Raw genomic sequence first — 55,701 nt, 5'->3', positions numbered from 1 at the left:
TGAATTCGGCCAACAATTCACGGGGATTCGCCGGCGGGCCGGAAACTGTTACAGTAAAGCCACGGTTCCGCCGGCTTTCGTGTGTACGGCCCGGCGTTGGCCCACTTCATCGCCGGCACTCGCGGGTTCGTTACCTCGGTTTACGGTGCTTTTAATCACCGTCGAAAACGTTTCGTGTTCACGCCGTTTCTCCGGCAGGATCAGCGGACGCGGTGGGGGTCACCGCGCTTTCTTCCAGGGAGAACAACACGTGAAGAAGACCCTGGGCAGACTCGCGGGCGCTGTGCTCGCAGGCGCCCTGATCAGCCTCGCCGTCACGCCCTCCGCACTCGCGCAGGAGGACAACGGCACCACGCCGGCCACGTCCGAGGTTGCCACTCCGCCCACTTCGGACACTCCGGTCACCGACGCGCCCGCGTCGGACACGCCGTCCTCGGACGCCCCGTCGTCGTCGGAGGCACCGTCCTCTTCGGACACCCCGCCGACGTCCAGCGGGCAGCCGACGGACACCAGCCAGCCGGGCGACCCTGGCAACCCGGGCAACCCGGGCAACACCGGTGAGCCGAGCGACTCGTCGACCCCGACCACGTCGGGCTCCGAAGAGACCTCCACGCCGGAGGAGCCGCCGTACGAGGACGACACCGCCTACGGGGTCGACTTCGACGGTGGCCAGGGCCTGTTCGTGATCGCGTGCGCCGCGGGCGAGCCGACCAACGTGTCCTCGAGCGACTTCGACCTGCTCGAAGGCCCGCACCAGGACGAGACCGACGGCCGCTACTGGGGCTGGCTCGTGCAGCGCCACGACGGCGTGTCGTTCGACGCCGGCAACGTGACCGCGACCTGGACCTGCGGTGGCGACGAGACCGGCAACCAGCCGGTGCCGCCGGCCGGTGGCGCGGGCGCCGGTTCCGCGGGCACGACCAACGGTGACGGCACCTCGCAGGTCAAGTACGCGCCCAAGGGCGGCGTCGAGACCGGCTTCGGCGGCATGGCCGCTTGATGGCGAAGAAGTACGGGCAGGGCGTCGCGATCGCAGGCGCCCTGCTCCTTTCCCTGACGCTGAGCGGTTGCGGTTCGGACGCCCCAGCGAAAGCCGCGAAGCCCGCCCCGGCAAGTACCTCGGTGCCGGTGACCAAGCCGTTCACCGGGCTTCGGCCGACGTCGGTGGAGATCCCGAAGATCGGCGCGAAGTCGTCGCTGATCACCGTGCTGCCCAACAAGGAGGGGCAGATCTCGGTGCCGTCGGTGAAGACGCCGATGCAGGCCGCGTGGTACCGCCTCTCGCCCGTACCGGGTGAGGTCGGCCCGGCGATCGTGCTGGGGCACGTCGACGGCAACCACCAGCCGGGCATCTTCTACAAGCTCAAGGACGTCAACCCCGGCGACGAGGTCGACATCGAGCGCAGCGACGGCAAGAAGCTGAAGTTCGTGGTGGACCACAAGGACGAAGTCCCCAAGGACACCTTCCCCACCCAGGCGGTCTTCGGCAACACCGACAAGCCGCAGCTGCGGCTGATCACGTGCGGTGGCGTGTTCGACCACGCCGAGCACAGCTACAAGGACAACATCGTCGTGTACGCGAACCTCGTCTCCTGAGGTTCCCCAACACGATCACGCAGCCCGGCGCCACAGGCGGCCGGGCTGCGGTCGTTTCCGGGCAGGTTCAGAGCAACTCAGAGCAACGGCGTGAGCAGCGCCCGCTGCTCCTCCGGCACGTACTCCGCGTAATTGTCATACAGCGCTCGCCGCGCCAGCCGCGCCGCCAGTTCGCCGTCGGCCGCGCGCACTGCTTCGAGCACCTCGGCGTGATGAGCCAACCACGACTGCATCAGCGCGGTCCGGTCGTGGGAATGCGAGAGCTTGTCCTCGATCAGTTCCAGCGCCACGCCGCGCACGACCTCGGCGCTCACCACCAGCAGCGGGTTGCGGGACGCGCGGGCGATCGTCTCGTGGAACGCGACGTCGGCGTGGCTGAACTGCGCGAACCCGTCCTCGGCGCCGGTGCGCATGGCCGCGAGTGCGGTGTCCAAAGCGGACAGATCGGCGTCCGTGCGCAGCTGCGCGGCCAGCAGGTGGGCCGAGCCGTCGAGCACCATCCGGAACTGCAGCAGTTCCGCCAGCCCGACGTGCTCGGCGCGGGCGAGCCGGTGCATCGAGCGGTGCAACGCCGCCGGTGACGCGGCCAGCACCTCGGGGCCGCGCGGGTCACCGGGCCGCGACCGGATCAGCTCGGCCGCCTGCAGCACGCGCAACGCTTCCCGCACCGTCGAGCGGCCGACGCCGAACTGGGTCATGAGCTCGCGTTCGCCGGGCAGGCGCTCACCGGGTTTGAGGCGGCCGCTGACCACGGCCTCCTCGATCTGCTCCACGATCCGCTCGTAGGCGCGGATCGGGGCCACCGGCTCGAACTTCATCCCTTGACCTCGGCGTCGTGTGGTGCGAACCTCAGGCTACTGGTCTGACCAGTGTACTTGCTCAGTGTAGCGGCCGAGGGCCCGTCACAGGAGGCTGAATGAGAGCCCGGCTCCACCTCGCGGCGCTGGCGGTGCTGCTCGCGGCGTCGGCCTGCTCGGCCGGCTCCAGCGCGAGCGTGTCGAGCGGTCCCGACACGCTGTCGGTGGGCTTCACGGCCGAGCCCGCGAACTTCGACTTCACCCACGCCGACGGCGCCGCGATCCCGCAGGCCTTGCTGTACAACGTCTACGAAGGCCTGGTGAAGCTCGACGCGCAGGGCCGGATCGTGCCGTTGCTCGCCAAGTCGTGGACCGTGAGCCCCGACCGCAAGACCTACGACTTCCAGCTGCAGCCCGGCGTGAAGTTCAGCAACGGCGCGCCCTTCACCGCGTCGGACGTGAAGTTCTCGCTGCTGCGCGTGAAAACCGACTGGACGATCTCGATCAAGTCGGCCATGGACGTGGTCGACCACGTGGACGTCGTCTCGCCCGACCACGCGCGGGTGGTGCTGTCGAAACCCAGCAACGGCTGGCTGTTCAGCCTCACCAGCCGCCTCGGCGCGATGTTCAGCCCGACCGGCGTGGCCGACCTGGCGAACAAACCGGTGGGCACCGGGCCGTACGAGGTCGCGTCGCGCCGGCGCGGGGATTCCATCGTGCTGAAGGAGAACCCGGCGTACTGGGGCCGAAAACCCGCATACTCCACGGTGGTGCTCAAGTACATCGCCGACCCGACCGCGCTCAACAACGCCCTGCTCAGCAACGGCATAGACGTGATCTCCTCGCTCACCTCGGCCGACTCGATCCCGCAGTTCCAGGGCGACGACCGCTTCACTGTGCTGCAGGGCACCACCAACAGCGAGGTCACGCTCGCGTTCAACAACAAGCGCGCGCCGCTCAACGACCCGCGCGTACGCCAGGCCCTGACCTACGCGATCGACCGGAAAGCCGTGCTGGACCTCGTGTTCAACGGCCGCGGCACCCTGATCGGCAGCATGGTCCCGCCCACGGACCCGTGGTACGAGGACCTGTCCGGCGTCTACCCGTACGACCCGGCGAAGGCGAAGCAACTGCTCGCGCAAGCCGGCGTGAAGAACCTCAACCTGCGGCTGCGGATCCCGAACTTGCCCTACGCCGTGTCGGCCGCGCAGGTGGTGCAGTCGCAGCTGGCCGACGTCGGCGTGCGGACCACGATCGAGCCGCTCGACTTCCCCGCGGTGTGGCTCAAGCAGGTGTTCACCGACCACGACTACGACCTGTCGATCATCCAGCACGTGGAGGCCCGCGACATCACGACGTTCGGGAAACCCACGTACTACTGGGGTTACGACAGCCAGCGGGTGCAGCAGTTGCTGGCCGAGGCCGACGGCGGCACGCCGCAGCAGCAGGTCGCCGACATGAAGCAGGTCGCGCGCCGGCTCAACACCGATGCCGCGGCCGACTGGTTGTTTCTGTACCCCAACGTGATCGTGGCGAAGAACAAGGTCACAGGGTTCGCGAAGAACCAGGTCAGCGAGTCGTTCGACCTCACGGGATTGAGGCCGGCATGACCGTGAAGGTGCTTCGGCGAGTCGCGATCCTCGTGGTCAGTCTTTTTGTCGCGTCGATCGTGGTGTTCCTGTTCATGGCCGTGCTGCCGGGCGACCCGGCGCAGGTCGCGCTCGGCGTCAACGCGACGCCGGAGCTGCTGGCGAAGACGCGCGCGGAGTTCGGCATCGACCGCTCGCTGGTCACGCAGTACTTCAGCTGGATCGGCGGCGTGCTGCACGGCGACTTCGGCCGCTCGTACGTCACGCGCGAAGCCATCGGGCCGCAGCTGCTCGACCGGCTCGGCGTGACGTTGTGGCTGGTCGGCGCCGGCATGGTGGTGGCGCTCGTGATCGCGGTGCCGGTGGGGATGTTCGCGGCCGTGCGGCACCGCAAGCCCAGTGGCGCCACGGTTTCCGGGCTGTCGCAGATCGGCGTGGCGATCCCCGCGTTCCTCGCCGGGATCATCCTGGTGCAGATCTTCGCGGTGCAGCTGCGCTGGCTGCCCAGCGGCGGGTGGACGCCGCCGGACCAGGACGCGGGCCAGTTCGTGCGCGGGCTGATCCTGCCGGCGTTGTCGCTGGGATTGGTGCAGGGCGCGGTGCTCACGCGCTACGTCCGCTCGGCCGTGCTCGACACGCTCGGACAAGATTATTTGCGCACGGCGCGGTCGAAGGGCCTGTTGCCGGCGCAGGCGTTGCGGCGCCACGGGTTGCGCAACGCGTCCGTCCCCGTGGTCACCGTGCTCGGCCTGCAGCTCGCGACGCTGCTGATCGGCGCGGTCGTGGTGGAGCGCGTGTTCGTGCTGCCGGGTCTGGGCAGCATGCTGCTCGACGCCGTGTCTTCGCGCGATTTGCTGACGGTGCAGGGGATCGTGCTGGTTCTCGTGGCGGGGGTGCTGCTGGTGAACTTCGTCGTGGACGTGCTCTACACGGTGCTCGACCCGAGATTGCGGGGTTCGTGATGACCACGCTCACCCCGGTGCGAAACCGCAGCCTCGTGCTCGGCGCGGTGCTGGTGGCGCTCGTCGTGCTGGCCGCGCTGGTGTCGTTCGTGTGGACGCCGTATGACCCGGTGCAGGTCAACGCGCCGGACAAGCTGCTGGGCTTTTCCGCCCAGCACCTGTTCGGCACCGACAAGTTCGGCCGCGACGTGTTCAGCCAGATCATGGTCGGCGCGCGCACCACGTTGTACGTCGGTGTGGTCGCCGTCGGCATCGCCGCGGTGATCGGCACACCGCTGGGTGTGCTGGCGGGGCTGGCGCCGCGGTGGCTGGGCGAGTTCGTGATGCGCGTGAACGACCTGGTGCTGGCGTTTCCCGCGCTGCTGCTGGCGATCATGTTCGGCGCGGTGTTCGGCGCCGACACACTCACGGCGATGGTCGCCATCGGCATCGCGACCATCCCGTCGTTCGCGCGAATCGCGCGGTCGGGGACCTTGCAGGTGGGCAGCAGCGAGTTCGTGCTCGCGGCGCGCGCGGCCGGACGCTCGCGCGGGAACATCGCCGTGCGCCACGTGCTGCCGAACATCTCGGGCCTGCTGATCGTGCAGTCCTCGGTGTCGTTCGCGATCGCCGTGCTGGCCGAGGCGGCGCTGTCGTTCCTCGGCTTCGGCACGCGGCCGCCGACACCGTCGTGGGGCCGGATGCTGCAGGAGTCGCAGGAGCTGCTGACCATTCATCCACGGCTCGCGCTGGTGCCGGGCGTTGCGATCGCGGTGGCGGTGCTCGGCTTCAACCTGCTGGGCGACGGCTTGCGCGACCGGCTCGACCCGCGATTGGCGGCGCGCGCATGACTCTCACAGTGGAAGGCCTGCGGGTCGCCGACCTGGTGCGCGACGTGTCGTTCTCCATCGGCGCGGGTGAACGCGTCGGGCTGATCGGCGAGTCGGGGTCGGGGAAGTCGCTCACGGCATTGTCGATCATGGGGCTGCTGCCGGACGAGCTGAGCGCGACGGGTTCGGTGCGGTTGACCGATCGCGAGCTGCTGGGCGCGTCCGAACGCGAGCTGTCGCGGTTGCGCGGCAACGGGTTGTCGATGGTGTTCCAGGAGCCGATGACGGCGCTGAACCCGGCGATGCGCGTGGGCCGGCAGGTGACCGAGCCGTTTCGCGTGCACGGGCGGCGCGGGCGTCCGGCGGAGGAGCTGCTGGCGGCGGTCGGGCTGCCGGGCACCGCGCGGGCGTATCCGCATCAGCTTTCGGGCGGGCAGCGGCAGCGGGTGGTGCTGGCGATGGCGCTGGCCAACGAGCCGTCGCTGCTGATCTGCGACGAGCCGACGACGGCGCTCGACGTGACGGTGCAGGCGCAGATCCTGTCGTTGATCAAGGGTTCCTTGTCAGCGGAAGCCGCGTTGCTGTTCATCACGCACGATCTGGCGGTGGTGGCGTCGGTGTGCGAGCGGGTGCTGGTGATGCTGGACGGGGAGATCGTGGAGCGCGGGTCGACGAAGGACGTGTTGACCACGCCGCAGCACGAGTACACGAAGGCGCTGTTGGCGGCTTCTGACCTGGAGGCTTCCCGATGATCGAGGTCCGAGATCTGACGCGCGTCTACCAGCGCCGGGATGTTCAGGCGTTGCGTGGCGTGAGCTTCGACGTCGAGGCTGGTCAGCGGTTCGGCATCGTCGGCGAGTCGGGGTCCGGGAAGTCGACTTTGGTCCGGCTGCTCGCCGCGCTGGACCGGCCGACGTCGGGCACGGTTTCCTTCGACGGCCGGCGGATCGACAACCTGCCGGAGCGGAAGCTGGGGTTCCTGCGCTCGTCGATGCAGATCGTCTTCCAGGACCCGATGGGTTCGCTCGACCCGCGGATGCGCGTGCGCGACATCATTTCCGAGCCGTTGGGCCGCCGTTCGCCGGAGCGGGTGGCCTCGTTGCTGGAAGCCGTCGGCCTGCCCGCCGACGCCGCTTCGCGCTACCCGCACCAGTTCTCCGGCGGCCAGCGCCAGCGCATCTCCATCGCCCGCGCGCTGGCGCCGAACCCGAGCGTGCTGCTGGCCGACGAGCCGGTGAGCGCCCTCGACGTCTCCGTGCGCGCCCAGATCCTCGACCTGCTGGCGCGCCTGGTGGCGGAGTTCTCGTTGACGCTCGTTTTCGTCTCCCACGACCTCGGCGTGGTGCGGCACGTGTGCGACCGCGTCGCCGTGATGCGGCGCGGGGAGATCGTGGAGATCGGCGCCGTCGAGGAGGTCTACGAAACGCCTCAGCACGAGTACACCCGGGAACTGCTGGCGGCCGCGCCCAACCTGCGCGCCGAGCTGGCCCGGCTGATTGGAGGGCCGAGTGGAGGGAGCGCGAAAGATGCCTGACTACCCCGAGGGATTGCCGATCGGTTCCGGCTGGGTGTCTACTTCGGACACTTCGGACGTGATTTTCCCCTACGACGGCAGTGTGATCGGTTCGGCCCCGGTCGGCACTCCCGTCCTGGCGACACGTGCGATCGACGAGGCCGTGGCTGTCGCGCGCGAGGTCGCGGCCCTTCCTTCGCGGACGCGGCGGCAGTTGCTGAACGACGTGGCCGCCGCGTTGCGCTCACAGAGCGCCGAGTTCGAAGCGTTGCTGGTCTGGGAAACCGGAAAACCGCTGGTCGACTGCCGGGTGGAGGTCGCGCGCACGATCGTCACGTGGGAAGCCGCGGCCGAGGAGGTTTCGCGCCTGCACGGCGAAACCGTGCCCCTGGACCTGTTGCCTTCGGGCGACGGCCTCGTCGGCTTCTGGAAACGCAAACCGATCGGCGTTGTCGTCGGGATCGCCGGGTTCAACTACCCGGTGCTGCTGGCGTCGCACAAAATCGCGCCGGCCATCGCGGCCGGCTGTCCCGTGGTGGTGAAGCCTGCGCCGCAGACGCCCTTGGCCACGCTGTGGCTGGTTCACCTCGTCCGTTCCTCGGCGCCCATTCCGGCCATGGTGCAACTGGTCACCGGCGACGCCTCGGTCGGTTCCGCGCTGGTCACCGACCGCCGTATCGGCGCGGTGTCGTTCACCGGCTCGGCCGCCGTCGGCCACCAGATCGCCCGCGACGCCGCCCCGACCAAGACCTTGCTGGAGCTGGGCTCGAACGCGGCTCTGGTTGTCGCTGAAGACGCCGACCTCGAAGCCGCCGCAGACGCCGTGTTGCGTGGCGGGTTCTACGCCTCCGGCCAAGCGTGCATCTCGGTGCAGCGGGTTCTGGTCGTTTCTTCGGTGGCCGCGGAATTCACCGCTCGCGTGCTGGCTCGCCTTGCTGAAGTCGTCGTCGGCGATCCGCGCTCGGAGACCACCCGCGTGTCCAAACTGATCGATTCCCGCTCCACCGACCGCGTCGTCGAGTGGGTCGACAAAGCGACCGCCGCCGGCGCGCGCGTGCTGGCCGGCGGCTCTCTGCGTGACGGCGCCCTGGAACCGACGGTGTTGGCCGACGTCCCCGACGGCGTCGAATGCTGGGACGAGGAAATCTTCGGCCCCGTCGTCTGCCTCCGCACGGTGTCCGATGTGGACGCTGCCTTCGCGGCCGTCAACGCCTCTCGCTACGGGCTCCACGCCAGCGTCTACAGCCGGTCCCTGAACACCGCCTTCCGCGCTCTCGACGAGCTCGACGTCGGCGGCGTCGTCGTGAACGAAGTCCCCGGCTTCCGCTCCGACACCATGCCCTACGGCGGCGTCAAGGACTCCGGCATCGGCCGCGAGGGCCCCCGCTTCGCTGTGGAAGAACTGACCGTGACGAGGATGGCGGTGCTGCGCCCGTGACCTACGAAAACCTCTTCCGCCTCGACGGCCGCCGCGCCGTCGTCCTGGGTGGTGGCAGCGGCATCGGCCGCGAAGCCGCGCGGGCGCTGGCCGCGCACGGTGCCCACGTGATCTGCGCCGACCGCGACATCGCCGCCGCGCGCGAGACGGGTGTGGCCGAGGCGTACGAGATCGACCTCCTCCAACCCGGCGCCGTCGAGAAGGCGGCCGCGGACCTGGGTGAGCTCGACGTCGTCGTCCTGACCGCCGGCGTCAACGTCCGCAAGCGCCTCCTCGACTACACCCGCGACGAGTTCAACCGCGTCGTCGAGCTGAACCTCGGCGTAGCGTTCGAGGTGGTGCGCGCGTTCGGCGGGCCGATGGTCACGCGTGGGCGCGGCAGCATCATCGGGTTCTCCTCGATCCGCGGCACGACCGTCGAGCCGGGTCAAGGGCCGTACGCCGCGACAAAAGCCGGCCTGGTGCAGCTCTTCCGCACCGCTGCCGCGGAGTTCGGGCCTTCGGGCGTCCGCGTGAACGCCATCGCGCCGGGCGTCGTCGAAACCCCGCTCACCGCGCAGATCAAGCAGAATCCCGGCTGGTACGACGCCTACGCCACCAAGGGCGCCCTCGGCCGCTGGGCGCGCGCCGACGAGCTGGCCGGCGCCGTGGTGTACCTCGCTTCGGACGCTTCGACGTTCGTCACGGGCTCCGTGCTCGCCGTCGACGGGGGCTGGACCGCCGTCGACGGACGTTTCGAACCACCCGCTTCGTGAATCGGAGGTAACGATGGAGCTGGCCGATCTGACCGCGGTGGACCTGGTCGCGGGCTACCGGGCGGGCACGGTCTCGCCCGTCGAGGCGACCGAGGCCGTCCTCGCCCGCATCGAGGCGCGCGAGCCGCAGCTGCACGCCCTGTACGCGCACGACGCGGCTTCAGCGCGCTCTGCCGCGAAGCAGTCCGAAGCCCGTTGGCACGCCGGCGAGCCGCTGGGCCCGATCGACGGCGTTCCCTTGACGCTGAAGGAAAACATCGCCACCCGCGGCACGCCCGTCCCGCTCGGCACCGCCGCCACCGCCCTCACCCCGGCCGCCGCCGACGCCCCCGCCGCCGCGCGCGTCCGCGAGTCCGGCGCCGTGCTGCTGGCCAAAACGACCATGCCCGACTACGGCATGCTCACCTCCGGCCTCTCCAGCTTCCACACCGCCACCCGCAACCCGTGGGACCTCTCGCGCACCCCCGGCGGCTCCAGCGCCGGCGCCGCCGCGGCCGCCGCGTCGGGCTACGGCCCCCTCCACGTCGGCACCGACATCGGCGGCTCCATCCGCCTGCCCGCCGGCTGGTGCGGCCTTGTCGGCCTGAAACCGAGCTTCGGCCGCGTGCCGGTGGACCCGCCGTTCCTCGGCCGCGCCGCGGGCCCGCTGACCAGGACCGTCGCCGACACCGCGCTGCTGATGAGCGTCCTGTCCGCCCCCGACACCCGCGACCACCTCAGCCTCCCGCCCGAGGCGGTGGACTGGTCCGCGGTGGAGCCTGCCCTCGACGGCCTCCGCGTCGGCCTCCACCTCGACCCCGGCGTCGGCCTGCCCGTCGACCCGGAGATCACCGCCGCGGTCACCGCCGCCGCCCGCGCGTTCGAGTCGGCGGGCGCGATCGTGGAGCCGCTTCAGCCGTTCCTGACCCGGGAATTGCTCGACGGCTTGGACGTGTTCTGGCGCGTCCGCGCGTGGTCGGACCTGCTCGCCATCCCGGAGGACCGCCGCGCCCGCGTCCTGCCCTACATCTCGGAATGGGCCGCCGGAGCGGCGACCACGTCCGGAGTGGACACCTACCGCGGCTTCGCCTGCATCGACCGCATCAGCGTCGCCGCCTTGCGGGCCACCGCGCCGTACGACGTCGTCCTGTCCCCGGTGTGCGCCGTCCCGGCCCCGCCGTTCGACCACGCGTCCCCGACCAACGACCCGGCCCGGCCGTTCGAGCACATCCCGTTCACCGTGCCCTACAACATGTCCGGCCAGCCCGCGGTCGCCCTCAACTGCGGCTACACGACGGACGGCATCCCGATCGGCCTGCAGATCGCGGGCCCGCGCTTCGCGGACGCAGCGGTACTTCGCGCCGCGACGGCGTACGAACGGTTGCGCCCGGAGCAGCGGGCCTGGCCGTTCTGAGGTCGCCGAGGCCGTCGGCGTCTGAGACTCAGGCGCCGACCGCCTCCGCCAACGCCAGCACCCGCTGCGCTTCCTCCACGTGCAGGTTCTCGATCATCCGCCCGTCCACCGTCACCACGCCCCGGCCGGCCGCGCGGGCCTCGTCGAAGGCCGCGATCACGCGGCGCGCGTGGTCGACCTCCGCGGGGGAGGGGGCGAAGATCCGGTTGCACGGCTCCAGCTGCGACGGGTGAATCAGGGTCTTGCCGTCGAAGCCGAAGGCGCAGCCCTGGCGGCATTCGGCCTCGAAACCGGCGGTGTCCTTCACATCGTTGTAGACGCCGTCGAGGATGACCTTGCCCGTGGCGCGGGCGGCGAGGACGGCGGTCGACAACGCGGTCAGCAGCGGCGCGCGACCCGGGACGAAGGCGGCGTGCAGTTCCTTCGCCAGGTCGTTCGTGCCCATCACGAGCACGGTGAGCCGCGACGATGCGGCGGCGATCTCCGCAGCGTTCAAGATCGCGACGGGCGTCTCCAGCATCGCCCAGATCTTCGTCTTCTCGGGTGCGCCCCCGAGCTCCAGGGCGCGCTCGATGTTGTGCACCTCGCTCGCCGAGTTCACCTTCGGCACGACCACGGCGGCGGGGCCGGCGGACGCGGCGGCGCGCAGGTCGGCGTCGTGCCATTCGGTGTCGAGGCCGTTGACGCGGATGGCCACCTCGCGCGTCCCGTAGTTCCCCAGCGCGGCGCACACCCGCTCGCGCGCGGCTTCCTTGGCGTCCGGCGCGACGGCGTCCTCGAGGTCGAGGACGAGCGCGTCGGCCGGCAGGTTCTTGGCCTTCTCGAGCGCGCGTTCGTTGGCGCCCGGCATGTAGAGCACCGATCGGCGGGGCCGGATCTGCGTCATGCTCGCTCCTCACGCGACAGAACTCGACGGGACTCGACGGGATTCGACGGTCGACAAACCCTAATCCGGGCCCGGGTGACACCGCTGCGGCGAAGGTCACCGCCAACCGGGTGACCCCCTCCCCAGCTGCGACGTCCACAGTGGAACACAGCTTGGTTGCGCCGAACGGCGTAACCCGCTGGACTCTTTGCCGCGGCTGAGTTCCGGTCCACGGGTAGCCGTTCGTAGGCGGTCCGTAACGCCACTCATCTCCGGCTCACTCGCTTGGCGGCACCGTCGGGCCGAAGTCCGCCGACCGCCTACCGACCGGTCACCGACCGCTGAGCGCCGCCGATCGCAGCCACTCGCGCAACGTGAAGACCCCGTGCCGCCGCACTGGTACTCAAGTCATGTGCCCGTTTCACAAGGCACACAGGGGTACAGGTTGTTGAAGGAGGCGGACTCGTGGCGGCTACACCTCAGAACACCGAGCGCTCGACGGTCGCCGGCGGCGCGAAGCGCAGCCGGTCGATGCCGAGCCGGGTGGTGCCGCCGATCGAGCTCCCCGCGAGCGTCGACGAACTGGCGCGCAAGGCCGCGGCCCTGCTGGGCTGGAACGGCGTTGTGCTGCCCGAGGCGACCCTGCTCGGCCGCAAGGTCAGCATCGTCGCCCGGCTTCGCACCGACGTGCACGCGGAGCGGATCGCGATGGGTGTCGGTCCCGTCGCCGATCGCGCCACCGTCGACACCTGGACCTGGCCAGAGCTGGCCGCGACCGCACCCGCGCCGGCCGCCGAGATCATCGGCGTCCTCGCGGTCGCACGGCACTGGCGGACCGCGATGGCCTCCGCGGTTCCGTTCGCACGTTACGGCGAGGCCGCGATGGTTCTCCCATCGCCTGCCGTACTGACGGAAGACTACGTGGCGAACTGCCTGCCGCGCGCTCGTGCGTATGGGCTCGCCATCGCCACCGCCGACCCCCACGCCCAGGTCGACCTCGACCTCGAGGGCCGCACCGAGCGCATCCTCCTCGCCGAGGACCCTGTGTCGCGCTGGGTCAACGAGATGGCCTACGACCTGCTGCTGCGCACCGCCGAAGTCCCCGCCGACGTCGACTGACCGCCCGGCGCGTCCGTCCCGATCCGGCTACCCTCGCGGACATGCGAGTCGTCATTGCCGGTGGACACGGTCAGATCGCCCTTCGTCTCGAGAAGCTGCTGTCCGAGCGGGGTGATCAGCCCGTCGGGATCGTGCGCAACCCCGATCACGAAGGCGACCTGCTCGCGGCCGGCGCCGAGACCGTGGTGCTCGACCTGGAGCAGTCCGATGTGGACGCGGTCGCCGAGGTACTCCGTGGGGCCGACGCGGCGGTGTTCGCCGCGGGCGCCGGACCGGGCAGTGGCGCGGCGCGCAAGGACACTGTCGACCGTGGGGCCGCGGCGCTGTTCGCCGAGGCGGCCCAGAGCGCGGGCGTCCGGCGATTCATCCAGATCGGCTCCATGGGCGCCGACACTCCCGACGCGCCGGGCCTCGAGCCCGTTTTCCGCGCCTACCTGCACGCGAAGGCGGCGGCGGAGGAAGATCTGAAGGCCCGCGACCTCGACTGGACGATCCTGCGCCCCGGCGAGCTGACCAACGACTCCGGCAGCGGCAACGTCAAGATCGCCCCCAAGACCGGCCGCGCCGCCGTGCCGCGGGAGGACGTCGCCGCCGTGGTCGTCGCCCTGCTCGACGCGCCGGCCACCGCGCGTCGCACCCTTGAGCTGATCTCCGGTGAGGACTCGATCGCGGACGCGATCTCGGCGCTCTGACCTGCACCTCTAGGATTGGATCCGTACCCACCGGACCACAGAGATGGGGAATCCTTCCTTGCGGGACATCGCGGTTTTCAGTGGTAGCGCTCATCCCGAACTGGCGGCGGAGATCTGCACCCACCTCGGGGTTCCGCTGCTCCCGGTGCAGTTCGAACGCTTCGCCAACGACTGCCTCCAGGTGCAGCTGCAGGCCAACTGCCGCGAACGCGACGTCTACATCATCCAGCCGCTGGTGAAGCCGGTGCAGGAGCACCTGGTGGAGCTGCTGCTGATGCTCGACGCGGCGCGCGGCGCGTCGGCGGCCCGCATCTCCGTGGTGATGCCGCACTACGCGTACGCGCGCTCGGACAAGAAGGACGCGCCGCGCATCTCCATCGGCGGCCGGCTCGTGGCCGACCTCATGGTCACCGCCGGCGCCGACCGCGTGCTCGCCATGACGCTGCACTCGCCGCAGGTCCACGGCTTCTTCTCGGTGCCCGTCGACCACCTGCACGCGCTGCACGAGCTGGCGCGGCACTTCCGGCAGTACGACCTGTCCAACGCCACCGTCGTCTCGCCCGATCTCGGCAACGCGAAGGAGGCCGCGCACTTCGCGCGGCTGCTCGGCGCGCGCGTCGCGTCGGGCACGAAGCAGCGCTACGCCGACGACCGCGTGGAGATCACGTCGGTGATCGGCGACATCGCCGGCCGCGACGTGATCGTGCTCGACGACGAGATCGCGCGCGGCAGCACCGTGCTGGAGCTGCTCGACCGCCTGCGGGAGCTGAAGCCGCGCACGATCCGCGTCGCCTGTACCCACGGGTTGTTCGCGGACAAGGCGATCGACCGGATCGGCAGCCAGGAGGACGTGCTGGAGATCGTCTGCACCAACACCGTGCCCGTCGCGGTGGAGGAGCGCAGCGAGAAGCTGAAGATCCTGTCGATCGCGCCGGCGATGGCCGAGGCGATGCGGCGGATCCACAACGGCGAGTCGGTCAGCTCGCTGTTCGAGCCGATCTAGGCCGGCCCGAGCACCCGGTCCAGGTACGTGTTGGTGAACGTGCCGGCCGGGTCACACTCCTTGCGCACGCGCAGAAAATCGTCGAAGTGCGGGTAGCGCGTGCGCAGGGTGTGGGCGTCGAGGTCGTGCATCTTGCCCCAGTGCGGGCGGCCGCCGACCTGGGCGACGATCGCCTCGAAGCCCGCGAAGTATTCGCGGTAGGGCATGCCGACGAACTGGTGGATGGCGATGTAGGCCGAGTCGCGGCCGTTCGCCGTGGACAGCCAGATGTCGTCGGCCGCGGCCACGCGCACCTCGACGGGGAACATCACCGGGTTCTCGAGCCGCGGCACGAGCGCGCGCAGCTCGGCGAGCACGTCGAGCAGTGATTCACGTGGAACCGCGTATTCGGACTCGACGAACCGCACGCCGCGGTGCGTCACGAACACGCGGTGCGAGAGGTCGCTGTACTCGCGCGCCGACAACACTTGCGCGGCGAACCCGCCGAGCGGCTGCACGAGCTTCGGCACGGCGCGGCCGAGCCGGCAGATGCCGCCGAACGCGACGTTCTCCGTGAGCTCGTAGTCCACGAACTGGCGCACCTTCGACAGCGGCCTGCGCTCGGTGCCGAGCGGCTGCCGGTTGTTGCGCTTGACCAGGGCGTTTTTGCCGTAGGGGAACCAGTAGAACTCGAAGTGGTCGCACGCGGCGGCGAACTCGTCGAAGCCTTCGAGCACCTGCTCCAGCGGCTCGGGCCGTTCCTGCGCGGTTAACACGAACGAGGGTTCACACTGCAGGGTGACGGTGGTGATCACGCCGAGGGCCCCGAGCCCGACGCGGGCGGCGTTGAACAGGTCCGGGCGCTCGTCGGCGGAGCAGGTGACGACGGAGCCGTCGGCGAGCACGAGCTGCAGCCCGACGATCTGCGCCGAGATGCCGCCGAAGCGCGCGCCGGTGCCGTGGGTGCCGGTGGAAATCGCGCCGGCGATGGTCTGTGCGTCGATGTCGCCGAGGTTCGTCATGGCCAGGCCGAGGCCGTCGAGCTCGGCGTTGAGCTGCTTGATCGTGGTTCCGGCGCGCACGGTCACGCGGTGCGTTTCGAGGTCGGCCGTCTCGATGCCGGTCCAGCGCGTGAGGTCGAGCGCGTCGCTCTCGGCGACGGCGATGGCCGTGAAGGAGTGGCCGCTGCCCCACGGCCGCACGCGGCGGCCGGAGCCGGCGATGCCGCTCACGACATCGGCGACCTCCGCCGTGCTGCGGGGCCGGTGCACCCGTTGCGGGGAGGCCTTGGCGGTGCCGGCCCAGTTGCTCCACGGAGTCATCGCGCACCTTGTCGTCGCTGAGCTGAGTGTCGTTGAAGGTAGTTGGTGGAACAGTAAGTGAATGAGATTCGCGTTTCAAGCGTTGTTGTCGTACCGTAAGTCCGTGACCACCTCTCCGAACGGCTACGACCTCGCGACGAAGGACCTCGATCCGCCCTTCGCGATCGTCGACCTCGATGCGTTCGACGCGAACGCCGACGATCTCCTGCGTCGTGCCGCCGGCAAGCCGATCCGGGTGGTCAGCAAATCGGTCCGGTGCCGCTACCTGCTGGAACGCGTCCTCGCGCGCGACGGCTTCGAGGGCCTGATGTGCTACTCGCTCGCCGAGGCCGGGTGGCACGTGGAGCAGGGCACGACGCGCGACATCGTCGTGGCCTACCCCACGGCCGACCACGAGGCGCTGCGCCGCCTCGCCGCGTCGGACGAAGCGCGCGCGGCCATCACGATCATGGTCGACTCAACGGAGCACCTCGACCTCGTCGACGCCGCCCTCGGCCACGGCCACCCGGACATCCGCGTGTGCCTGGAGCTCGACGCGTCGTGGCGCCCGCTGCCCGGCGTCCACGTCGGCACGCGGCGTTCGCCGGTGTTCACCGTGAAACAAGCCGTGTCCTTCGCCCGCGAAATCGCCGCGCGGCCAGGCTTCGTGCTCAAAGGACTGATGGCGTACGAAGGCCAGATCGCCGGCCTCGGCGACGCGGCCGGCAGTGGCGTGTCCAACTCCGTGATCGGCTGGATGCAGCGCCGCTCGGCTGCCGAAATCTCGCGCCGCCGCGGTGCCGTCGTCCGCGCCGTGCGCGACATCGCCGACCTCGAGTTCGTCAACGGCGGCGGCACCGGCAGCATCGAAACGACCGGCGCGGAACCCGCGGTCACCGAAATCGCCGCCGGCTCAGGCCTCGTCGCGCCGACGTTGTTCGACGGCTACTCCCGCTTCCACCCACGCCCCGCCGCGCTCTTCGCGCTGCCCGTCGTCCGCCGCCCGGCCCGCGACGTCGCCACCCTGTTCGCCGGCGGCTACATCGCCTCGGGCCCCGCGGGCGCCTCGCGCGTCCCCTCGCCCCACCTCCCGGCCGGCCTGAAACTCCTCGGCTTCGAAGGCGCCGGCGAGGTCCAAACCCCGGTCACGGGCCCCGCCGCCCGCACCCTGCGCCTCGGCGACCGCGTCTGGCTCCGCCACGCCAAGGCCGGCGAACTCGCCGAACGCTTCGACGCCTACCACCTCCTGCGCGGCGACCAACTGGACCGCACCGTCCCGACTTACCGCGGGGAACACAAGAACTTCGGCTGACGTCAGTCGCGGGGGGACCGGGAGGCCGCAACGGCCGAGTTGTCCACAGCGGACACGAGTTGTGGACAATTCCTGTGGACAAACAGAAAATCCTTGCACCTCCCACTGGAGGAGCAGGCACGCTTGTCTCCGTGGAAGACGACGAACTTCTCTCGATCGGCGAGCTCGCCCGGCGAGCCAAGTTGTCGGTCAAGGCGGTCCGCTACTACTCCGACCTCGGGCTGGTTCCCCCGGCCGGCCGGGATTCGGCCGGGCGGCGGCGGTACCGCGCGGATGCGGCAAAAAGGCTCGGCTTGGTCCGGACCTTGCGGGCGCTCGGCGTCGGGCTGAAGACCATTCGAGCCGTCGTCGGACGAGAAGCCGAGCTGAGCGACGTCGCGGCCGGAGAGGCTGAGGCGATCCAAGCGACGATCAAGGTGCTCCAAGTGCGGCGCGCGGTTCTGTTGGCCGTCGCACGCAGTGGGGTCGGTTGGGAGGAAGTCGAGATGGTGCATGAGCTGGCCGCGATGTCGGCACGGGAGCGGCGGAAGCTGATCGGTGAGTTCCTCGACGAAGTCTTCGGCGGGCTCGGCGCGCAGGTGGCGGGCCCCAAACGCAGCCTCACCCCGGAGCTCCCCGACGATCCGACCCCCGACCAGGTCGACGCCTGGGTCGAGCTCGCCGAGCTCACCCAAGATCCGGACTTCCGCGCCACACTCCACAACCTGGCCGCCGCCCAGCCCCGCACTCGAACCCCGGCCAAAGACGTCATCGCCGAAGTCGCCGGAATCAACCATGAAGCAGACCCCAAAGGACCAGAAGGCGCTCAAGCCGTCCACCGCATCAACCCGACCCGGCAAGACCTGGTCCGCATCAACCAAGCCCAAGACGCCCGCCGGGACCACTACCTCCGGCTACTGGCCACGATCAACGGCTGGCCGCGCCAACCCCGCTCACCCCGGCCCTCGAGTGGTTCGAGAAAGCCGCCCGCCATCACTCGCCGAACTTGCTCGCCAAGTAGCCCTTCACCACGTGCTTGGCCTCCGCCACGATCCGCTCGTCGCCCTGCGGGTCGCGGCGGAACGCCAGCTTCAGCAGCGCATCGGCCGTCTCGTTGGCGATGGCGATGGCGAACCGGAGCTCGTCCGCCGGTCGGTTGACCTGCACGCGCAGGATGTCCACCAGCGAGTCGACGATCACGGAGTTGTTGTCGCGCTCCTCGTCGAGGAGCTGGACGTCGATGACGTCACCGAAGTGGACCTTGGAGAAGCCCGGGATCTCGCGGTGCATCTTCAGATAGATGTCGAGCACGGAGTCGACGATGTTCCACCAGTGCTCGGGGTTGAGCTCCTTCAGCCGCTCGTTCACGGCGGCCACGAAGCGCTCCAGGTTGCGCTGCGTCAGCGCCTGGACGACGGCCCGCTTGTCGGGGAAGAACTGGTACAGCGAGCCCACCGCGACGTTCGCGCGTTTGGCGATCAGCGTGGTCGTCAGCGCGTCGTAGCCGAGCTCGTCGATGAGCTGCGCGCTGGCGTCGAGCATCTGCTCCACGCGCTTGGCGCTGCGCTGCTGCACGGGCTTGCGCCGCAGCGGAGTGGTCTCCGCCTGGGTCTCCGACACTCTCGTTCCTCGGTCCTTCTCGCTTCCCTGTTCCGCCGGTGCCGACGGAACCACTCGTCTGATCTGGGACTTTAGCGCCCTTGTGGGCTTCCCCCTGGACGAGTGACGACCTAGCATGTGAGAACTTTTCACGTTCACCCGACCGGGTGGCCGGATGAGAAAGGTGTGTTCCGCCGGTGAACTATCCGACCTTCCCGCCCGAATTCCTGTGGGGTGTCTCGACCTCGGCGTTCCAGATCGAAGGCGCCACGGCCGAAGCCGGCCGCGGACCGTCCATCTGGGACACCTTCACCGCGACCGACGGCAAGATCGCCCGCGGTGAGGACGCCAAGGTAGCGGCGGACCACTACCACCGCTACTCCGAAGACATCGCCCTGATGGCGGAACTCGGTGTGGGCGCCTACCGGATGTCCACCGCCTGGCCGCGCATCCAGCCGACCGGCACCGGCAAACCCAACTCCGACGGCCTCGCCTTCTACGACAAGCTCATCGACGACGTCTGCGCCGCCGGCATCGCACCCGCCGTCACGCTGTACCACTGGGACACGCCCCAGGCGCTCGAAGACGACGGCGGCTGGCTCAACCGCGACACCGCGCACCACTTCGCCGAGTACGCCGCCATCCTCGGCGAGCGCTTCGCCGACCGGGTGAAGCTGTGGATCCCGCTCAACGAGCCCATGGTCATGTCGATCTACGGCTACGGCATCGGCGAGTACGCGCCCGGCCGGTTCCTCCTGCTCGACGCGCTCCCGACGGCCCACCACCAGAACCTCGCCCACGGCCTCGCCACTCAGGCGCTGCGGGCCGCCGGTGCCGAGAGCATCGGCACGGCCAACAACCACTCGCCCATCTGGCCCGCCGACGAAGACGACAAAACCGAAGCCGCCAAAACCTGGCTCGACGCTCTCCTCAACCGCACCTTCGCCGACCCGGTCCTGCTGGGCACCTACCCCGAGCAGATCCACCCTCACCTGCCCGAGGGTTTCGCCGACGACCTGTCCACCATCCACCAGCCGCTCGACTTCTACGGCGTCAACTACTACGAGCCCCAGGGCGTCGCGGCACCCGGCGAGGGGAACCCTCTTCCGTTCGAGCTGCGCCCGGTCGAGGGTTACCCGATGACCACCAACGACTCGCCGATCGTGCCTCAGGGACTGCGCGAGCTGCTGGTGTCGTTCCAGGACCGCTACCGCGAGCACCTTCCGCCCGTCTACATCACCGAAAACGGCTGCAGCTTCGCCGACGCACCCGCCGCAGACGGCCAAGTCCACGACCCCGAACGCATCGACTTCCTCGACGGCCACCTCCGGGCCCTGCGCGAAGCTATGAACGCCGGCGTCGACGTGCGCGGCTACTTCGTCTGGTCCCTGCTCGACAACTTCGAATGGTCCAAGGGCTACGCACCCCGCTTCGGGCTCGTGCACGTGGACTACGAGACTCAGCGCCGCACACCGAAGGACTCCTTCGCCTGGTACCGAAAGCTGGTCCGCCATGAGTGACACGACCATCAACCGGGTTCCGGCAGCACTGGCTGAACCAGTCGCGCGCGTGCGACCGGGCTGGATGAGCCTGCTGTTCTTCGCGAACATCGCGATGTGGCTCGGGATCTACGCGCCGATCCAGGTTCTGCTCCCGCAGCAGGCCGAGCTGCTCGACGCCGCGAACAAGGAAACCGTGTTCGGTGTGGTCACGGGCGTCGGCGCGGCGGTGGCGCTCGTCGCGAACCCGCTGGTCGGCCTGCTGTCCGACCGCACGGTCTCGCGTTTCGGCCGCCGCCACCCGTGGACCGTCCTGGGCGCGGTCCTCGGCGCGGCCGGGCTCCTGGTGCTGGCCGAGGCGCCCAACGTCGTCGTGATGACCATCGGCTGGTGCCTCGTGCAGGCCGGGCTCAACGGCATGCTCGGCGCCACGCTCATGTGCGGCATCGCCGACCGCGTCCCGGTCGGGCAGCGCGCGCAGGTCGGCGGGCTCGTCGGCATCGCGCAGATGCTCGGCACGGTCCTCGGCGCCGTGGTGGTCGTGGTGATGCTCGACGTGGCGGGCCTGCCGCTGGGGTACGCGGTGTGCGCGGTGATCGTGCTCGGCGGGGCCGGCGCGTTCGTGTTCCGCACCCCCGACGCGCGCCTGCCGCTGGAGTTCCGGCCCAGCACCCGACTCCGGCGGTTCTTCAAGGACCTCTGGGTGTCGCCGCGCAGGCACCCGGACTTCGCGTGGGCCTGGGGCTGTCACTTCATGATCAACCTCGGCAACGCGTTCGGCACGCTCTTCCTGCTGTTCTTCCTCAAGGACGCCGTGCACTACCCCTCGCCGGAAGACGGGCTGCTCATCATGATGGGCCTCTACGGCGTGGCGTTGGTGATCGGCGCCGTGCTGGCCGGGCACTTCTCCGACAAGTCGGGCCGCCGCAAGCCGTACGTCCTGGCGTCCTCGGCCGTGATGGCAGTCGCGGCCCTGCTGCTGGTGGTGTGGCAGACGTGGCCGGCGGCTTTGATCGCGTCGCCACTGCTGGGCATCGGGTTCGGCGTGTACATGGCCGTGGCGCTGGCGATGCTCACGCAGGTGCTGCCGGTCGCGCAGAACCGGGCGAAGGACCTCGGCGTGGTGAACATCGCCGGCTCGCTGCCCCAGGTCGTGGCGCCGCTGCTGACGACGCTGATCCTCAAGTTCCTCGGCGGCTACCCGGCGCTGTTCGGGGCTGCGGCACTGGCGACGGTCCTCGCGGGTGTGCTCGTCACGCGAGTGAAGGCCGTCCGGTAATCAACAGAGCGGCAATTAACAGAGCAGTAATCAACAGAGTGGTAATCGGGCAAACCCGATAACTCCGGGAAGTGGAACCGCGGGCCGGTGCCGGTCGGGGGAGGGGAGTGCAACGGCACCGGCCCGCGGAGTTTGTGGTCGTAGCCAGGGAGTTGGCCCGGCTGCGATGATCTTCAACCTAGCGGCGGATTTCGCCGTCCGCTAGAGCCTGCAGTGACAATTTTCGATTAATCGCGGTGGGGACTGGGGAACCGGGGCTGGTTCGCTCCGCTCGGGGGGACGGACGAACCAGCCCGCGGCCACGGCGAGAGTGCCGGTGCCGGTCCGACCGGGGCAGTCGGGTCCGGCGCTCGCTCGCCTGCTCGGGATCAGGCCGTGACGGCCCGGGGGTTCACCAGCGCGTGGCGGCCGGTGGTTTCGGCGGGCGTCGCGCGCCGAGCCTGGTTCGGGACGCGGCGCCGGCTCGCGCGGCTCTCGTCCTGCGTGCGGGCCTGCGGAGCGAGGCCGCCGGCGACGAGGTGCTCGTGCGCCACCTGCCACACCGAGCACGGCGCCTTGCAGCGGTGCCACCGGGTGGAGCACGTGGGGCAGTCACCGCGCTCGTCCGGCTCGTGGGCCTGCAGCATCGCCCGCCAGCCTTCGGTCAGGCGCGGCAGTTCGGAGCGGGCCACCGAGACGAGCGACTGGGCGTCGGCGCGGGTCGCCAGGTCGGACAGCATGTCGAGGCGTTCCCAGACCGCGTTGCGGAGGACCTGCCCGAGTACCTGATCCATGGAGAGCTCACCGTTACCTTTCCGCCATTTTGGCGGCTTCGTTGAGAGCGGCCCTGAGCTGGCCGAGCTGACCGGATGTCAGGCGAGCGGTCTCGCCGGGAGGCGAAACGACGACGACCTGGTCGTTTTCCACGAACACCGTTACCGCGCGCTCGCGGCTGATGAGGTCACCGCACTGCACCCGCCACACCAGCTGTCCGCCTTCGTAGTGACGGACACCCGCGGTGCGGGGGTCGGCCGCGGCGGAGGGGGTGACCGGCCGGGTCGCGGTCGCGACTCCCGGCACGCCCGGGGCAGGGCGCAAGGGCCGCATCGCGGTCCCGGCATGTCCTCCTGCGAGCGAGTCAACGAACTCCACTGGCCCTCCACCGCTCTCTCGTCCCGTGTGCACCTTGCGAGATGCACATCCGCGTCGTCGCCGGTCTCCCGGTCTTCGTCGCTCTCCGTGATCGCTACCGGTGTCCGGGCGGTGACGGAGATCTGACAACTACAGTGAAGTGAAACCGAGTGCGATAGAAGTCGAAACCGCGTCATAGCGGTGACCGGGCGAGGTTCCACGGTAAGCGGTCAGTGGAGTTCGGCCGGGCCGATCAGACACACTGTCTGCTCGTTTCACATGCTTCTCGAGGTGTGCTTAGTCTGCTTCCGACGCCCAACGGACGGTGAGGGGTCGTTATGGACGCCAGTGCTGGCGACAGTGTTTCCGGTGGCACCGATGCCCGTCAGGGCAGCCCGGTTCCGCCCGATGCCTGGGAACAGCCGGAAATGCGCTCGGCGCTGGCGGCCCGGGAGGTCAGCGCGGTGTACCGCCTGTTGCGCAAGCACGGTGTCTCGCAGCGTCAGATCGCCGCGATGACCGGTCAATCGCAGTCCGAGGTGTCGGAGATCCTCAAGGGTCGCCAGGTCATGGCCTACGACGTGCTCACGAGAATCGCCGACGGCCTGGGTGTCCCCCGTGGATACATGGGTCTCGCGTACGACGAGACCACGGCGATACGGGTCGTCGGTTCGTCCGACGGCCGGCAGGCTGAGGAGGACGAGTCCGTGAAGCGACGGAGGTTCCTCGCGCACGCCGCCCAGGTCACGATGGGTGCGGCGGTGTTCGGTTCGGAATCCGGGACGTGGTCGGCGGCGCCGGCGCGCACCCCCGCGCCCGGGCGCATCGGGACGACCGACGTCCGCCAGGTGGAGGCGGCGACGAGGGCACTGCGCGCGCTCGACTACCAGTACGGCGGTGGGTTCTGCCGCGACGCCGTGGTGGCGCAGCTGTCCTGGGGCCAGCAGATGCTCGAGTCCACCGCGACCGAGGCGGTGAAGCAGCGCCTGTTCGTGGCGCTCGCCGACCTGCACAGCCTCGCCGGCTGGACGTCATTCGACACCGGCCTGATGGACTCCGCCCGCGGCCACTTCGCCAACGCGCTCGACCTGGCCAAGCAGGGTGACAGTCACCCGCTCGTCGCCAACGTCCTCTACCGCATGGGCCGCGTCTACCTGCACAACGACGCCCCCAACGACGCGCTGAAGCTCTTCCAGCTCGGCCAGATCGCCGCGCAGGAGTCGGGTTCCGAGCTCGCCGTCGCGGTGCTCTGCGCCAACGAGGCCTGGGCCTACGCGATGATGGGCAACGAGGATCAGGCCACGAAGCTGCTCGGCCGCAGCAAGGACGAGTTCGCGCGCGCCGACATCGTCAACGCCGAGTCGTGGGTGAAGTTCTTCAACGAGACCGACGTCTACGCGATGACCGGCACCGTGCACACCGTGCTGGCGCAGAAGAACCCCGAGCACACCAAGTACGCCATCCCGGCCCTGACCAGGGCCGTCGACTCCTACACCGACGACATGGCGCGCAGCAAGACGTTCATGCTCAGCGCGCTGGCCACCAACCACCTGCTCGACGGCGACCTCGACCACGGCGCCAAGGTGGGCAGCAAGGCCATCGACTACGCCGAGAGCATCAAGTCCGAGCGCATCAAGGACCGCCTCCGCCCGCTGCAGGTGGAGGCCGAGCGTCGGCGCAACAACGGTGACGCCCGTGACCTCGCCGACCGGCTCAAGATCTTCTACGCCGCCTGACGTCGTCGTCGGCCGGTTCACGCCCGAGAAGCTGCGGGGCGCGCTGGCCGGCACCTGCGCGCAGCTGGGTCTGGACCCGGCCGGCGCGCGGCTGCTGCGCTTCACCAACAACGCTGTCTACGCGCTGGCCACGGCTCCGATCGTGGTGCGGATCGTCGGCTCCACGCGGCTGCGCCACCGGGTCGACACCGTCGTGCGGGTCGCAGAGCACTTCGCGCGTCACGACATCCCCGCGATCCGCCTGCTCGAGGGCGTCGACCAGCCACTGTCCGCCGGATCGCACCTGGTCACGGTGTGGCACGAGGTGCCGTCCGTCGGGCCGGCGCCCACCTCTGCCGACCTGGCCGGGCTGCTGCGCCGCGTCCACGCGCTGCGGCCGCCGGAAGGGCTCGCCGAGTGGGCACCGTTCGACGCGGTGCGCGCCCGCGTGTCCGACGCCGAGGAGCTGTCCGACGGCGACCGCGCGTTCCTGCTGCAGCGCTGCGCGGAGGTCGAGGCGCAGCTGGCCAAGCTGGACTTCCCGCTGGCCAGGGGATTCGTTCACGGCGACGCGTACCCCGGCAACGTGATCCCCGGCCCGGATGGCCCGGTGCTGTGCGACTTCGACTCCTCCTGCGTCGGCCCGCCCGAGTGGGACCTGACGCCGCTCGCCGTCGGCCGCGAACGGTTCGGTGACGCCCCGGACAGTTACCAGGACTTCTGCCGGGCCTACGGCTTCGACGTGACCGCTTGGCGCGGGTTCTCCGTGCTGCGGGCCGTGCGGGAGCTCAAGCTCACCACCAGCGTGCTGCCGATCTTGCGCAGCAACCCGCAGGTCAGGCCCGAGCTGCACCGCCGGCTCGACGACCTGCGCCACGGCCGTACCGACGCCCACTGGACCCGCTACCGCTGAGCGCGGCGAGTGCGCTGAGTCACAAGAGTGCCCCGATGCACGTGCATTCGACGACTGCGGATGACCACTCGTCGCTTCTCCGAAGATCACCTGCGAAGCCTTCGCACGAGTAGAAAATTCAGCCCGACTGGTCGCCTCCAACGGATTACTGCTAATCCCATAGTGCAATTTGCAGCTACCTGACGTGAAAACGGTCAGGAGACGGCGACCGGTGCCCGCGTCAGCACGACCGCGAAGCCGAACGCCAGCCCCATGACCGTGAGCTCGAGCGTCGCCCACGACGCGAGCGCCGTGCGGTTGTGGCGCACGATCTGCGGCATCAGCCGCCAGCGCAGGTTGGCCGCGAGCAGCGCGATCGCCCCGGTGCACAGGATCTTCAGCAGCACCAGCTGCCCGTACGGCGTGGTGAACACGCCCGCCCAGAAGCTGATCGTGGGGTTGGCCAGGATCTCGACGGCGCCGTTGAACACGCCGGTCACCGCCGAGACGGCCAGGCACAGCGTCGCCAGCTTGGAGAACCGCGGCAGCGCGTGGGCAAGCAGCGTGCGGTTCGTCGCGAGCAGCACGATCATCGCGCCGAGGCCGCCGCACCAGGCGACGGCGCTCATCACGTGCAGCTCCATCGAGATCATCGTGTAGTCGTGCCACGACGAGTTCGACGCGTGGCCGGTCACCGGCAGCGGCAGCAGCGCGAACATGCCGACGCCCACGCGCACCTCGGCCGGCACCTTCTCACCCTGGCGCAGCGCGAGGAACCCGAGCCCGGCGTGCAGCAGCGCCAGCACCGCGACGATCACCAGCGCCTTGCCCGCGCCGACTTCGGCGATGTACGCGCCGATGTCGCTCGCGGTCAGCGTCGACGTGCCCGGCTTGTACTCCGCCGTCTGCAGGATCAGGGCGACCACGGAGCTGGCCGACCAGATCAGCGCGGCGGCGACGGCGGCCGGGCGCGCCCGCCGCATGATCGGCTCGGTGAGCTTTGGCCGGTCGTAGCCGACCAAGACCGAAAGCAGGCCCAGCCCGATCGTGGCGACCGCGGCCAGGTCCATCAGCACGCGCACGATCGGGATGGCGGCCGAGACCACCTCGCTGGGCTCAACCACACCCGGGATGGGTGCCGACGCCGTGAGCGCGAAGCCGATCAGCGCGCCCAGCAGGCCCGCCGTGACCACGCAGACCAGCGTGGACCAGCGGACCGTGGAGGTGGTCTCGGCTCTCGTCACTGCTTCGTCTTCTCCTGGTTCGGCTCACGTCCGGTGCGCAGCGCGACGGTGAGCCCGATCGCGAGCAGGACCACCGCGCCGGCGATCCAGACCCAGATGGGGATGCCCGTCGAGCCGGCGGTCGACGACGTCGCCGACGCGCCGGCGGCCGGTGCCCCGGACGCCTTGGCCGCGTCGACCTTCGCCGGCGTACCCGCGCCCGCCTTGGTGAGCGTGAACGGGATCTCGCCCGACACCGGGTGCCCGTCGGCCGACAGGATCCGGTAGCCGACCGTGTACTTGCCCGCCGGGCCGAGCGGCCGCAGCGGTGCGCTGATCACGTTGTTCTCCACGGTCACCGGGCCCTCGGCCCACTGGTTCCCGTCGGGTCCGGTCACCGCGATCTGGTTCACGTCGGCGTTCTGCACGTATTGGTCGAACGTCAGCGTGACCTTCGCCGGACCGGTGGCCAGCGACGCGCCGTCGGCCGGGTCGGAGCTGATCAGCACGTTGTGCGCCAGCGCCGGGGTGGCCGTGCCCAGCAGGGCCACCCCGGTGATCGCCAGCGCGAGGAGCGCTTTCCGCATTTACTTGGTTCCTTCGGTGTTTCCGGTGCGCCGCGAGCGCGTGATGGCGCCGACGCCGAAGCCGAGCCCGAGCGCCCCGACGACGAGGCCGGCGCCGCCGAGCCAACGGGCGGTGCTGTCCGAGGAATCGGCCGCGGCCGCCTGCGTTTCGGCGTTCGTGGTCGACGCGGTCATGCCCGCGTGCTCATCCCCGCCGCTCTTGGCGGCAAGCTTGATGGTGGGCGCCGGGTGCTCCGGCTCCTCGCCGCCGGCGGTCGCCGTCTCGTTCCACGACACCACCTTGCCGGCCTCGTACGTCTGGATGGCGGGGAACTCGAGCTGGTTCACGTTCCCCGGCAGCGGGCCGGCGCTGACCTCGAACTCCTGGAACTGGTTCTGCCCGATCTTGGTGCCGGCCTCGGCGGTCCAGACGACCTTGGTGACCGCTTCGGTGATCTTCGTACCCGACGCGGTGGTCACCGGCTGGGGGAGTGTCGACTTGGTGACCTGTGCGGTCCAGCCGGGAATCGGCTTCGTGCTCACGCTGCCGATGCCGTACTCGGGCTTGAAGTCCACTTCGAGCCCGATGGTGCCGAGCTTCGCGTCCTCGTTGGGAACGCGGAAGAAGATCGCGCCGTACCCGCCCTGGGTCGCCGGGGCGCCGTAGACGTTGGCGGTGACGTGGGCCGACGCGATGCCGGCGCCGAGCAGGCCGGTGATGCCGACGGTGGCGGCGAGCACACCGGCCCGCTTGAAGACGTGATGGGACACAACTGCTCCTGAACAGGGGGCGATCCGGTGGAGCGCCTTCGGGGGCTCCACCGGTGAGGGGAAAGGGAAATCGGGGTTCAGGGCAGCGCAGGTGGCCCGCGCCGGCCGCGGACGCGCCGCAGCTCGACGTCGAGGATCGCCACGGACCGCACGGGCCGCGGCGGGAGTGCCACGGCCGCGCCGGCGGGCACGGGCAGTGGCGGTGTGAGGAGCGGCAGAAACGCTCGCACCACGTGGAGCACGGCCAGCAGCAGCGCGTCGGCGCGCGCCAGCAGCAGGGCCGTGAGCAAGGTGGCGACGGCGTGCGAAGCCGTCATCGTCCAGCCGCTCGCCCAGCCCGCAGCCGGGTGAGCGTCGTGGTTCGCGAGCGTGGTCAGCAGCAGGTGCATCACCAGCTGGCCGGCCCCGAGCACGGCGACGGTCGCGAGGCGGCCGCGGGCCTTGCCCGCGAGCGCGGTGGCCGTCCAGCCGAGCAGGCCGGTGAGCAGGACCGTGAGCGCCGGGTCGGGCAGCCCGCCGTCGGCGACGCCGTGGGCGGTCACCGCGAGTGACGCCGAACTGGCCGCGAGCAGCCCGCCGCGCGCAGCGGCCAGCGCGCCGCGGTGCCGGGTGCGGGTGCTCACGGACAGCAGCTTATCGGCACTCCGGCGGGTGATCGAGCGCTCCCGGCCTGTGAGCTTTGTCTTGGTGAACGTTCAAGTAAATGCTGGTTGCAGCGTTGCGATCAGGTGACGACCGCCCGGCCAGGCCACTTGCTTCGGTTGCCGATCGTCTCAGGATGCGAAACGGTGGCCTGACCAACGGTGAGACGGGAGGTTTGGTCCGCGTTCGTTCTGGGTAGTCACCCTGCCGGTTGATGAGCTACTCCGAACGGGTGACGTCTGGGGCTCCTCACTAGCGGCAGGAGAACGAATACGCATGAACCTCTTCGAGTACATCTCGGACCGGTGGGACCGGCTGTGGCTGCAGGCGTACCTGCACACGAGCATGGTCGTGCAGTGCACGATCCTCGCCGCCGTACTGGGCGTGGCGATCGGCATCGCCGTGTACCGCAGTCCCATTGGATCGGCCGTCGCCACGGCGCTGGCCAGCACGATCCTGACCGTTCCCTCCTTCGCCCTCCTCGGGCTGCTGATCCCGCTCTCGGGACTCGGCTCCACCACCGCGGTCATCGCGCTGGTGCTCTACGGCCTGCTCCCCATCGTGCGGAACACGATCGTCGGCCTGGCCGGCGTCGATCCGGCGGTAACCGATGCCGCGCGCGGCATCGGGATGGGCCGGGTCTCCGTGCTCACCCGCGTCGAGCTGCGGCTGGCGTGGCCGGCGATCCTCACCGGCATGCGCGTCGCGACGCAGATGCTGATGGGCATCGCGGTGATCGCGGCCTACGCGAAGGGCCCCGGCCTGGGGTCCGAGGTCTTCTCGGGCCTCACGAACGCAGGGAGCGCCAACTCGCTCAACCAGGCCCTCACGGGCACCGTCGGCGTCGTCATCCTCGCGCTCGTGCTCGACGCCATCTACGTCCTGATCAAGCGATTGACCGTACCGAGGGGGCTCCGTGGCTGAGCACGTTTCCGACGACCATGTCTCCGGCGCCGAGATCGAGCTGGAACACGTCACCAAGCGTTACCCGGGCACGCGCGCGCCCGCCGTCGACGACTTCTCGATGGTGGTGCCCGCGGGCAAGATCGTCGTCCTCGTCGGCCCGTCCGGCTGTGGCAAGACGACCACGATGCGGATGATCAACCGGCTGATCGAGCCCACGTCCGGGCGCATCACGATCGGCGGCGACGACGCGCTGAAGCTCGACGTCGACACCTTGCGCCGCCGCATCGGCTACGCGATCCAGCAGGCCGGGCTGTTCCCGCACTTCACCGTGGCGCAGAACATCGGCGTGGTGCCGGGGCTGCTCGGCTGGGACAAGAAGCGGGTGACCGCGCGCGTCGAGGAGATGATGGACCTCGTCGGCCTGGACCCGGCCGACTTCCGGGACCGCTTCCCGCGCCAGCTCTCCGGTGGCCAGCAGCAGCGGGTCGGCGTGGCCCGCGCGCTCGCGGCCGACCCGCCGGTGCTGCTGATGGACGAGCCGTTCGGCGCCGTGGACCCCATCACGCGCGGCAACCTGCAGGACGAGCTGCTGCGGCTGCAGACCGAACTCAAGAAGACGATCGTGTTCGTCACGCACGACTTCGACGAGGCCGTGAAGCTCGGTGACAAGATCGCGGTCCTCGGCAACGAGTCGAAGATCCTGCAGTACGACACCCCGGACGCGATCCTCGCCAACCCGGCCGACGACACCGTCGCCGGCTTCGTCGGCGCCGGCGCTTCGCTCAAGCAGCTGACCCTGCTGCGCGTGCGCGACGTCGAGCTGAAGCAGGACGCGCTCACCGCGAGCGAGGACGAAGCGCCCGCCGACATCGCGCGCAAGCTCGACGACCAGCGCAAGCACTTCGTGCTCGTCCTCGACCGGCGCCGGCGCCCATGCGCTGGGTGCACCGGCGTCAGCTCACCGCGGCGACCTCGCTCGCCGACGCGGGCAAGCCGTTGCGCGACATCGTGAGCCTGCAGTCGACGCTGCAGGACGCGCTCGAGGCCATGCTCGCCGAAGGCGGTGCGGTGCCGGTCACCGGGGCGCGCGGCGAGTTCGCGGGCACGATCGAGCTGGACACCGTGATCAACACGATCCAGCAGCTGCGCGACGACCACGCCGACGATCACGAGACGGTCGGGGGTGTGACGCAGTGACAGCCGTCGTCGAAGCGGGCTTCTCCACCGAATCCGGTTCCCGTGGCGCGGAGCGCTTCCGCCTGTTCGCCCAGCCCATCGCCGTGGTCGTGCTGGTCGCGGTCACGCTCGGCTGGGTGTTCGGCACCGGCGTCACCGCCACCGAGGCGACCACGCTCAACGCCACTTCGCTGCTCACCGCGCTGCGCGACCACGTCGCGATGACGCTGGTCGTGGTGGTGCTCGTGGTACTCGTGGCCGTGCCGCTCGGGGTCATGGTCACGCGGCGGTGGGCGCGGTTCCTCGCGCCCGTCTTCCTGGCCATCGCCAATATCGGCCAGGCCGCGCCCGCGCTGGGTGTGCTCGTGCTGTGGTTCATCGTCACCGGCGCCGTCGGCGGGCTGTGGGTCGCGGCGCTGCCACTGGCGTTCTACTCGCTGCTGCCGGTGCTGCGGAACACGATGGTGGGCCTGCAGCAGGTGGACCCGGCGCTGATCGACGCCGGGCGCGGCATCGGGATGTCCTCGTCGGCCGTGCTGTGGCGCGTGGAGTTCCCGCTGGCCATCCCGCTGATCCTGGCCGGTCTGCGCACGTCGCTCGTGCTGGCCGTGGGTACCGCGACGTTCGGGATGTTCGTCAACGCCGGCGGGTTCGGCCTGCTGATCGACACCGGCTACAAGCTCAACCTCACGAAGGTGCTGATCACCGGCTCCGTGCTGGCCGTCGCGCTGGCGCTGCTGGTCGACTGGCTGGGCGCGGTGGCGGAACAGTTCTTCGGACCGAAGGGGCTGCGCTGATGAACGTCCTGAAGAAGGCGGGCGCCCTCGCGGGGGCCGCGCTGCTCGCCGGGACGCTCTCGGCGTGCGGGCTCGACCTCAACACGTCCGTGCCGTATGCGATCCAGCCCGGTTCCATCCAGCCGATCCCCGGCGTGCAGGGCGTGCGGGTGGTGGTGGGGTCGAAGGACTTCACCGAGAACATCATCCTGGGCTACATGGCCGAGATGGCGCTGAGCGCCGCCGGCGCCGACGTCGTGGACCTCACCGACATCAAGGGGTCCAACTCGTCACGCCAGGCGCTGCTCAACGGCCAGACCGACGTCACTTGGGAGTACACCGGCACCGGCTGGATCAACTACCAGGGCAACGAGCTGCCGGTCCCGGGTGGCGAGCAGGCGCAGTACGACGCGACCGCGAAGGCCGACGCCGAGAAGAACGGCGTCACCTGGCTCAAGTACTCGCCGCTCAACGATCAGTACGCGTTCGCCACGACGGACGCCTACGCCAAGCAGAACAACCTCAAGACCACCACCGACCTGGCGAACTTCCTCAAGCAGAAGCCCGACCAGGCGCGGTTCTGCCTGGAGACGGAGTTCACCAGCCGCCAGGACGGTTTCCCGGCGGCGGTCAAGGCGTACGGCTTCCAGAACCCGAAGATCGAGAACTTCGGCATCGGCACGATCTACTCCGCCGTGGCCAACGGCACGTGCCCGGTCGGCGAGGTGTTCACGACCGACGGCCGCATCTCGGGGCTCAACCTGCGCGTGCTGGAGGACGACAAGAAGGCGTTCCCGCAGTACAACGCCGCGGTGACGACGCGCACGGACTTCCTGAACCAGCACCCCGCGATCCGCGGGCCGCTGGAGAAGGTGACCGCGGCGATCGACAACGAGCAGATGGTGCAGCTGTGCAAGCAGGTCGACGTCGACGGCAAGGACGCCGGCGTGGTCGCGCACCAGTGGATGCTCGACAAGGGGTTCATCAAGTAACCGGCCGAACGCGGGCCGTTCACTAAGGAATGCTAAGTTACTCAGGAATCCTTAGTCGATCGGCCCGCGTTTGCCGGGCCGGGAGGAGGCGGAGGCGTTGCCGAAGCTTGAGATCATCCTGGCGAGCACGCGACCGGGCCGGGTGGGCCTGCCGGTGGCGAAGTGGACGGAGTCCGCGGCGATCGAGCACGGCGGCTTCGACGTCGAGCTCGTGGACCTCGCCGAGGTCAACCTGCCGTTCTTCAACGAGCCGAAGCACCCGCGCCTCGGTCAGTACGAGCACCAGCACACCAAGGACTGGAGCGCGAAGGTCGCCGAAGCGGACGCGTTCGTCTTCGTGATGCCGGAGTACAACTACGGCTACAACGCCGAGCTGAAGAACGCGCTCGACTACCTCCACAACGAGTGGATCTACAAGGCGGTCGGCCTGGTCAGCTACGGCGGCGTCGCGGCGGGCACGCGCGCGGCGCAGCAGATCAAGCAGGTCGTGACGACGCTGCGCATGACCCCGGTGTTCGACGCGGTGTCGATCCCGTTCGTCAACCAGTTCCTCAACGAGGCCGGCGAGTTCGTGCCCAACGACATCGTCGAGAACGCCGCCAAGACCATGTTCGACGAGCTGGTGCGGGTCACCGCGTCGCTGGCGCCGCTGCGCTCGGGCGACTGAGGTTATGGCCGTGGACCGGCACGAGGAGGAAGCCCACCGCGTGTGCACGCGCTTCCACGCGGCGATCGAGCTGATCGGCACGCGCTGGACGGGCGCGATCCTGCGTGCGGTCTTCACCGGTCACCACCGCTACGCCCTGATCAAGGCCGCGGTGCCCGGCATCAGCGACACGATGCTGGCGCAGCGGCTGCGGACGCTGGAGGAGGAGGGCCTGCTGGAGAAGCGGGTCCTCACCGCCACGCCGCTGCAGGTGGAGTACCACCTCACCGCGAAGAGCCAGGACCTGGAACCGGTTCTCGACGCCGTGATCACGTGGTCGCACAAGTGGATCCCGCTGCCGTCTTGACGCTGCCGGCCGAAGCCGGGCCGGTCACCACTTCGGGTGAGCGGCCCGGCTCGCGCTCAGACGCCGAGCCGGTGCAGCAGCTGCTCTTCCAGGGAGTCGAGCTCGCTCGCGACCGCGCGGTGCGCGGCCTTGCGCCGGCCGGCGGGCATCCGCTCGGCCGCGCGGACCGTGGCCGACAGCTGTTCGAGGGTGCCCTGGGTGTCGGTCGCGAACTTCGCGTCGGCGTCGGTGGCCTTGCTCGACTTCCTGAGCTCGCTCAGCCCCTGCACGAGCCCGGCGATCCGCGCGTGCAGCGCGGCACCGCGGCCGGAGAACTCGCCGAGCTGGTCGACGGCGACGCCGAGCTTGCGCGCCTGGTAGCGGTCGTACAGCTCCCGGGCCGCGCCCGCCGCGCGCACCGCGTACGGCGCGACGACCGGGATCACGGCCGGCCCGAGCACCTTGGCCACCGCGATCGCGTTCTTCGCCTTCTTGGGGGTGATCCGAGCTTCACCCGCGTCCTGCTTGGCCTTGCGCGCCATGGCCCACCTCCTGCTACTCGTCGTGGTCGAACTTACTGGTCCGAGTGGGGCCGGGCATGTCGGCTCGCAGCATGGAAAGGCAGTTCTGTCGGTGGGGGCGGATAAGGTGATCGTCATGGGTAACGAGGTGCTGCTCGACGCCGGAGCGGTCAGTCGCTGCCGTCGTCGTGTGCATCTGGAGCACGACCCCGCGATGCGCGACGTCCCGCTGCCGCCGCCGGATCCCACGGCGCAGCAGCGGATCGCCGACGCGACGGCGCACCGCGAGGCGATCCTGCGGCGCCTCGTCGAGGCGACCACCGATGCCACGGGCCCCGCTGCGGTGGGCCCTGATACGACCAGCGGTGACGCGGCCTGGGTGCGCATCCCGCGTGACTTGCCCGCTGCCGACCGTGTGCGGCTCACGGAGGAGGCCTTCGCCGAGGGTGCGCGGTTCATCTGGGGCCCGCTGCTGCACGCCGACCCGGTCGGGCACCGGCGCGGCGGCGTCGACCTGCTCGTGCGCACCGCGACCGGGTACGTGCCGGTGCTCGTGGTGCGCCACCGCATCACCGACCGCGGCCAGGGCGCGTCGACCACCGGGCTGACCGACCTCGACCCGGCGCACCGCACGCCGGACGAGACGCGCAAGGTCCGTTCGCAGCCGCGCGACCAGCTTCGGCTCGCGCACCTGCGGCGGATGCTGCAGACCTACGGGCGGGCCGAGACCGGCCGCGCCGTCGGCGGCGTGATCGGGCTCGACGCCGACGTGGTGGTCTGGCACGACCTCACGGCCGGCACCTGGCCCGGCGGTCGCAGCGCGCTGGCGGAGTACGACGCGCGCTTCGCCGACCGCCTCGCCGTCGCCACCGCGGCCGCGACCGGCGGCGAACCCCTGGCCCTGCCCTCGCGCGTGCTGGAGTGCCGGCGCTGCCCGTTCTGGCCGACGTGCGAGGCGCAGCTCACCGAGACCCGCGACGTCAGCCTCGTGGTGCGCGGCGAGGACGCCGTCGAGCTGCGCCGCGCCGGCGTGTCCACTGTGGACAAGCTGGCCGCGCTCGACCCGGCCGCCGAGGCGCCGCCGATGAACTGGACGGGCGGCACGTTCGCGGACGCGATCATGCTCGCGCGCGCGTGGCTCGCCGACCTCACCGTGGTGCGCCGCACGCCTCAGGTCGAGGTGCCGCGCGGCGACGTCGAGGTCGACGTCGACATGGAGAGCTTCGGCGACGCCGGCGCGTACCTGTGGGGCACGCTGCTCTCGGGCGCCGACATCGGGGTCGAGCAGGGCTACCGCGCGTTCGCCACGTGGGAGCCGTTGCCGACCACGGACGAGGCACGTTCGTTCGCCGAGTTCTGGGCGTGGTTCACCGACGTGCGCGAGCGCACGCTCGCGGCCGGGCTCACGTTCCGCGCCTACTGCTACAACGCGCTGGCGGAGAACCGCTGGCTGTTCGGCTCCGTCGAGCGCTTCGGCGACCACCCGGGGATCCCGGCGAAGAAGGATGTGCAGTCCTTTGTGGACTCCGAAGAGTGGGTGGACCTCTTCCGCAGCGTCACCGACCAGTTCCTGTGCTCGCGCGGCAAGGGCCTCAAGGTGATCGCCCCCGTCGCGGGCTTCCGGTGGCGCGACGCGGAGGCCGGCGGCGAAGCGTCGATGCGCTGGTACCGCGACGCCGTGGGCATGGACGGCGAAACCCCCGACGACACCCAGCGCGAGCGTCTCCTGCAGTACAACGAGGACGACGTGCTGGCCACGAAGGCCTTGCGCGAGTGGATGTCCGATCGGGCACAGGTCGAGGTGCCATTCACGCTCGACCTCTGATCCGAGAGCCGGCGCGCAGTACGGTGACCTGATGATCAAGGTCGAGCCGCCCCTGTCGATCGAGGAGTCCGAGGCGGAAGCGGTGTTCCGGCTCGAGACCGGCGGTCCCGAATCGGTGCGTTCCGCGCTCGGCATGTCGGCCACGCGGCTCGGCGGCGCGGTCGTTCTGGCGGTGCGCAACGACCCGACGGACTTCTGGAGCAAGGCACTGGGCTTCGGCCGCACGGAGCCGGTCACCGCGGAGCTGATCGCCGAGGTGTGCGCGTTCTACCGCGCGGCGGGCACGCGCCGGGCCACGTTGCAGCTCGCGCCGTCGGTGATTCCGGAGGACTGGGCTGAGATCTGCGAGCGGGAAGGGCTCACTCCCTCGTCGTCGGTGGCGAAGTTGGTCGCGTCGACGGCCGAGGTGGTCGCCCGAGCCGATGACCCCGCCCGCAAGCAGGCCGACGGCATCCGGATCGCTCCGGTCGAACCCGGCGATGCCCACCGGTGGGCATCGCGGATGCTGAGCGTCTTCGGCATGCCGGAAGAGCACTTCGGAGAACTATTCGCCGCCTCGACCACCGACCCGAGCTGCTACCCGTACGCCGTCTGGCTCGGCGACGACCTGGTGGGCACCGCACTGCTCTACCACCAGGGCGACATCGGCCAGCTGTTCAGCGGCGCGGTAGCTGAGCACGCCCGCAACCGTGGCGGGCAGACGGAGCTCCTCGCCGCCCGCGCCCGGCTCGCGGCCGAGCTGGGCTGCCGCCTGCTCGTCGCCGAAACCGGCGCCGAGGCAGAGGGCGAGCACAACTCGTCGCTGCACAACATGCTCAACCTGGGGTTCCAGGCGGCCTACGAGCGGCAGAACTGGGTGTGGCAGCCCACCGAGTGATTCGCCGGCCCGGGTTCGGCCGCCCCGGCAACTTTTCGGCGTCCTCCGTGATCCAAGGGGGCGACGGGTAGCGGAGGGCGGTGGGTGTGCGCGGGTTCGAGGTCTTCGTCGAGCAGCACTACGACGAGCTGTTCCGCTACGCGCTCGTGCTGACCGGCGACCGCGGCGAGGCCGAGGACGTGGTGCACGACGCGCTGCTGCGCCTGGTCAAGCACGTCGGCCGCGCGGACATCGAGCACGAGCGCGCCTACGCCCGGCAGGCCTTGTTCCGCGTTTTCCTCGCTCGCCGCGACCGTCGCCGCCGCGAGCGGCTGATGCCGATCGCCGGCGCGGACGTCGAGGCCGGGGGAGACGCGTTCGCCGTGTCGGCGGGGCGGTCGGAGATGGTCGCGCTGCTGTGGCAGCTGCCGCCGCGGATGCGGGCGGTGCTGGCGGCGCGGTTCTACCTGGACCTCGGCGAGGCGGAGACCGCGCGGCTGCTGGGCTGCGGCGTCGGGACGGTGAAGTCGTCGACGGCGCGCGGGCTGGCCCGGCTGCGGGAGCTGTGGGAGGCCACGCACGAGCCGGGTGCGGCGGCGATCGGGAGGGGACAGGGTTGAGGCAGCCGGAGTTCACCGACACCGTCCGCCGGGAGCTCGGCGAGACCGCGCTGGCTGCGCCGGAGCCGGAGGCCGCGGCGCGGATGGCGCAGCGGGTGCTGAGGACGCGGGCGCGGCGACGGCAGCGGAGGCTCGTCGGGGCCGCGGCCGCCGCCGTGGTGCTCGCGCTGGGAGCGGCGACGATCGTCACCACGCAGAGCACGTCGTCGCAGGTCCAGGCCGTGCCGGTGACGCAGTGGCCGGCGCGCGGTGCGCTGGCGGACAACCTCGGTTTGGTCGAGCGGGCGCGGCAGGCGTGGGGAACGCGGGCGGCGCGGGTGGTGTTCGCCGGGACCAGCACCGAGGTGGGCACGGTCGTCGTGCTGAGCAGCGTGGAGCGGGACGGCGAAATCCGGCTGGCGTTCCTCACCGCCGCTCCCGAGCTGCAGGTGCGGGCGCAGCTGAGCATTCCGGCGGATCAGGTGATGGCTCCGGCGTTCGGGTTCGTGTCGTCCGAGCCGGACCGGGCTCTGGGGGTGGTGGTCACCGCGCCCGGGGTGACCACCGCGTGGTTCAGCTCGAGTGCGGCCGACACCGTCTCCGTCCAGCCGGTCGACGGGCTGGCGGCCGCGGTACTTGCGCCGGCCGCGGCCGCGTGGAACACGGCGATCGCCACCGGCGGTCCGCAGCACCCCGATTTCGGCGAGTTGACCAGCTCGTCGCACGACCCGGCCGTTTCACCGGGGACCGTCGCGCGGGCTGGAACCGATACCCAGTTCGCCGTCTTCGGTGTCGACGCGAAGCCGGGCGATGTCGTCGCGACGCGGGCCGGCCTTGTCGGTGTGGTCACCACCGCGGACGGCGACCTCGCGGGCCTGAACTTCACGCCGCCCAGCCTCTGGGGGTTGCGTACGACGACTGCGAGCGGCGAGCCCGTGACCTTGACCAGAGTCGGTTCACTCGTCGACGACCCGATCGCGGTCACTCCGGCCGGCCCCGGCGTGCGGGAAGGCGACCGGATCGTGCTGTCCGGGTTCGGCCGCTCGGCCGGGGTGGTTGTCCTGGGCACGGTGCACGCCGGGCGGCTGCTGCGTGCCGTTCCCACGCCGCCCACCGGCGCCAAGGTGCTGGTGATCCGCCGCTGACCTCGGTTCTCGGGGTTTTTCCCGGAGGCCGGTTCCGTCGCGCTGTGCCTATACTCGTCTGCGAATACTCGTGGACGAGGAAGTGGTGACGGTGAAGCGCCGCAAGGTCGGGAACATGCTGGGGCTGGCCGTGCTGTCGGCTCTGGTCGAGCGGCCGATGCACCCCTACGAAATGGCCTCCGTGCTGCGTGAACGCGGCAAGGACACCGACATGAAGATCAAGTGGGGCTCGCTCTACACGGTCGTCGGCAACCTGGAGAAGCACGGCTTCGTCGCCACCGTCGAGAGCGTCCGCGACGGCGCGCGGCCCGAGCGCACGATCTACCGCCTCACCGACGCCGGCCGCGCCGAGCTGGAGGACTGGGTGGCCGAGCTGCTCGCCGAGCCGGACCTCGAGCCGACGAAGTTCCAGGCGGGGCTGTCGATCATGGCTTCGCTCGGGCCGGACGAGGTGGCGGACCTGCTGACGAAGCGGCTCACCGCGCTGGAAAAGCGCCTCGCCGAACGGGCGGCGGTACTCGAAGCTTCGCGCGCCGAGGTGCCACGGCTGTTCCTCGTGGAAGGCGAATACGAGCTGGTGCTGCTGCGCGCCGAGATCGACTGGGTGCGCGGCCTCCGAGACGACCTGGCCACGAGCGCGCTGCCGGGCGTCGCCGAGTGGCGGCACTACCGCGAGACCGGCGAGCTGCCGGAAGACTTGACCGCTTTCGCCGAAGGCGGCCAGGAGTAGAAAAGCCGGCCCCGGAGGCAGTGCTGGCACACCGCCACCGGGACCGGGGAAACCCTCGAACCGATTCCGCGGCAGCGGATCCGATCCTCAGGCTGCGATCACAGGATACGGGCCCGCACTCGCCGGAGCGGTTCGGCCGACCCACCGAACTGGAGTGCGACGATGACGAACACCGAGGTCAAACGGCGCCGGACCAAGCTCGTGCCGGAGATGGAAGGACCGGTCGCGCGGGCGTACGCGCGCGGTCGCGGGACCGCGCCGCAGCTGGCGTTCTACCGCTCGTCGGCGGCGGAGCTGGCCAAGCAGCTGCCTAGCGGCTCCGATGTGCTGGAGGTGGCGCCCGGGCCCGGGTTCCACGCGGTCGAGCTGGCGCGGCTCGGCTTCGCGGTCACGGGGCTCGACGTGAGCCGCACGTTCGTGTCCCTGGCGAGCCAGTACGCGCGGGAGCAGGGGGTCGCGGCGGAGTTCGTGCACGGCGACGTCGCGGCGATGCCGTTCGCGGACGAGTCGTTCGATTTCCTGATCACGCAGGCGGCGTTCAAGAACTTCGCCGACCCGGTCGACGCGCTCGACGAGATGTGGCGCGTGCTGCGGCCGGGCGGGGTGGCGCTGGTGCAGGACCTGCGCAAGACGGCGACGCCGGAGGACATCGCGAACGAGGTGGCCGGGATGAAGCTCGGGCCGGTGGGTGCGTTCACGACAAAGTGGACACTCGGGCAGCTGCGCAAGCGCGCGTACACGCCGGAGCAGTTCGAGACGTTGGCGCGTGAGAGCCGCTTCGGCTCCTGCCGCATCACCACCGACGGCATCGGGCTGGAAGCCCGGCTGACGAAGCCGTGACGCACGGGCGGTCTGGACCACACGCGTGGTCCAGACCGCCCGGGACGATCAGCGCGGGGCCATGCGCAGCGCGCCGTCCATGCGGACGACTTCGCCGTTGAGGTAGTCGTGGTCGATCAGCGAAAGGGCGAGCTGCGCGTACTCGTCCGGGCGCGCCAGGCGCTTGGGGAACGGCACGCCGGCGGCGAGGCTCGCGCGGAACTCGTCGCTCACGGTGGCGAGCATCGGGGTGTCGACGATGCCCGGCGCGATCGTCAGCACGCGGATGCCCTGCGACGCGAGGTCGCGCGCGGCCGGCAGCGTGAGGCCGACGACGCCGCCCTTCGAAGACGAGTAGGCGACCTGGCCGATCTGGCCGTCGTAGGCCGCGACGGAGGCGGTGTTGATGATGACGCCGCGGGCGTCGTCGGTCAGCGGCTCGGTCTTGGCGATGGCCTCGGCGGCGATGGTGAGCACGTTGAAAGTGCCGATGAGGTTGATCTGCACGACCTTCGCGTAGAGCGCGAGGTCGTGGCGGCCCTTCTTCGACAGGATGCGAGCCGAGGGGCCGATGCCGGCGCAGTTGACGACCGTGCGCAGCGGCGCGCCGGAGCCGGCGGCGGTGTCCACGGCGGCCTGGACCTGGTCGGGGTCGGTGACGTCGGCTTCGACGTAGGTGACGCCGTCGACCTGTTCCGCCTTCTCGATCGACGCGGCGAGGTCGAGCGCGAAGACGCGCGCGCCCTTGGCGGCCAGCGCCTTGGCGGTGGCGCCGCCGAGGCCGGAAGCACCACCCGTGACGAGCGCTGCGGTGTCGGTGATCTGCATCTTCAGCCTTTCTGCTGCTCGTGGTGCGGCCCTGCACCGTAGCGACAGGTTAACGTTCGTTCGCACCGGCGCCGGGTGTGCTGCCTCACGCGGGCCCGTTCTTCACTTCTCGCGTGGAGTATTCGGCGTCGCCCACTTCCGTTAGCGCCCGCTTCAACTCGGAATGTCACCTTCGGCATCATGAGCGCAGCTCGGATCGTGGTGGTGGGGACGGGGTACGTCGGATTGACCACGGGGGCATGTCTCGCGAGCCTGGGGCATCGCGTCACCTGCGTGGACGTGGACGAGGCGAAGGTCTCTCGCCTCTCCGCCGGCAGAGTGGACATTCTCGAACCGGGACTGGCCGAACTGGTCACCGGTGGCATCACGGGCGGGCGGCTGTCGTTCGTCGTCGGCGCGCGGAAAGCCGTGCAGGAGGCGGACGGTGTCTTCCTCTGCGTGCCCACGCCGATGGGCGCGGGCGGCTCCGCCGACCTGCGTGCGGTGGAGGCGGTGACCGCCGAGATCGGCGACGTGCTGCCCGCCGGCTGCGCGTTGATCACCAAGTCGACCGTGCCCGTGGGCACCTCCAAGCGCATCCACGCGATGCTCGGCCGCGAAGACGTCCCGATCGTGTCCAACCCGGAGTTCCTGCGGGAAGGCACCGCGGTTTCCGACTTCTTGAACCCCGACCGCATCGTGGTCGGCTCGGACACCCCCGGCGCGGCGCGCTGGGTCGGTGACCTTTACGCGGACCTCGGGGCGCCGGTCGTCGTCGCCGACGCGGCGAGCGCGGAGCTCGTGAAGTACGCGGCCAACTGTTTCCTCGCGCTGAAACTGTCCTATGTGAACTCGATCGCCGAGCTGTGCGAGCGCCTCGGCGCCGACATCGACCTCGTGACCGAAGGCATGGGCTACGACCGGCGCATCGGCCGCGCGTTCCTCAAGCCCGGCCCGGGCTGGGGCGGCTCGTGCCTGCCCAAGGACACCAGCGCGCTGGTGAAGGTCGCGGAGTCGGTGAACTACGACTTCCGCATGCTCACCTCGGCCATCGACGAGAACATCGCCCAGCGCGACCGCATCGTCGCGAAGATCGCCGGCGCCTGTGGCGGCACCCTCGCCGGCGCGCGGATCGGCGTGCTGGGCCTGGCGTTCAAGGCCGGCACCAACGACCTGCGCGACTCGCCCGCCCTCGCCGTCTCCTCGGTGCTCGGCGCGCTGGGCGCGGAGATCACGGCCTACGACCCGGCGGTCGACAGCGCGATCGACGGCATGACCGTGGTCGACGACCCGTACCAGGTCGCGAAGGACGCCGACGTGATCGTGGTCCTCACCGAGTGGGCCGAGTTCAAGCACCTCGACTGGACGATCATGGCCGACGCCATGGAGGGCGACGACGTCGTCGACACCCGCAACCTCCTCGACCCCCGCACGGTCATCGACGCCGGCCTGTCGTGGCAGGGCGTCGGCCGTCCGCGCGCGGCGGGGCGAAAGCGCGTGACGGTTTCCTAGTACTGGCTTACGATCACGGACGCGGCATCGCGTGTCGGTCATCGGCTGGGTGAGACATGGAGGTGCCGGGATGCCTTCTGGAGGCATTGTTCGTGTCCGTTTCCGTTGAGCTCAACCATTTGATCGTGCCGTCCCGGGACAACCGGGAGTCCGCCGAGTTCCTCGCCCGCTTGCTGGGTCTCGAAGTGGGCGAGGAATGGGGGCCGTTCATCCCTGTCGAAACCGGCAACGGGGTCCGGCTGGACTTCGCGACGGTCCCGCCACAGGACCTTCGGCTGCAGCACTACTGTTTCCTGATCCCCGAGGACGACTTCGACGCGTTTTTCGCGCGGCTGAAGGAAACCGGCGTGACTTACCACGCCGACCCGGCCCGCGAGCAGGTCGGCGAGATCAACCACAACCACGGCGGCCGCGGGGTCTACTTCCTCGACCCGGGCGGCAATGGCATGGAAGTGATCACGCAACCCTACGAGCCGGATCGGCTTCGCCCGGCCAGCTGGTGACCGTCGCCGGATCCCGCACGTCACCAGGAGTGCGGGATCCGGCCACCTGCACCAGCACCGCGCCCGCGAGCAACACGACCGCGCCGATCAGCTGCGTCGCGCCGAGGGTTTCGCCGAGCCACAACCACGCCAGCCCCGCGGCGACGAGCGGTTCCACCAGCGCCAGCACACTCGCCAGCGCCGAGGGCAGATCGCGCAACGCGCGCAGCCCGGCCAGGTAGGGCAGCACTGTGCCGGCCACGGCCAGCACGAGCAGCGCCAGCCACACGGGCACGTGCAGGCTCCCGAGCGTTGCGGTGGAGGTGACCGCCGCCGGTGACACTGTCCAAGGTGGACTGACCGCGCCCACCACCACGGCGCCGATCGCCAGCCCCACGGCGGTGAGTCCCACCGAATCGTGCCGGCCCGCGCCGCGTTCGCCGAGCAGGAAGTAGCCGGCCGAGCACACGGCCGCGCCGACTCCGGCGGCGATGCCGAGCGCGTCGAGCCGGCCGCCCTGCCAGATCTGCGCGACGAGCGCGAGCCCCGCCACGCCGAGTGCAGTCCCGACCCACACCAGCGCCGGCAGCCGCTCGCGCCGCACCACTCGCACCCAGAGTGCGACCAACGCGGGCGCCAGGTTCACCAGCACCATCGCCACCCCGACCGGCACGCGGTCCACGGCCACGAAAAAACACAGCTGCACCCCGGCCACGCCGAGCACGCCGTAGCCGAGCACCAGCCATCCGTCGGACCTCCGGAAGCGCAACGCCCACGGCCGCACCAGCGCGACGCCCGGCACCAGCACCACCGCCGCCAGCGCGATCCGGACGGCCGTCACCGCGGCGGGCGACCACCCCGTGGCCATCACGGCCTTCGCGACCGGCCCGGACGCGGCGAACAGTACCCACGACGTGAGGCTCAATCCTGTCGCTCGTCCTCGCCCGGCCATGACCGCAGTGTCGCCGCCCGCCCCGGGCGCCGACGAACGATTTTCCAGCGGCGCGAAATTCACCCGACGGAAAACGCGGTCCCCGGACGACGATGTGGGTGTGACGGAACCGCGGGTGAGACCGGACCCGGCTTTCGCGCTGCTCGGGCTGTACGAGTCCGCGCTGCCGGAGGTCTACGGGTACCTGCTCGCGCGCTGCGGCGACCGCGTGCTGGCCGAGGAGCTGACGTCGGAGACGTTCCTGGGCGCCGTGGCCGCGTGCCGCAAGGGCGGTGCGCCGCCGGTGAGCACCGGGTGGCTGATCGGGGTGGCGCGGCACAAGCTGGCCGACCACTGGCGCCGCAAGGCCCGGGAGGAACGCGGGCTGCGGCTGGTGCACGAGCCCGACGCCCACGACCCGTGGGACACCGAGCTCGACGCGTTGCGCGCGCGCCAGGTGCTCGAATCGCTCGGCGCGCACCACCAGGCCGTGCTCACGCTGCGGTACGTCGACGGCCTGCCGGTCGGTGAAGTCGCCGCCTGCCTGGGCCGCACGGTGAACGCCACGGAGGCGTTGCTGACCCGCGCGAAGGCCGCGTTCCGCCACAGCTACGAGGAGAAAGGGGGCTGCGATGACTGAGCCGTTCGACGCGCTCGCACTGCCCCCGACGCCGGTCGACCCGGACCCGGCGTTCGCCAGGGAGCTGCGGGACAACCTGCGGCGCCTCATCCTGAACGGAGCCGAAATGACCACCACCGAAACCCCTGCCGACGCCGCCGTGCGCGCCCTCGCGCCCTACCTCGTCGTCACCGATGCCCGAGCCGCGCTGGACTTCTACGTGGAGGTCTTCGGCGCGCGCCGCCGGTCCGACCCGATCGTGATGGACGACGGCCGCGTCGGGCACGCCGAGCTGGCCATCGGCGACAGCGTGCTGATGCTCGCCGAGGAGTTCCCCGAGCTGGGCAACGTCGTCGCGCCCGAGGGCGGGCCGCTGATCCGCGTGGAGGTGCCCGACGTCCGCGAGTCGGCCCGCCGCGCTGTCGAGCTGGGCGGCGAGCTGCTGCAACCGGTCAGGGACAGCGGTTACGGGCTCGGTGGCACGATCAAGGACCCGTACGGCCAGCGCTGGCTCGTCGCGCAGGCCGGCCAGACGACCAAGCACGCGGCGAAGCCCACTCGCCACGGCGAGGCCATGTACTTCACGTTCCAGGTGCCTGACGGCGAAGTCGCGAAGGCGTTCTACGGCGGCGTCGTCGGCTGGCAGTTCTCGCCCGGTTCCGTGCCGGACGCGTGGGGCTTCGAAGGCCCAGGCCTGCAGGGCGGGCTGTGGGGCGGCCCGGGCCGGCAGGTCGGCTGGAAGCTGATGTACGCGGTGGACGACCTGGAAGCGGCTCTCGCCCGCGTCCGCGACCACGGCGGCACGGCCGGTGAGGTGGAGCACCACCCGTACGGGACGACTGCCGACTGCGTCGACGACCAGGGCATCGAGTTCTGGCTCTGGGAACAGCCACACGAGTGAGAAACCCCATGACCCCGGCGGCTGCCGCGCCGCCGGGGCGCACACTCGAACCATGGCCGGGCACTGGACTCCGTGCAACGAAGCTGAGCTGACCGCGGGCTGGCGGCTGTGGCTGGAGCTGGGCTCCTGCACGTGGCCGGGGCCGGAGTGGGACGGCACGCCCGCCGAGGCCGTGACCGGGCTGACGCGGTTGTTCTCGACGTGCAACGAGATCCTCGAGTCCTACCGCCGCAGCGGCGGCCCCGACAGCGCCGGGATCATCGGCCTGGTGCGCTCGATGTTCCTCGCCGCCAACTGGACCCTCGATCTCTGGCGCGACGACACGGCACCGCTGGATGCCGAGCGCGCCGCGTTGCTGCACGGCGACCTCGCGGGCTTCGCCGAACACGCCGAGGCCGTCCGAACGCTGCTCGCCCGGGGCGGTGGCTGGTCGTCGCTCCCGGGCTGAGCCGTCACCGAGGGTCCGGCAGCTTCCGCGCCAGCACCACCACGAGCAGCGCCACCGCGGCCAGTAGCCCCATGACCAGCACGAACGCCCCCTCGTACCCCATCGAGCTCGTGCTCAAGCCCGCGAACAGGCTGCCGAATACGGCCACCCCGAGGGCCAGCGACGTCTGCTGCGTCGTGGTCATCACGCCGCCGCCGATGCCGGCGAGGTCGTGGGGCACGCGGGACAGGACGATGCGGAACAGTGTGGTCATGGCCAGGCCGTTGCCGATCCCGATGAGGACCATGGCGGGCGCCAGCTCCCACAGCGTGAGGCCGGGCCACGCCCACAGTGCCGAGCCGGCCAGCACGAGCAGGCCGAGCGCCGCGATCAGGCCGCCGGCGAGCACCACCTTCTGGCCGAGGCGCGCGACAAGGTGGCTGCTGACCAGCGACGTCACGAAGTAGGCCACGGCCATCGGCGTGAGTACGAGCCCCGAGCCGAGCGGGCCGAGGTGCAGACCGTCCTGCAGGGTCACGGCGTAGACGAACATGAAGGACCCGAAGCCGCAGAAGAACGGCACCGCGGCAACGAGGCCGTGGCGCACGTTGGCCGTGCGCAGCAGCGCCGGCGGCAGCAGCGGCATCCCGCCGCGCGACTCCAGCCGTTTCTCGACGCGGGCGAAGCCCAGCGCGGCGAACGGGAACAGCACCAGGAGCACGATGGTCCACCACGGCCAGCCCAGAGCAGAGCCTTCCATCAGTGGCACGAGCAGCGTCAGGAGCGACGCGGCCAGCAGCGCGGTGCCCCAGCGGTCGACGCCGAGCGGGTTCTCCGCGCGGCTGTCGGGCACCGTGCGGCGCGCCACCAGCAGCCCGATGATGCCGATCGGCACGTTGACCAGGAAGATCGGCCGCCAGCTCGTGCCCCACAGGTCGGCGGCGACCAAAGCGCCGCCCAGCAGCTGGCCGACGACGGTCGCGATGCCGCCCATCGCGCCGTAGGAGCCGAGCGCGCGCGAGCGGTGTTCGCCGGTGGTGCCGGCCTGGATGATCGAGAGCACCTGCGGCAGCAGCATCGCCGCCGCTGCCCCTTGCGCGGCGCGGGCGAGCACCAGCGTCAACGCATCGGGCGCGAGGCCGCAGACCAACGAGGTCAGCGTGAACAGGGCGAGCCCCAGCAGGAACAGCCGGCGGCGGCCGAACGCGTCGCCGAGCCGGCCGCCGAGGACCAGCAGCACGGCGTACGCGATGCCGTACGCGGCCACCACCAGCTCCAACGTCGCGGTGGACGCGTGCAGATCGGTATCGATGGTGGGGAGGGCGACGTTGACGATGAAGAAGTCGATGACCGGCAGTGCCGCCCCCAGCAACACGGTGGCCAGGCCGGCTGAGGTGAGCGCCGGCCTGGCGGTCACGCCGGTGGGGTGCACCGGCGTGGTGGTTGTCGTCGTCATGACTACCACGCTCCGGCGCTTTCGAACCTGGTACCAGGTGTGCTCCTATCCTGGTAGTGGGACTACCTGGTACCAGGCAACGCGCTGTGCTGAACTGGGAACATGACCACCGCTGTCGAAGAACGCCTCCGCCGCGGCGAGCTCGGCGCGTTCCTGCGCAGCCGCCGTGCGCGCATCACGCCGGAGCAGGTCGGCCTGCCCCTCGGCGGTCGCCGCCGCACGCCTGGCCTGCGGCGCGAAGAGGTCGCGCAGCTCGCCGGCGTCGGGGTCACCTGGTACACGTGGCTGGAGCAGGGCCGCGACATCAACGCGTCCGAGCAGGTGCTCGGCGCGATTTCGCGGACGCTGCGGCTCGACCCGCACGAGCACTCGCACCTGTTCACCCTCGCCGGCGCGCCCGAACCGCCGGCCGCCGGCGAGTGCAACGCCATCACGCCCTCGATGCGCAAGATGATGACCCAGCTCGAGCCCTTCCCCGTCGCGGTCCGCAACGCGCGCTGCGACCTGCTCGGCTACAACCGCGCGTACGCATGGTTGATGGGCGGCGTCGACTCCATCCCGTTCGAAGACCGCAACACGCTGGTCCAGTGCCTGCTCAACGCGGACTGGCGCAGCCGGATGCTCGACTGGGAGCAGAACGTCCCCCGTGTCGTCGCTTCCTTCCGCGCGGCGATGGCCGAGCACGTGGCCGAACCGTCGTGGAAAGCGCTGGTCAAGCGGCTGAAAGCGGAGTCTCCGCTGTTCGAGCAGCTGTGGAACCGCCACGACGTGAACTCCGAGCCGATCCGCACCAAGTGCTACGACCACCCCGAGGTCGGGCTGCTGAAGTTCAACTTCACCTACCTGTACTCGGGTCGCCGCTCCGAGATCACCGTGTCCACCTACACGCCGGCCGACGAGCAGACCGCCGCGAAGCTGCCGGCTTCGTTCGACTGATACGACGCCCGACGTAGTCGTCGTGCCGCTTCCGGACGGACGCGCGAAGCCGTCGTGAGCGGTAGTTTTCTGCACCATGCAGGACTGGTGGCGGGCGCGGAACCCGTGGTTCGGACGCGTGTTCCGGACCTTCGTGGTGCTCGTGTTCACGCTCGGCGCCACGAGCGCGGCCGGCCGCTGGCAGCCGGGCGCCCACCCGCTGAGCGCCGCCGGCGCCGCGTGGCTGGTCGCGACCGTGCTGACGCTGCTGGTCGTCCACCGCTTCCCGCTGCCGGTTTTCGTGGTCACGGCCGCGTCGGCGTACGCGTTCTACGCCTCGGCCGAGCCCGGTGGGCCGATCATCCTGGTGCCGACGATCGCGTTGTTCATGCTCACCCGGCGTAGTGGTCCGGTGGTCGCGGGCTGGACCGGCGCCGGCGTGCTCGTCGCCGGGTACGCGGCCCACGTGATCGCCACGCGGTCGTTCGCGATCGCCCCCTCGGCCGGGGTGTTCGTGGTGTGGCTGGCGGCGGTCATCGGCATCGGCACCGCCGTGCGCTACCAGTTCGCGGCCCTGGCGGCGCGGCGCGAGCAGGCCGTGGAGCACCGCCACCGCCTCGCCGAGCAGGAGCGGCTGCAGATCGCGCGCGAGGTGCACGACGTCGTGGCCCACAGCCTCGCGATGATCAACGTGCAGGCCGGCGTCGCCGCCCACGTCGCCGACCGGCGGCCCGAGCAGGCGAAAGAGGCGCTGCTGAACATCAAGGCGGCCAGCGCGTCGGCGCTCAACGACCTGCGCGCGACGCTCGCGGTCCTGCGTTCGGGTGAGGACAAGGCGCCTGCGCCGAGCCTTGCGCAGCTGGGTGAGCTGCTCGACCACGCGCGGTCCGCGGGCCTCGAAGTGCGGCTGCGCGGAGACGCGGGTGACGTGCCCGCGCCGGTGGCCGGCGCGACTTACCGGATCCTGCAGGAGTCGCTCACCAACGTCGTCCGCCACGCCGAAGGCGCGCAACACGTCGACGTCCACTTCGACCGGCGCCCAGGCGCCCTCACACTCACCGTCCGCGACGACGGCCGCGCCACCACCGCACCCACACCCGGCCACGGCCTGCGTGGCATGAACGAACGCGCGGCCGCCCTCGGCGGCACCGTCCAGGCCGGCCTGGTCAGTGCCACCGGCGGCGGTTTCGAAGTCCGGGCCGAGCTGCCCGTGAAGGGGGAAGAATGACGATCACGGTGGTGCTGGCCGACGACCAGGCCCTGGTCCGCGCGGGGTTCCGCGTGCTGCTGGAGACCGAAGACGGCTTCGACGTCGTCGGCGAGGCAGGCGACGGCGCACAAGCCGTCGCGCTGGCGGCCGAACACAAACCGGACATCGTGGTGATGGACGTTCGCATGCCCGGCACCGACGGCCTCGAAGCCACTCGCCGCATCACCGCCGACCCGGCGCTGGCCGACGTGAAGGTGCTGGTCCTGACCACCTTCGACGTCGACGAGTACGTCTACGAGGCCCTGCGCTCGGGCGCGAGCGGCTTCCTGCTCAAGGACACCGAGCCGGTGGAGCTGCTGCGCGCGTTGCGTGTGGTCGCCGCGGGCGAGGCGCTGCTGGCTCCGACGGTGACGCGCCGGCTGATCTCGGAGTTCGTCGGCCGCCCCGAACACCGCCGCATCGACACGGCCGCGGTGAAGGAGATCACCGACCGCGAACGCGAGGTCCTCGGCCTCGTCGCCGGCGGCCTTTCCAACGACGAAATCGCCGCCCAGCTGGTCATTTCCACCGCCACGGCCCGCACCCACGTCAGCCGGATCATGACGAAGATCGGCGCCCGCGACCGCGCGCAGCTGGTGGTCCTGGCCTACGAATCGGGCCTCGTCACCGCGCGACGGCACTAGCTCGGCAGCTAGCCCGAAGGTGTGAGTTACGCCGTGTCGGTGAACGTCGTCCCACGTTCGGACGCCTTACCGACAGAGCATCGCCTCACTCAGCGATGTGTTCGGCGGAAGGAGCTCCCATGGCGTGGGAGATCGTCGTGGTCGCCGCGCTGGCCGTGATCTTCCTGGTCAGACTGGTGCTGCAGCTCAAGCGGGGCTGACGGGCGCCGCCGTGGCGTGCTGTGGCGGGCGCGGGGCTCGGCCGTGCGGTCGGAGCCCGACTCCTGCGCGAGCGGGGGCCGAGGCTGCGGTTGCGACTGGGGCTGCGGCCGGCGGAGTGGGACCGCTCGCGGCGTGATCACGGTCTGCTCCGCGTCGGTCGGCGGAGGCGGCTTCGGAGCACGCTGCGGCGGAGTCGGCGGCGGCTTGGGCACGCCCTTGGTCGGCGGGGGCGGCAGACTGCCGTTCAACGAGCCGGAGACGGAACCCGCCGGCGCGTCACCCGCCAGGTGTCGAGGCCGGTCGACCTTCGGGATCTCGATCGTGATCTCGCTGGTGACCTGGATCGGCGCCGGCTTCTCACGCCGGTACGAGAGCTTGCGCGCCAGCGCGTGGCTCGGCCGCTCGACGAACCGGTAGCTCACCTCGACCACGCCGAACACCGCCGGAATCACGATCAGCAACGCGATCGGCAGCGGCACCGCCGGGCGCAGCAGCTGCAGCAGCACGAACGACACCAGCATGTGCAGCAGGTAGATCGAGTAGCTGCGCTCGGACACGACGGTCCAGAACTTCCGCTGCTTGAGTTTCGGCTCCGCCATCATGCCCAGCAGGAACAGCACCACGGCGAACGCCATCGACAGGTTGTAGGCCGTGTCCACACGGCCGACGTCGATGATGTCGCCGAGCACGTACAGACTCCACGCCAGACCACCGAATACGGCACCGGCCCACAGCGGAATTTTCTTCGACGTGGTGGCCCAGATGACCTGGCCGATGATCATGATCGGCAGGTACGACACGTTCACCGCGAACAGGAAGTATCCGGCGCCGAGCTGCCTGCCGCTCAGCATCACCACGAAGATGAACGTGATCTCGACAGCGATGGCCAGCCACACCCACCGGCGCAGCACCGGGAGCAACAGCATCAGGATGACGTAGAACAGGACCTCGACGATCATCGTCCACGCCACCGGCACCAGGACGACCTGCGGGTTGATCAGGTAGTTGACCAGCAGGGAGTTGGTGACCACGGTCAGCGGCGTCAGCTGCTGCGACTGTCCCGGCGTCGCGGGCGGATGCAGGTGCACCAAGATCAGCAGCGCGGTGAGCAGCACCACGAACACCATCGGCGCGTACACCCGGATCAGCCGGTTCACCGCGAACCGCCTGCTGCCCTGCCGCAGCGCGATCGGGGTGACCACGAAACCGCTGACCAGGAAGAAGAACGGAACCGCGATCTCCCCGATGCCCTGTGTCGACATGTGCATCGGATCGCTGGTGAGCGCCTCGATGAAGTCGATGTACGGCGCGTGCTCGCCCTTGGCCTTCACCCAAGGATGTGCGATGTGGCTGTAGAAGACCAGCAGCGCACCGAGCCCGCGGCCGATGTCGATGAAGACGATCCGGGTCTTCTTCGCCGGTTCGGTGGGCGTGACTGCGGCCAACGCCCACCCCCCAGCTGGTCGAACCGACTTAGTCCGTAAGGAGTGTAACTAAGAAGCACCGAGTGGTTTCCACGGATGGAAATTCACCCAGCAAAGGAGGGTTCGGGTCGGAGCCACAGCGTCACGAAGTCCTTTTCGTTACGCCGGGCGGTGCGAATCAGCTCCCGGTCACCCTGTGGGTAGGTGACCGGCCCTTCGTCGCCGACCTCGATCGGCTGGTAGCCCAGCTCGCGGTAGCGGGTGAGTACCGCATGCGGATCGTCCCCGAGTTCCTCGATGGCGCTCGGGCAGAACTCGCACACGATGTGCGGGCGGTCGCGGCGCAGCACCTCGTCCAGTCCGGCGAGCGCCCGGTGGTCGCGGCCCTGCAGGTCGACTTTGATCAGGGTGATCTGCTGCTCGCGCACCTCGGGCACCTCGCCGAGCCGGACCGCGGGCACCTCGATACCCGGCCCGTCCTCGCTTACCCGGTTGTCGCCGCTGTTGTCAGCTTCCGGATGGGTGAGTCGCACGGTGCCGGCGTGGTCCCAGGCGGCCACCGGCAGCACTGTGGTCAGCGCTACCGCGGCGGCGGGCAGGTTCACCTCGAGGTTGCGGCGCAGGTACTGGGCGTTGAGGGGGTCGGCCTCGACGGCGATCACGCGGCTGACGTCCGGACAGGACCGCATCAGCCGCAGCGTGTGGTAACCGACGTGCGCGCCGATGTCGAGGATGGCGCCGGGATGCCGGGTCACCAACTCGCACATGAGCTCGGCCTCGCTGTTCTCCCAGGACCGGTGGAACCGGATCCACGGGAGCATGACCTCGTCGACCGGCATCAGCAGCGCGCCCACGTCGCTGACCACGACCTCGGCGTCGCGCGGGATCGGAACGTGCGAGAGCCGGGCGGCGTCGCGAAGCGCACCCAGGTCGACGGAAACGCGCTGGATTGCCTCTTCGTCCTGGTCGAGCCGTTGGTCGCGGGCCGAGAAGTCGGCGTGCACGCTCGCCGTGACCGACTCCAGCTCGCCGGTGAAGCTCTCCGACATCTTGCTGACGTCGGCCTCGATGTTGCGCACCGCCAGATCGAGGCCCGGCGTCTGGTCGCGCAGCTCCTCGACCGAAGTCTCCAGCGCCCGCAGCCGGCCCTCGACCGAGGTCTTGAGGGTGTGCAGCTTGTCGTCGAAGCGGCGGCTCAGCTCCGCGGCACGCTGCGCGTCGTCGAGGCGCGCCTCCACGGACTCCAGGCGGGCCAGCAACCTGCTGGTGGTCTCCTCCGTGGCGTCGCGGAGCTCGCCCATGACCCGGCGTTGATGCACGTCGTAGTGGTCGATGGCACGCAGCACGGCCTTGCGCATCGCGGGCGCGAGCGGCGTCCTCGAGGGCGCCGCCGGCTCCGGCCGCCAGTGCAGCGCTTCTGCGGCCTTGCGCACCGGGGTCAGCGGGTGCTCGGGCTCCTGCGGCCGGTACGCCTGGCGCGAACGCCAGATTTCGTAGGCGCCGCGCAGCTCGCGGCGCATCCACTCGGCGGCGGCCGCCATGGACCGCGTGCGCAGCACCTGCTGGCGCGCCTTCCGGCCGCGCCGCTCGGCCTCGTCCGGATCGTCGGCGACCTCGCGCATGGCGGCCGCGGCCGCCTCGATGTCCGGATCCGCCCAGAGGGTGTCCGGCTCGTACGGGTCGTTGCCCTTGCCCACCGGGACCAGCCGGTAGGGCACCGGCCAGCCGGTGGTCGAGTCGAGGAACTCGGTGGTGCTGGAGTAGTCCGTCGAGATGACCGGCATGGCGCGTGCCATCGCCTCGGCCACGGTCAGCCCGAAACCCTCGCCCCGGTGCAGCGACACGTAGCACGTGCTGCGGTCGTAGAGGTCGTGCAGTTCGGCCACCGACAGGTAACGCTCGATCAGTTCGATCCTCGGATCGCCCGCTGCCGCCGCGCGCAGCCGCTCCGCCTCGAACGGGCGCTGCTTGGCGTTGATCGTCTTGATGGTCAGCCGCACGTCGTCGCGGCCGGGGAAGGCCTGCTGGAACGCCTTGATCGTGCCCCACGGGTTCTTGCGCTGCGCGATGCTGTTGAAGTCGAACGCGAACAGGAACCGGACCGGCTCACCGGCCTCGCGGGCGGGGCGGGAGGGTTCACCGGGATCGCGCACCGGAACCGGCACGGTCTTGACCGGGATCGGCGAGTGCTTGGCGATCACGGTGCGGCAGAAGTCGCTGACCGTCCACACTTCGTCGACCAGCCCGAACGCCTCGTGCATCGAGGCGGGGAAATCCTCGGTCTCCCACGCCCACAGGCCGATCCGGTAGCGGTCGTGCCCGACCTCGGGATGCGTGCCGAGCAGCACCCTCGTCTGGTCGGCGTTGACGGCGAGCACGCTCACCGGGAACCGTGGGTCACCGAGGCTGTCCGGCTGATCGAGACCGGTGCGGTTCAGGATGCGTTCCTCGACGACCGACGCGATCGGCACCTCGGCGGTCTCGATCGCCTCGTGCACGATCCGGCCCATCTCGCCGACACCCAGCTCGGCGGTCAGATAGCCGAGCAGGTTGACGCCGAACTCGTCCACCGGCGCCCGGGCGGCCACCGGATGACCCGGCAGCGCCCACTCGGCGAGTTCGCCCTCGTTGATGCCGGAGGTCACGCACCACGCGCGGAACTTCTCGGAGTCTTCACCGGTCGGATGCGGGAAGGCGATTCGAAGATCGACCCGGGAATCCCAGACGGCGAGCGCCGCCCGATTCAACCCGGACGCCGCTTGCGCCGAGTCCTCAGCGCCGGCCAGCCACTCGCGCAGGGCGCGACCGCCGTCTTCGCCGTAGGCGTGCGGTGGGAGGCGCTTGTTCTTGCGCTCGGCCTTGATCCAGGCCTCGCGGAACACGCGCCGGGCCAGCCTGGGCAGCGGCGTGCCGTCCCCGAACCCGGCGAAACCGTAGGGCACCGCTTCCAGCGTCTCGGCGTAACCCGCCTCGCGCAGCGCCGCACCGTAGGCGTCGCACAGCTCGCGCAGTTCAGGGTTGGCCGAGAGCAGCACGCGCGGTTCGCGTGCGCAGTAGTAGGTCAGCAGCCACGGCGTCTCGGGCCGGTAACCGCTGAAATGGAAGAACCGCAGCTTCGCCCCGCCCGCGGTCAGCTCGCCGTTGTCCTCGCGGTTGACCGGGCGGTCGTGCAGGTTCCAGTACGCGACGTTGAAACCCGGGTCGGCGAGCACGTGGTGGTCGAAGAGCGCGGGCACGTTGTCCACCCAGCGCTGGTCGGTGAACAGCTGCTGCTCCGGCGCCACGATCGCGTCGTGCCGCAGTCGCTGCGCCCAGAAATCGAGGAAGTCGCCAGAGCCGGGGCCGACCCCGATGAAGCCGAGATTGAAGATCCCGGCGCCCATGATGACGGCCTCGTCGGGCTCCATCCCATCGCGCGGCAGCGGGGACAGCACGTGCGGGGTGAGCACGATGCCGTGCTCCATCGCGAGCTCCGCGATCTCCGGCATCGGCGCGAAGACCCTGATGTCCGGATCGAGGTAGATCGCGACGTCGTACTCGCGGCGCAGCTCGCGCAGCAGATAGGGCTTGACCGAGGTGGCCAGCTCGGTGACCGAGTACGCCGTAGCCATGCGCAGGTAGTCGTCCCGGTCGATGCCGAACGCGTCCTGCCCGACGACCCGGTACCCGTCACGCTCGTCCTCGTGGCCGTCGATGACCGCGATGACGAAGTCGTTTTCGGGGTGCTGCGCCAGGTAGGACCTGGCCAGGACCCGGGCCGCGGGCAGGTAGTTGCGCGCGACGATCGTGCACGCGGTGACTGTGCGCGCGTCACCCATTGCTCGGTAGCGCCTTCAGCTGAGCAGCGAGGATCGTGTCGAAGTTCGTCTTCGCGGTCTGCAGGCTCCCCGGAGCGGTCACCTCGATCCGGACCACCACGTTGCCGTGCGAGTAGTGGCCACGGATCTGCGCGGGGGAGCTGTCCTTCGCGTCGACCGAGGTGACGAACACGCCGTCCGGAGCGTCGGTGACGCGGGTGGCGTCGTTGCGGATTTGCGTGGCCAGCAGCTTGCTCGTCGCGTTCTGCGCCGCGGCCGGGCTGCCGACCTTGGTCAACATGAGGATCGCCCGGGCCCCGCCGCCGAGGTCGTGCACCACGAACTTCACGTCGCCGGCCTTCGCGGCCTCGTACGTCGACAGCTCGTCGGAGGTGAGGTAATTCAGCGCCGGGATCTGCGTGAAGCTCTTGATGCTGTCGTACTTCTCCGCGGAGCCCGGAATGTCGGCGACCGCCATCCCGTCCGGCGGCTTCGGCGCGCTGGAGGGCGCCTGCTGCGTCGGCTGGGCGGTGGGCTGCTCGTTGCCGCCCCCGCTGTCGCGGCCCCAGAGCCAGTAGGCGCCGAACGCGATCGCGGCCAG

55 protein-coding genes and 2 pseudogenes (2 of these 57 running past the window's edge) are annotated in these 55,701 nt (G+C 70.3%); 40 read left to right on the top strand and 17 right to left on the bottom strand.

The window, feature by feature from the left end; translation table 11 throughout:
• From QRX50_RS07745 to QRX50_RS07735, 3 genes are all read left to right on the top strand, one after another.
• Positions 1–3, top strand: the 3' end of a protein-coding gene (locus QRX50_RS07745) for a trans-sulfuration enzyme family protein (protein ID WP_285971276.1). The gene continues 1,029 nt to the left of window position 1, outside the view; the window shows 3 of its 1,032 coding nt (coding positions 1,030–1,032); the start codon falls outside the window, past its left edge; the stop codon is at positions 1–3.
• A 247-nt stretch (positions 4–250) separates the two neighbouring features.
• Positions 251–1,000: a hypothetical protein gene (locus tag QRX50_RS07740; RefSeq protein ID WP_285971275.1), complete on the top strand. Its 750-nt coding sequence runs from the start codon at positions 251–253 to the stop codon at positions 998–1,000.
• Positions 1,000–1,596: a class F sortase gene (locus tag QRX50_RS07735; protein WP_285971274.1), complete on the top strand. Its 597-nt coding sequence runs from the start codon at positions 1,000–1,002 to the stop codon at positions 1,594–1,596. Before QRX50_RS07740 ends, QRX50_RS07735 begins: the two co-directional genes overlap by 1 nt.
• A gap of 77 nt (positions 1,597–1,673) precedes the next feature.
• On the opposite strand, the gene QRX50_RS07730 is transcribed toward QRX50_RS07735, so the two are convergent.
• Positions 1,674–2,414, bottom strand: coding sequence for a FadR/GntR family transcriptional regulator (locus QRX50_RS07730; protein WP_285971273.1), 741 nt, complete (start codon positions 2,412–2,414; stop codon positions 1,674–1,676).
• A 98-nt stretch (positions 2,415–2,512) separates the two neighbouring features.
• Between QRX50_RS07730 and QRX50_RS07725 the strand changes: the two genes are divergently transcribed.
• Genes QRX50_RS07725 through QRX50_RS07690 form a run of 8 tightly spaced genes read left to right on the top strand, consistent with a single transcriptional unit; the run spans position 2,513 to position 10,852 of the window.
• A complete protein-coding gene (locus QRX50_RS07725) occupies positions 2,513–4,003 on the top strand; it encodes an ABC transporter substrate-binding protein (protein ID WP_285971272.1) in 1,491 nt (496 codons plus the stop codon).
• Entirely contained in the window at positions 4,000–4,944 is a 945-nt protein-coding gene (locus tag QRX50_RS07720) for an ABC transporter permease (protein WP_285971271.1), read from the top strand. The genes QRX50_RS07725 and QRX50_RS07720 overlap by 4 nt, the downstream gene beginning before the upstream one ends.
• Positions 4,944–5,774, top strand: coding sequence for an ABC transporter permease (locus QRX50_RS07715; protein ID WP_285971270.1), 831 nt, complete (start codon positions 4,944–4,946; stop codon positions 5,772–5,774). The genes QRX50_RS07720 and QRX50_RS07715 overlap by 1 nt, the downstream gene beginning before the upstream one ends.
• Positions 5,771–6,505 carry an ATP-binding cassette domain-containing protein gene (locus tag QRX50_RS07710; protein ID WP_285971269.1) on the top strand — a complete coding sequence of 245 codons (735 nt, stop codon included), beginning with the start codon at positions 5,771–5,773 and terminating at the stop codon, positions 6,503–6,505. Before QRX50_RS07715 ends, QRX50_RS07710 begins: the two co-directional genes overlap by 4 nt.
• Positions 6,502–7,287, top strand: a complete 786-nt coding sequence (locus tag QRX50_RS07705) for an ABC transporter ATP-binding protein (RefSeq protein ID WP_285971268.1) — start codon at positions 6,502–6,504, stop codon at positions 7,285–7,287. Before QRX50_RS07710 ends, QRX50_RS07705 begins: the two co-directional genes overlap by 4 nt.
• Positions 7,280–8,704, top strand: a complete 1,425-nt coding sequence (locus QRX50_RS07700) for an aldehyde dehydrogenase family protein (RefSeq protein ID WP_285971267.1) — start codon at positions 7,280–7,282, stop codon at positions 8,702–8,704. Before QRX50_RS07705 ends, QRX50_RS07700 begins: the two co-directional genes overlap by 8 nt.
• Positions 8,701–9,459: an SDR family NAD(P)-dependent oxidoreductase gene (locus QRX50_RS07695; protein ID WP_285971266.1), complete on the top strand. Its 759-nt coding sequence runs from the start codon at positions 8,701–8,703 to the stop codon at positions 9,457–9,459. The genes QRX50_RS07700 and QRX50_RS07695 overlap by 4 nt, the downstream gene beginning before the upstream one ends.
• A gap of 13 nt (positions 9,460–9,472) precedes the next feature.
• Complete coding sequence (locus QRX50_RS07690; protein WP_285971265.1) at positions 9,473–10,852, top strand: amidase; 1,380 nt, start codon at positions 9,473–9,475, stop codon at positions 10,850–10,852.
• A 28-nt stretch (positions 10,853–10,880) separates the two neighbouring features.
• Here the strand turns inward: QRX50_RS07690 and QRX50_RS07685 are convergent, their stop codons facing one another.
• Complete coding sequence (locus tag QRX50_RS07685; protein ID WP_285971264.1) at positions 10,881–11,738, bottom strand: HpcH/HpaI aldolase/citrate lyase family protein; 858 nt, start codon at positions 11,736–11,738, stop codon at positions 10,881–10,883.
• A gap of 444 nt (positions 11,739–12,182) precedes the next feature.
• On the opposite strand from QRX50_RS07685, the gene QRX50_RS07680 reads away from it, so the two are divergent.
• Genes QRX50_RS07680 through QRX50_RS07670 form a run of 3 tightly spaced genes read left to right on the top strand, consistent with a single transcriptional unit; the run spans position 12,183 to position 14,531 of the window.
• Positions 12,183–12,836, top strand: coding sequence for a hypothetical protein (locus QRX50_RS07680; protein ID WP_285971263.1), 654 nt, complete (start codon positions 12,183–12,185; stop codon positions 12,834–12,836).
• 41 nt (positions 12,837–12,877) lie between these two features.
• Positions 12,878–13,528 (top strand): NAD(P)H-binding protein, encoded by a 651-nt coding sequence (locus QRX50_RS07675; RefSeq protein WP_285971262.1) that lies wholly within the window; start codon positions 12,878–12,880, stop codon positions 13,526–13,528.
• Between the two features lie 43 nt (positions 13,529–13,571).
• Positions 13,572–14,531, top strand: a complete 960-nt coding sequence (locus QRX50_RS07670) for a ribose-phosphate diphosphokinase (protein WP_285971261.1) — start codon at positions 13,572–13,574, stop codon at positions 14,529–14,531.
• Here QRX50_RS07670 and QRX50_RS07665 read toward each other — a convergent pair.
• Positions 14,528–15,832, bottom strand: coding sequence for a D-arabinono-1,4-lactone oxidase (locus QRX50_RS07665; RefSeq protein WP_285971260.1), 1,305 nt, complete (start codon positions 15,830–15,832; stop codon positions 14,528–14,530). The two genes, QRX50_RS07670 and QRX50_RS07665, sit on opposite strands and share 4 nt — an antisense overlap.
• A 61-nt stretch (positions 15,833–15,893) precedes the next feature.
• Here QRX50_RS07665 and QRX50_RS07660 point away from each other — a divergent pair, with 61 nt between their 5' ends.
• Both QRX50_RS07660 and QRX50_RS07655 read left to right on the top strand, forming a co-directional pair.
• Positions 15,894–17,123 carry an amino acid deaminase/aldolase gene (locus QRX50_RS07660; protein WP_434533247.1) on the top strand — a complete coding sequence of 410 codons (1,230 nt, stop codon included), beginning with the start codon at positions 15,894–15,896 and terminating at the stop codon, positions 17,121–17,123.
• Positions 17,124–17,197: 74 nt separating this feature from the next.
• Positions 17,198–17,410 (top strand): annotated as a pseudogene (locus QRX50_RS07655) (MerR family DNA-binding transcriptional regulator); the annotation flags it as partial.
• Between the two features lie 685 nt (positions 17,411–18,095).
• Here QRX50_RS07655 and QRX50_RS07650 read toward each other — a convergent pair.
• Entirely contained in the window at positions 18,096–18,722 is a 627-nt protein-coding gene (locus QRX50_RS07650) for a TetR/AcrR family transcriptional regulator (RefSeq protein ID WP_285971258.1), read from the bottom strand.
• 176 nt (positions 18,723–18,898) lie between these two features.
• Between QRX50_RS07650 and QRX50_RS07645 the strand changes: the two genes are divergently transcribed.
• Positions 18,899–20,221, top strand: a complete 1,323-nt coding sequence (locus QRX50_RS07645; protein ID WP_285971257.1) for a GH1 family beta-glucosidase — start codon at positions 18,899–18,901, stop codon at positions 20,219–20,221.
• Positions 20,214–21,479 carry an MFS transporter gene (locus tag QRX50_RS07640; RefSeq protein WP_285971256.1) on the top strand — a complete coding sequence of 422 codons (1,266 nt, stop codon included), beginning with the start codon at positions 20,214–20,216 and terminating at the stop codon, positions 21,477–21,479. The genes QRX50_RS07645 and QRX50_RS07640 overlap by 8 nt, the downstream gene beginning before the upstream one ends.
• A gap of 368 nt (positions 21,480–21,847) precedes the next feature.
• Here the strand turns inward: QRX50_RS07640 and QRX50_RS07635 are convergent, their stop codons facing one another.
• Together QRX50_RS07635 and QRX50_RS07630 are read right to left on the bottom strand one after the other, a co-directional pair.
• On the bottom strand, positions 21,848–22,252 hold the full coding sequence (locus QRX50_RS07635) for a hypothetical protein (protein ID WP_285971255.1): 405 nt from the start codon (positions 22,250–22,252) through the stop codon (positions 21,848–21,850).
• A gap of 13 nt (positions 22,253–22,265) precedes the next feature.
• The gene (locus QRX50_RS07630; RefSeq protein WP_285971254.1) at positions 22,266–22,610 is read right to left on the bottom strand and encodes a hypothetical protein; all 345 of its coding nucleotides are present in this window, start codon (positions 22,608–22,610) and stop codon (positions 22,266–22,268) included.
• Positions 22,611–22,927: 317 nt separating this feature from the next.
• Here QRX50_RS07630 and QRX50_RS07625 point away from each other — a divergent pair, with 317 nt between their 5' ends.
• Both QRX50_RS07625 and QRX50_RS07620 read left to right on the top strand, forming a co-directional pair.
• Positions 22,928–24,325, top strand: coding sequence for a helix-turn-helix transcriptional regulator (locus tag QRX50_RS07625; protein ID WP_285971253.1), 1,398 nt, complete (start codon positions 22,928–22,930; stop codon positions 24,323–24,325).
• Positions 24,285–25,217: a phosphotransferase family protein gene (locus QRX50_RS07620; RefSeq protein ID WP_285971252.1), complete on the top strand. Its 933-nt coding sequence runs from the start codon at positions 24,285–24,287 to the stop codon at positions 25,215–25,217. The genes QRX50_RS07625 and QRX50_RS07620 overlap by 41 nt, the downstream gene beginning before the upstream one ends.
• A gap of 194 nt (positions 25,218–25,411) precedes the next feature.
• Here QRX50_RS07620 and QRX50_RS07615 read toward each other — a convergent pair whose 3' ends face one another.
• From QRX50_RS07615 to QRX50_RS07600, 4 genes are all read right to left on the bottom strand, one after another.
• Positions 25,412–26,440 carry a copper resistance D family protein gene (locus tag QRX50_RS07615; RefSeq protein WP_285971251.1) on the bottom strand — a complete coding sequence of 343 codons (1,029 nt, stop codon included), beginning with the start codon at positions 26,438–26,440 and terminating at the stop codon, positions 25,412–25,414.
• Complete coding sequence (locus QRX50_RS07610) at positions 26,437–27,006, bottom strand: copper resistance CopC family protein (protein ID WP_285971250.1); 570 nt, start codon at positions 27,004–27,006, stop codon at positions 26,437–26,439. Before QRX50_RS07610 ends, QRX50_RS07615 begins: the two co-directional genes overlap by 4 nt.
• Positions 27,007–27,756, bottom strand: coding sequence for a YcnI family copper-binding membrane protein (locus QRX50_RS07605; RefSeq protein WP_285971249.1), 750 nt, complete (start codon positions 27,754–27,756; stop codon positions 27,007–27,009). It abuts the gene before it with no gap.
• 77 nt (positions 27,757–27,833) lie between these two features.
• Positions 27,834–28,328, bottom strand: coding sequence for a hypothetical protein (locus tag QRX50_RS07600; protein ID WP_285974390.1), 495 nt, complete (start codon positions 28,326–28,328; stop codon positions 27,834–27,836).
• A gap of 346 nt (positions 28,329–28,674) precedes the next feature.
• Here QRX50_RS07600 and QRX50_RS07595 point away from each other — a divergent pair, with 346 nt between their 5' ends.
• The 6 genes and pseudogenes from QRX50_RS07595 (at position 28,675) to QRX50_RS07570 (ending at position 33,261) form a co-directional block, all read left to right on the top strand.
• The gene (locus QRX50_RS07595) at positions 28,675–29,322 is read left to right on the top strand and encodes an ABC transporter permease (protein ID WP_285971248.1); all 648 of its coding nucleotides are present in this window, start codon (positions 28,675–28,677) and stop codon (positions 29,320–29,322) included.
• Positions 29,315–30,501 (top strand): annotated as a pseudogene (locus QRX50_RS07590) (ATP-binding cassette domain-containing protein). The gene QRX50_RS07595 and the pseudogene QRX50_RS07590 overlap by 8 nt, the downstream one beginning before the upstream one ends.
• Positions 30,498–31,277, top strand: coding sequence for an ABC transporter permease (locus QRX50_RS07585; protein WP_285971247.1), 780 nt, complete (start codon positions 30,498–30,500; stop codon positions 31,275–31,277). The pseudogene QRX50_RS07590 and the gene QRX50_RS07585 overlap by 4 nt, the downstream one beginning before the upstream one ends.
• Positions 31,277–32,248 (top strand): glycine betaine ABC transporter substrate-binding protein, encoded by a 972-nt coding sequence (locus tag QRX50_RS07580; RefSeq protein ID WP_285971246.1) that lies wholly within the window; start codon positions 31,277–31,279, stop codon positions 32,246–32,248. The genes QRX50_RS07585 and QRX50_RS07580 overlap by 1 nt, the downstream gene beginning before the upstream one ends.
• Before the next feature lie 97 nt (positions 32,249–32,345).
• Complete coding sequence (locus QRX50_RS07575) at positions 32,346–32,915, top strand: NADPH-dependent FMN reductase (protein ID WP_285971245.1); 570 nt, start codon at positions 32,346–32,348, stop codon at positions 32,913–32,915.
• A 10-nt stretch (positions 32,916–32,925) separates the two neighbouring features.
• Positions 32,926–33,261, top strand: a complete 336-nt coding sequence (locus tag QRX50_RS07570; RefSeq protein WP_285971244.1) for a winged helix-turn-helix transcriptional regulator — start codon at positions 32,926–32,928, stop codon at positions 33,259–33,261.
• 56 nt (positions 33,262–33,317) lie between these two features.
• Here QRX50_RS07570 and QRX50_RS07565 read toward each other — a convergent pair whose 3' ends face one another.
• Complete coding sequence (locus QRX50_RS07565) at positions 33,318–33,782, bottom strand: DUF6474 family protein (protein ID WP_285971243.1); 465 nt, start codon at positions 33,780–33,782, stop codon at positions 33,318–33,320.
• Positions 33,783–33,897: 115 nt separating this feature from the next.
• Here QRX50_RS07565 and QRX50_RS07560 point away from each other — a divergent pair, with 115 nt between their 5' ends.
• The 6 genes from QRX50_RS07560 to QRX50_RS07535 all read left to right on the top strand — a co-directional run bounded on the left by QRX50_RS07560 (position 33,898) and on the right by QRX50_RS07535 (position 39,756).
• The gene (locus QRX50_RS07560) at positions 33,898–35,586 is read left to right on the top strand and encodes a TM0106 family RecB-like putative nuclease (RefSeq protein WP_285971242.1); all 1,689 of its coding nucleotides are present in this window, start codon (positions 33,898–33,900) and stop codon (positions 35,584–35,586) included.
• A gap of 31 nt (positions 35,587–35,617) precedes the next feature.
• Positions 35,618–36,463: a GNAT family N-acetyltransferase gene (locus QRX50_RS07555; protein ID WP_285971241.1), complete on the top strand. Its 846-nt coding sequence runs from the start codon at positions 35,618–35,620 to the stop codon at positions 36,461–36,463.
• Between the two features lie 80 nt (positions 36,464–36,543).
• Complete coding sequence (locus tag QRX50_RS07550) at positions 36,544–37,062, top strand: sigma-70 family RNA polymerase sigma factor (RefSeq protein WP_285971240.1); 519 nt, start codon at positions 36,544–36,546, stop codon at positions 37,060–37,062.
• Positions 37,059–38,186: a hypothetical protein gene (locus tag QRX50_RS07545; RefSeq protein WP_285971239.1), complete on the top strand. Its 1,128-nt coding sequence runs from the start codon at positions 37,059–37,061 to the stop codon at positions 38,184–38,186. Before QRX50_RS07550 ends, QRX50_RS07545 begins: the two co-directional genes overlap by 4 nt.
• A 70-nt stretch (positions 38,187–38,256) precedes the next feature.
• Positions 38,257–38,916, top strand: coding sequence for a PadR family transcriptional regulator (locus tag QRX50_RS07540; protein ID WP_434533246.1), 660 nt, complete (start codon positions 38,257–38,259; stop codon positions 38,914–38,916).
• 162 nt (positions 38,917–39,078) lie between these two features.
• The gene (locus tag QRX50_RS07535; protein ID WP_285971238.1) at positions 39,079–39,756 is read left to right on the top strand and encodes a class I SAM-dependent methyltransferase; all 678 of its coding nucleotides are present in this window, start codon (positions 39,079–39,081) and stop codon (positions 39,754–39,756) included.
• Positions 39,757–39,804: 48 nt separating this feature from the next.
• Here QRX50_RS07535 and QRX50_RS07530 read toward each other — a convergent pair whose 3' ends face one another.
• On the bottom strand, positions 39,805–40,563 hold the full coding sequence (locus QRX50_RS07530; RefSeq protein ID WP_285971237.1) for an SDR family NAD(P)-dependent oxidoreductase: 759 nt from the start codon (positions 40,561–40,563) through the stop codon (positions 39,805–39,807).
• A 180-nt stretch (positions 40,564–40,743) separates the two neighbouring features.
• Between QRX50_RS07530 and QRX50_RS07525 the strand changes: the two genes are divergently transcribed.
• Both QRX50_RS07525 and QRX50_RS07520 read left to right on the top strand, forming a co-directional pair.
• Positions 40,744–42,054, top strand: a complete 1,311-nt coding sequence (locus tag QRX50_RS07525) for a UDP-glucose dehydrogenase family protein (RefSeq protein ID WP_285971236.1) — start codon at positions 40,744–40,746, stop codon at positions 42,052–42,054.
• Positions 42,055–42,146: 92 nt separating this feature from the next.
• Entirely contained in the window at positions 42,147–42,557 is a 411-nt protein-coding gene (locus QRX50_RS07520) for a VOC family protein (protein ID WP_285971235.1), read from the top strand.
• On the opposite strand, the gene QRX50_RS07515 is transcribed toward QRX50_RS07520, so the two are convergent.
• Positions 42,511–43,488, bottom strand: a complete 978-nt coding sequence (locus QRX50_RS07515) for an EamA family transporter (RefSeq protein WP_434533245.1) — start codon at positions 43,486–43,488, stop codon at positions 42,511–42,513. The two genes, QRX50_RS07520 and QRX50_RS07515, sit on opposite strands and share 47 nt — an antisense overlap.
• A gap of 100 nt (positions 43,489–43,588) precedes the next feature.
• On the opposite strand from QRX50_RS07515, the gene QRX50_RS07510 reads away from it, so the two are divergent.
• From QRX50_RS07510 to QRX50_RS07500, 3 genes are read left to right on the top strand one after another with little or no spacing between them, the layout of a single operon-like run.
• The gene (locus QRX50_RS07510) at positions 43,589–44,107 is read left to right on the top strand and encodes an RNA polymerase sigma factor (protein WP_285971233.1); all 519 of its coding nucleotides are present in this window, start codon (positions 43,589–43,591) and stop codon (positions 44,105–44,107) included.
• On the top strand, positions 44,100–44,987 hold the full coding sequence (locus tag QRX50_RS07505) for a VOC family protein (protein ID WP_285971232.1): 888 nt from the start codon (positions 44,100–44,102) through the stop codon (positions 44,985–44,987). The genes QRX50_RS07510 and QRX50_RS07505 overlap by 8 nt, the downstream gene beginning before the upstream one ends.
• Before the next feature lie 52 nt (positions 44,988–45,039).
• The gene (locus QRX50_RS07500; protein WP_285971231.1) at positions 45,040–45,435 is read left to right on the top strand and encodes a hypothetical protein; all 396 of its coding nucleotides are present in this window, start codon (positions 45,040–45,042) and stop codon (positions 45,433–45,435) included.
• A 4-nt stretch (positions 45,436–45,439) separates the two neighbouring features.
• Here QRX50_RS07500 and QRX50_RS07495 read toward each other — a convergent pair whose 3' ends face one another.
• Positions 45,440–46,870, bottom strand: a complete 1,431-nt coding sequence (locus QRX50_RS07495) for an MFS transporter (RefSeq protein ID WP_285971230.1) — start codon at positions 46,868–46,870, stop codon at positions 45,440–45,442.
• 102 nt (positions 46,871–46,972) lie between these two features.
• Between QRX50_RS07495 and QRX50_RS07490 the strand changes: the two genes are divergently transcribed.
• The 3 genes from QRX50_RS07490 to QRX50_RS07480 all read left to right on the top strand — a co-directional run bounded on the left by QRX50_RS07490 (position 46,973) and on the right by QRX50_RS07480 (position 49,678).
• Positions 46,973–47,806: a helix-turn-helix transcriptional regulator gene (locus QRX50_RS07490; protein ID WP_285971229.1), complete on the top strand. Its 834-nt coding sequence runs from the start codon at positions 46,973–46,975 to the stop codon at positions 47,804–47,806.
• Between the two features lie 76 nt (positions 47,807–47,882).
• Positions 47,883–49,013 (top strand): sensor histidine kinase, encoded by a 1,131-nt coding sequence (locus tag QRX50_RS07485; protein ID WP_285971228.1) that lies wholly within the window; start codon positions 47,883–47,885, stop codon positions 49,011–49,013.
• Positions 49,010–49,678, top strand: a complete 669-nt coding sequence (locus tag QRX50_RS07480; protein ID WP_285971227.1) for a response regulator — start codon at positions 49,010–49,012, stop codon at positions 49,676–49,678. Before QRX50_RS07485 ends, QRX50_RS07480 begins: the two co-directional genes overlap by 4 nt.
• An 89-nt stretch (positions 49,679–49,767) precedes the next feature.
• Here QRX50_RS07480 and QRX50_RS07475 read toward each other — a convergent pair whose 3' ends face one another.
• The 3 genes from QRX50_RS07475 to QRX50_RS07465 all read right to left on the bottom strand — a co-directional run.
• Positions 49,768–51,324: an acyltransferase family protein gene (locus tag QRX50_RS07475; protein ID WP_285971226.1), complete on the bottom strand. Its 1,557-nt coding sequence runs from the start codon at positions 51,322–51,324 to the stop codon at positions 49,768–49,770.
• A gap of 83 nt (positions 51,325–51,407) precedes the next feature.
• Positions 51,408–55,121 carry an FkbM family methyltransferase gene (locus tag QRX50_RS07470; protein WP_285971225.1) on the bottom strand — a complete coding sequence of 1,238 codons (3,714 nt, stop codon included), beginning with the start codon at positions 55,119–55,121 and terminating at the stop codon, positions 51,408–51,410.
• Positions 55,114–55,701, bottom strand: partial view of a hypothetical protein gene (locus QRX50_RS07465; RefSeq protein ID WP_285971224.1) — the 3' end only. Its footprint extends 603 nt past the window's final position; the window shows 588 of its 1,191 coding nt (coding positions 604–1,191); its start codon lies beyond the right edge, outside the window; it ends in the stop codon at positions 55,114–55,116. The genes QRX50_RS07470 and QRX50_RS07465 overlap by 8 nt, the downstream gene beginning before the upstream one ends.

The sequence above is a fragment of the Amycolatopsis sp. 2-15 genome (assembly GCF_030285625.1).
Classification (GTDB): Bacteria; Actinomycetota; Actinomycetes; order Mycobacteriales; family Pseudonocardiaceae; genus Amycolatopsis; species Amycolatopsis carbonis.
Note: the sequence above shows the minus strand (reverse complement) of the source record. Positions and strands in the feature narration are given on the sequence as shown.

What these genes read in the sequence shown, in the direction of transcription:
- QRX50_RS07735 (WP_285971274.1), top strand. Translation starts at nt 1,000, where the DNA reads ATGGCGAAGAAGTACGGGCAGGGCGTCGCGATCGCAGGCGCCCTGCTC.
- QRX50_RS07730 (WP_285971273.1), bottom strand. Translation starts at nt 2,414, where the DNA reads ATGAAGTTCGAGCCGGTGGCCCCGATCCGCGCCTACGAGCGGATCGTG.
- QRX50_RS07725 (WP_285971272.1), top strand. Translation starts at nt 2,513, where the DNA reads ATGAGAGCCCGGCTCCACCTCGCGGCGCTGGCGGTGCTGCTCGCGGCG.
- QRX50_RS07720 (WP_285971271.1), top strand. Translation starts at nt 4,000, where the DNA reads ATGACCGTGAAGGTGCTTCGGCGAGTCGCGATCCTCGTGGTCAGTCTT.
- QRX50_RS07715 (WP_285971270.1), top strand. Translation starts at nt 4,944, where the DNA reads ATGACCACGCTCACCCCGGTGCGAAACCGCAGCCTCGTGCTCGGCGCG.
- QRX50_RS07710 (WP_285971269.1), top strand. Translation starts at nt 5,771, where the DNA reads ATGACTCTCACAGTGGAAGGCCTGCGGGTCGCCGACCTGGTGCGCGAC.
- QRX50_RS07705 (WP_285971268.1), top strand. Translation starts at nt 6,502, where the DNA reads ATGATCGAGGTCCGAGATCTGACGCGCGTCTACCAGCGCCGGGATGTT.
- QRX50_RS07700 (WP_285971267.1), top strand. Translation starts at nt 7,280, where the DNA reads ATGCCTGACTACCCCGAGGGATTGCCGATCGGTTCCGGCTGGGTGTCT.
- QRX50_RS07690 (WP_285971265.1), top strand. Translation starts at nt 9,473, where the DNA reads ATGGAGCTGGCCGATCTGACCGCGGTGGACCTGGTCGCGGGCTACCGG.
- QRX50_RS07685 (WP_285971264.1), bottom strand. Translation starts at nt 11,738, where the DNA reads ATGACGCAGATCCGGCCCCGCCGATCGGTGCTCTACATGCCGGGCGCC.
- QRX50_RS07675 (WP_285971262.1), top strand. Translation starts at nt 12,878, where the DNA reads ATGCGAGTCGTCATTGCCGGTGGACACGGTCAGATCGCCCTTCGTCTC.
- QRX50_RS07670 (WP_285971261.1), top strand. Translation starts at nt 13,572, where the DNA reads ATGGGGAATCCTTCCTTGCGGGACATCGCGGTTTTCAGTGGTAGCGCT.
- QRX50_RS07665 (WP_285971260.1), bottom strand. Translation starts at nt 15,832, where the DNA reads ATGACTCCGTGGAGCAACTGGGCCGGCACCGCCAAGGCCTCCCCGCAA.
- QRX50_RS07660 (WP_434533247.1), top strand. Translation starts at nt 15,894, where the DNA reads ATGAGATTCGCGTTTCAAGCGTTGTTGTCGTACCGTAAGTCCGTGACC.
- QRX50_RS07640 (WP_285971256.1), top strand. Translation starts at nt 20,214, where the DNA reads ATGAGTGACACGACCATCAACCGGGTTCCGGCAGCACTGGCTGAACCA.
- QRX50_RS07635 (WP_285971255.1), bottom strand. Translation starts at nt 22,252, where the DNA reads ATGGATCAGGTACTCGGGCAGGTCCTCCGCAACGCGGTCTGGGAACGC.
- QRX50_RS07625 (WP_285971253.1), top strand. Translation starts at nt 22,928, where the DNA reads ATGGACGCCAGTGCTGGCGACAGTGTTTCCGGTGGCACCGATGCCCGT.
- QRX50_RS07610 (WP_285971250.1), bottom strand. Translation starts at nt 27,006, where the DNA reads ATGCGGAAAGCGCTCCTCGCGCTGGCGATCACCGGGGTGGCCCTGCTG.
- QRX50_RS07595 (WP_285971248.1), top strand. Translation starts at nt 28,675, where the DNA reads ATGAACCTCTTCGAGTACATCTCGGACCGGTGGGACCGGCTGTGGCTG.
- QRX50_RS07580 (WP_285971246.1), top strand. Translation starts at nt 31,277, where the DNA reads ATGAACGTCCTGAAGAAGGCGGGCGCCCTCGCGGGGGCCGCGCTGCTC.
- QRX50_RS07565 (WP_285971243.1), bottom strand. Translation starts at nt 33,782, where the DNA reads ATGGCGCGCAAGGCCAAGCAGGACGCGGGTGAAGCTCGGATCACCCCC.
- QRX50_RS07560 (WP_285971242.1), top strand. Translation starts at nt 33,898, where the DNA reads ATGGGTAACGAGGTGCTGCTCGACGCCGGAGCGGTCAGTCGCTGCCGT.
- QRX50_RS07555 (WP_285971241.1), top strand. Translation starts at nt 35,618, where the DNA reads ATGATCAAGGTCGAGCCGCCCCTGTCGATCGAGGAGTCCGAGGCGGAA.
- QRX50_RS07535 (WP_285971238.1), top strand. Translation starts at nt 39,079, where the DNA reads ATGACGAACACCGAGGTCAAACGGCGCCGGACCAAGCTCGTGCCGGAG.
- QRX50_RS07530 (WP_285971237.1), bottom strand. Translation starts at nt 40,563, where the DNA reads ATGCAGATCACCGACACCGCAGCGCTCGTCACGGGTGGTGCTTCCGGC.
- QRX50_RS07525 (WP_285971236.1), top strand. Translation starts at nt 40,744, where the DNA reads ATGAGCGCAGCTCGGATCGTGGTGGTGGGGACGGGGTACGTCGGATTG.
- QRX50_RS07515 (WP_434533245.1), bottom strand. Translation starts at nt 43,488, where the DNA reads ATGGCCGGGCGAGGACGAGCGACAGGATTGAGCCTCACGTCGTGGGTA.
- QRX50_RS07505 (WP_285971232.1), top strand. Translation starts at nt 44,100, where the DNA reads ATGACTGAGCCGTTCGACGCGCTCGCACTGCCCCCGACGCCGGTCGAC.
- QRX50_RS07500 (WP_285971231.1), top strand. Translation starts at nt 45,040, where the DNA reads ATGGCCGGGCACTGGACTCCGTGCAACGAAGCTGAGCTGACCGCGGGC.
- QRX50_RS07495 (WP_285971230.1), bottom strand. Translation starts at nt 46,870, where the DNA reads ATGACGACGACAACCACCACGCCGGTGCACCCCACCGGCGTGACCGCC.
- QRX50_RS07490 (WP_285971229.1), top strand. Translation starts at nt 46,973, where the DNA reads ATGACCACCGCTGTCGAAGAACGCCTCCGCCGCGGCGAGCTCGGCGCG.
- QRX50_RS07485 (WP_285971228.1), top strand. Translation starts at nt 47,883, where the DNA reads ATGCAGGACTGGTGGCGGGCGCGGAACCCGTGGTTCGGACGCGTGTTC.
- QRX50_RS07480 (WP_285971227.1), top strand. Translation starts at nt 49,010, where the DNA reads ATGACGATCACGGTGGTGCTGGCCGACGACCAGGCCCTGGTCCGCGCG.
- QRX50_RS07470 (WP_285971225.1), bottom strand. Translation starts at nt 55,121, where the DNA reads ATGGGTGACGCGCGCACAGTCACCGCGTGCACGATCGTCGCGCGCAAC.